Source organism: Limosilactobacillus viscerum, assembly GCF_947387525.1.
Lineage (GTDB): Bacteria > Bacillota > Bacilli > Lactobacillales > Lactobacillaceae > Limosilactobacillus > Limosilactobacillus viscerum.
This window is the reverse complement of the sequence record NZ_CANDNW010000015.1, coordinates 1-41,099: the sequence shown is the minus strand read 5'-3', so window position 1 is coordinate 41,099 and position 41,099 is coordinate 1. Positions and strand designations below refer to the sequence as shown.

The following is a 41,099-nucleotide window of genomic DNA, read 5'->3' as shown; positions in this document are numbered from 1 at the left end:
ATTCAAGAGAATTGTCACCAATAAGTAGGGCGATCGTGATCCAAGCTTGAGGATCACGACCGCCTTTTTCAATACGTATCGTTATGGTGTGCTTACAATAATTTTCGAAAAAGAAAGAGCCGTTCAGAATTTTCACGAAAATTCCGAACGGTTCTTCTATTTGAAGGGACTTATGTCATAGTCCCATTTTATAACCGCCCTTTGCAAATGAAATAACTATGTTAAATTTTAATACTAGCTCAACTTTGCATCCTAATGATAAAAGAATAAAGCAACCCCAACCAAGTTATAACAGCAACCATTACTGCAATATAATAAACGATCCATGGCCTATACCCTATCTTAATTTGATTTTGACCTTTTCTCAAATTTATTTTAACTGTTCCACGATTACTGGTCTTATAATGTTTTATTGCGCCATTTACTTTTACAAATGTCCCATTATAGCTAAGAGCCGGTAAATCCACACTAGAATTCTTTTTTAATTCTATGGTATATAGTAAGTAATTAGGATAAGTATGCAATTTATAATTCGTATTTTCCCCGTTCACTAATAATTTATTATTAAGGATTGATTTTATACTTTTCCTACTAACAGCTTGATTAGGATAATAGTCATGTTCACCATAAATTACTGAATAGTTAAATATTCTTTTATAGTTTTTTTTATCCACAACAGTCGTCAAAGGTATTGTTTTTACAGGATGAATAGATTTTTTTGAAATCATATCTTGACTACTAAAATTCCTCAAATTTACTATATTAGGCTTTGACACTAATAAGGCAAAGAATATTGCAAAAAGAGAAAAGAGTGCTGCCAATGATTTAGTTTTACTATTTATCCAAAGTTTTATTAAAATTTTGGAACCAACAGCCGATAAAAATAAACTAGCATAAGACAAATACCTAAATGTCAACTGAATTACCGATAAAGGCGATGAAGCAAATATTCTCCAAGGAAAAATTGAAGTGGCTAACGCACAAGAAAGAATTCCAAGGAAATATATCAATTTATATGTCCAATCTCTCAAAAGAAAATAACCTACAAATAGAACAACCAATAGGATAAATCCTATAGAAGAATTGCCTTCCAAGTTAGTAAATGAACTTACAACAAAATCTTGAGCCTTTGTTGTAAAAGCCAGCCCTTGATTTGGAGAGTATATATTCTTAAATGATTGTAAAAAGGGAATAATTTCAAAGAAAACTAATACAAGTGTTAAAGCAGCAGATTTTAATAGTGAGAGAAGCCTCTTTTTATTAATTTTTTTCGTAAAAAGGGCAAAAATGAAAATTATTATTAAAAACTGTATGCTCAAAAAAACACTTAGTAAATGTGAATATCCAACTAAGCTTAAGCCAATAGATAAAATCCACCACTGTATATTCCCGTCTTTCTCAAATAATATCTTATATACTCCTAAAAAAACTATTGGTAAAAATGTGAATGCTAGAAATTCGCCAAATACCGATGTACCTAGATATAAACGATAAGGTACCAGTGTATATAATAATGAAAAAATAAAAGATTGATTCTTATTATTGGAAAAAGAAAGCATACATTGGTATGCAATCCAAAACGTAAATATCGTAACTAGTAAATACCATAGGTAAAATGCATTTATAGGATTTGTAAAAATTGAGAAGAAGGCCCAAGGATATAAAAAGATTGAAGGGTAAAATAAAAAGGTGGCAACTCCAGAATGATGAAAAGTTTTTGTTGCAATAAAAGTAAATATATTACCATTTGCTAGATTATTAGCTATTTCCTCAACTCTTGAGGCATGAAATGAGAAATCAGAAAAAACAATTATTCGATGAGTTATCCAAAGAGGCAAAACTACTGCTATAGAGATTATTAATAATAAAAGTAAAAAAATACTATTTTCTTTTAAATATATCTTAATTTGCTTCATAATTTTCCTCTTATACTAAATAATTTTTCTCCCTGAAATCAACAAATTTTTACTGATTATTATTTTATTTATCACTAGTATTTTCCATTTTCTTTGTATATGTTTCTTCTTCTATATTAAATCTTGGACGGCGTTTAACTTCAGAAAATATTTTCCCAATATATTCACCAATTACTGAAATGGAAATTAATTGGACTCCTCCAAGTAACCAGATAGATATCATAAGAGAAGACCAGCCGCTTACAACATGCCCTGCCACTTTCTCTATAATTGTATATATCATACACATAACACTTATAATCACTGTTACTATGCCTAAATATAATATCAAATGAATCGGTGCAATTGAAAAAGAAGTAATACCATCCAAAGCAAAATGTATCATTTTATTTAATGGATATTTTGATTTACCAGCGTAGCGTTCCTTTCGCGCATAAAAAACTTTTGCCGATTTATATCCTATTAAAGGAACCATTCCTCTCAAGAAAAGATTTCTTTCTTTAAAAGCTAGCAAGCTATCTGTTGCGCGTTTACTTAGAAGTCTATAATCAGCCGAATTTGGTACCAAATTGACACCTAATTTCCGCATTAATTTATAAAAAGTTAATGCAGTTTTTCGTTTAAAGAAAGTATCGGTTTGACGACTATTTCTAACACCATAAACAACATCAAAACCTTCATAATACTTTTTAACCATCTTAGGAATTGCATTAACATCATCTTGAAGATCGGCATCAATGGTAATAATCATGTCAGAGTATCTAACTGCAGCTGTCATCCCTGCAATTAATGCATTCTGATGACCGTAATTTTTAGTGAATTTTATTCCTGCAACGTAATAATATGTTTTTGAATATTTGGAAATTAAATTCCAAGTATTATCTGTACTCCCGTCATTTACAAAGAGTATCTTACTTCTCCTATCAATTTTTCTATTTTTAATAAGACTAGTTAAAATATTACCAATCTCTTTTACCGTTTCAGGCAGCACTTCTTGCTCATTGAAACAAGGTATAACAATCGTTAAAACATCCATGCTTTCATCCCAAGCCTCTCATCTACGTTATTTCTTTTTTGCTAGTAAAGTGCTAATTCACAATTGATTTTATATTAATAGTACCAGAATTAAATAACACCTAGAATTATACTTACTGCTTACCATTCAAGCCAATTAAAGTTATTCATAATATAAGGTATACACCCAACTGACTCTTAATTTAATACACATTTATAGAAAAATAGATAATTAAATGCAATTTTCAATATTATTAAATTATTCATTTCTAAAAATAATTTTGTTCCAGCGGAGTTAACTGTTGCTGATGCTTAGAATTTTCATATAATTTATCATTAACTGACTTATCAGGTTTAAAAATGATTTGCATTCTAGTTCGAGTAATATGATGATTATATAGAGTATCTTGTAGATATCTTGCCATTGCATATGGATGAGGCCAATTTGAAGCTGGAAATTTAGAAGAAGCTCTAGGGTCATCCAGCGGAACTTTTACAGTAACCTTTGATTTTCCATGCTTATCTGCAAGAACAATTTGATTAAGTATATAATTATTAACATTTCTTACTGTTTTTGCATCATGGTTAGCGTTATTTGGATACTTAGGTGGATAATTAAAATTAAATGCTAAAACACTTCCTAAAGTAATCACTAACGGTAACAACATTTTTACAAAGTTAATATTGCGAAAAATAAATATAAAACTCAAATTTGTTAAAAACAAAAAGAAAAAGATAGGTGCCCACATTGCATCAGGCCGGCTTACATATTCGCTTCCAGCCTTTATATACGCTAGGAATAAGTACGTTAAAGAAAGTAGTAAGCAAACCATGCTTCCAAAGGCTACTTTTAAGAAAAGGGCTATTTCACTACTCCGTTGCTTAAAGAAATATTGATATGTTTCAAAAATAACGAATAAAATTATCATTAATGCAAAACATATTAAGATTTTACTATTCATTTCTGATAATAAAGTTTTAAACTGTGCAAAAACTCCATTTAACTTTTCGGTTAGCGTCCCTTTAACCATAGTTGTACGATTTGAAGCTCTCTGACCACTTAATTCAAAAAGTAAACTGACTAGCCAAACAATAAGGATTACAAGATAAATTCTTACTTTTCCTAGACACTTTACAAACGTAGTCTGCCAATCTTGATTCAAATGTTTTTCCGATAATAGAATTTGGACAACTTGTAAAAATGAAAAAGTAGCGAGAATTATACTAAGTTGTGTACTTGAAAAGATTGAAAAGTATACAGCTAAAATGAATAAGCCCTTTTTTAAATCACTAAATTTCCGAAACTCTTTTACAAAATCATCATACTGTAAAATGAATAAAATAACAGATGCATTTAGTAATCCTGGTATTAAATAATAGAAATCACATGATAGATCTACAGTCCAGAAAAATGTATAGCTTGATGTATTTAAATGTTTAAACAACAAAAAGCAAGAAATAAAGAAAATTATTTCCCCAGCTAATGCATATAAGTTACTTAAATTAAACCTCTTAAATAAAAAATTATAAAAGAGAAAAAGCATGGCAATAATAAAAATAGAAACAATTACTGCTTCAGTAACCGATAATGACCAAATATAATTTCCACTAATAGGGTAAACTATAAATGCTCCAATATACCCTCCTATAGGCATAAGGACTTCAGCCAAAACTCTTGTAGGATTCCAAGCTCCCCACATTGGAAATGGTGGCCGAATATTACCAATATATCGCCAGTCGTCACCATCAAAGGGCTGAAGGGGCGAGATTTGTGTAAAATAAATTAACAGAAATAAAAATATAATTACTTGAGCAAGATAAACAATCTTTTTTTTCATTTTTTCACCTTTAAAATATAAAAAATCAAAGCTATATATTATTAGATAGTTTCTCTCTGTAACATTTTCAAATAATATTATATGCTAGGCAATAAAAATTATCGAATCGCAAATAATTTATTAACTAGTTTAAACTTTGACAATATTAAAGTTAGTATCCAACAAAACACAACACGATAGATATCAAGCAGTATTCCAATTATTTCAGGAAGAAGGTGATATTCTAACATCTTTCGAGACAAAAAGACGGTATCACTAAATAAATTTAAAAAGATAATATGAATAGAGAGTGTAATTAGTGCTAATCTACCTAATTTTGCTAAAAGTGGTATATTAACATATAAGCTTAAAGTTTTAATAAAATACATCAAAAAATAGCTACCACCAATTGCTCCAAGCATTGCAATAAAGGGATGTGCGGCGATACCGTCAACAACCCCAAATGGTCCCTCAATCGTTGCTATAGTCCATATATAAAAGGCCAAATAAAGAAAAAAGCAAGTTTTGATTATTAATATTCATAAAATCATATTTTCTAATTAAATGTCCTGCAACATAAAAAGCAATACTTATAAATGCTGCACCAATCGACCACGGCAGCTGAACAAAATGACTAATAGTAAATCCTGATATTGCAAATACAACACTAAGGAAAATAAGAATTACCGAAGATATGTTGCTTGAAAATCTATTCGAAAACCTAAGTACAATTTGATAAATTACGTTTCCAAAATACATGGCTAACAGGAACCAAATTGCACCAATCGCTGGAATATTTGCATTTGGTATAATTGACTGATTAGTTGGTGCCCCTATACCGTACAATCCAGCTATTATATAATGATACCAATTATCAGTCGTAATCATTCCTTTAACATGTCTTTGTAGACTTATTAATGAAATTAAAAACATAATGAGCACTGTTACAATATACGGAATAAGTAATGTAAAGAAGCCATTTTTCATGGTCTCAGTAATTTTCTTTTCTCTTGTTAAATATCCAGAAAGAACAAAAAATACTGGAACATTAACTGCAAATAAAAAATTCCGTAGAAAACTGGGTGCATATGTGTGACAAACAATAATCATTACCATACTAATACAACGCACATAGTCTATCCATTCGATCCTTTTCTTTCTCACAATTTCCTCCCTTAAAAAATTATCATCTTATGCTTATAAGCATCCTATGAATTTTTTATACTGATATGTTTGTATTCAAAAACTCTTTTGACGCCTAGGAACATGCATAAGAGTAAGAGATCAATAATTAGTCGAAGTACAGCTGCCAACGGCCAGCTGTGAATATAAGCTCCCCAATTAGTCCAAAATAAGTCTAAATGGTGAATACACATCACAGCTAAAGTATGCTGTCCTATAATTCGAAACACTCTAGAGAATCCAAATAAAACAAGCCATTTTGATAATAAACACACTAATAAAGTACCTGCTGCAGCTTCAATAAGAGTAACAACAAAAAGTGGATAGTGTCTAATGGACATCTCAATATTAAGATGGAGCATAATACATATAATCCAGTAAAGCAATGCTATTCCAACAATCCACCTAATCCAAGTATTGCTCACCTTTTGAGATGCAATTTTCCTAGCTACTAACCCCATCCACATAAACAATGCTGCAAAAGGGACAATATCAAATGCTTGTGGTAAATAGTTTTTAAAATTGTTACAACAGATGTACGAAATTGCTGAAGCAATAAATAAAACTATTCCAATTCCTATATCTGGAAGATATATCTGCAGTACATCAAATAATAACTTTGCCCAAAAGAAAACAAATAAAAACCACATAACACCAACACTCATTAAGCCAATTGCTGGGATATTTGACCCCCACACAACTCCTTTAAAAACGCTTTGGCAAAAACTACTAAAACTAAATTCCTTCAGAAAAATCAAGTTTTCGATTCCAAGCATAATTATCATTATCACAGCAAGTATCCAAACATGAATAAAGTTTTTTTGCAACTTCTTAAAAAATTTTTGCCAATTGCTTACCCTTGATGATGTATAGCCAGACAGAATAAAAAAAAGAGGCATATGGAACGAAAATATTATAACATGCAGTGTGCTTAGATCATTTACCTCATGGCCAATAACCATTAAAAGTATTGCAATACATTTAGCAATATCTACCCACAAAAGCCTCCCCTGATGTATACCACTGTTTTCCTTATCCATTTACCCATTCCTCCAATCAAGCATATAATTAAGATCTTATATTTAAAAGATATTTCAAGCCATAAGTACTAAGAACTATTATTGCGGGTAAAAATTGAATCAAGTATCGAGAATTATCTCCTTCAAAAATCAACAGAAATAGCATTCCACCTACAACAGTATACTTAATAACTTGAGCATAAAAATCATCAAAGCTAAATGTACACAGCGTTAATAGTAAAACAATACACCATAATAATTGAGAATATATTAAATATCCATTCCAGTATATATAATCATTCTGTGTAAAAATTTTTCTAAGATAACTTTGAAAACTATTTTTTACTTTTAACTTAGGCACTAAGTCCCATCCGATTGGACCATAATTTACAGCTGTCGTACGCCACCACGATGCACTGCTACTGTTGTGAGCCTGCTTTAATATAAAAAATTCTAAAGCATTTCTCGGATTTTTTAATCTATTAATATCTTCTTTTATTGTATGTGTTTCATAGTATATTCGATTATTTGGAATTAGGCTTTGATCTTTTTGATCAAACTTTAACCAATATCCACCCTTACCATTCTCGTTACTTTCATGCAATCCCATTGCCATAAAATGTAACATTGAAAGCGCCTGTTTTCTTTCGACCTTTACTAAATTATTTGAATACTTAACATGATTAATCGTTCCAAGCATAACCATAAATGGAACAGTAGCAAAAATAACACAAACAAAAGATCTGGTTAAATACTCATTATTCTTCCTATTCCTTATTAAGAAGAAAAAACTAACAATAACTAATGCTATTACAACAATAAAAGTGCTAGGTTTCATTTCATAAATAAAAGCACCATCTATACCAATAAAAGTTAACGTTATAAAACGATACTTAGTTTGTTTGATATAAATGCTCAAAAGCCAAAGAAATAGTGATAATCCAAAAAATACCCAATTATCACTATATGGAATTACTACATTAGGACTTATTCCATATAGTCCAATAGAAAACATTAATGCAACTAATCCATATTCTTTTCCTTCTTGCTCTTTTACAGCTAGCATAATAAAAAGGCAACCTAAGTCGATTAATAACGCATTCAACACATTTAACCTAAATAAGAATACAAGAGGTGTTGGTTGTCGCCAAGCTAAATATAATATTTTTTCAATATAAGCAAGGAAAAGATTATTTGGATAAATTGAAAAATAGTTTTTAACACCAACCGGACGCTGAATAATTAAATTATAAATATCTTTTGGATCGTTATTTAGTGTCCCTGTTAATGCTTGAATAACATTAATTTGATAAAGTATAAGGAAAGAAAATAATACGATAATCAAATAATATAAGTTACTATTTATATATTCTCTAAATCCCCGTCTTGTTTTTATAAAAAGGACTAACAAGAGAACCATTACTATTAAAATACATACTTTTTTGATACTAGACGATTTTAATATTAAATAGAACTGTTTTGTAGATGCAATAACTGAAACTATTAGCATAATTGTCAAAATTATACTAATAAGATGGTTACTAAAACTTCTTTTATTCATTGAGTATTCCACCTATTAATCAACAAAACATATTATCTTTTTTCTACAACTTCGCCGTTAACTTAACATCTGGATACTTCTGTTTAAACCAGTTTTCGGCAAACTGGTTTTCAAATAAGAAGAGTGGCTGATCATGGATATCCTTAACCAGAATATTGCGTGATGAAGACATCTTCTCATCTAGTTGTTCTGGATCAATCCAGCGTGCAGTCTTCTTCCCCATTGGCTCCATTACGACATCAGAGTTGTATTCATTCTTCATCCGGAACTTGAAGACTTCAAACTGCAGTTGACCAACCGCACCCAAGATGTAGTCATTAGTTGTGTACGAACGGTAAAGCTGAACTGCCCCTTCTTGAACCAGCTGGTTAATCCCCTTATGGAATGACTTCTGCTTCATTACATTCTTAGCAGAAACCCGCATAAAGAGCTCTGGCGTAAATTGCGGTAGCTTTTCAAACTTAATATCCTTTTTACCCGTATAAATCGAGTCACCGATTTGGAAATTACCAGTATCATATAAACCAATAATATCTCCAGCAACCGCTTTCTCAACGTTTTCCCGGGTGTCCGCCATGAATTCAGTCACATTTGAAAGACGAAGTGGCTTCTTCGTCCGTTCCAACATAACGTCCATCCCCCGGTCAAATTCACCAGAGCAGATCCGTACAAAGGCAATCCGGTCCCGGTGCCGTGGGTTCATGTTAGCCTGAATCTTAAAGACAAAGCCTGAAAATTCAGGATCTAGTGGCTTTACAATTCCACCATCTTCGGTCTTGTGCTCACTTGGTGCTGGCGCAAATTCAAGGTAGTTTTCTAGGAAGGTCTGTACACCGAAATTGGTTAAGGCTGAACCAAAGAAGACTGGTGTCTGGTCCCCCTTAGCAATCTTATCGCGGTCAAGTTCATTTCCGGCTACTTCCAGTAATTCCATCCCATCAAGAGCATCTTGCCATTCACCGTCATCAGCAATTGGGTTGTCGCCCTTTACGTTACCGTCTTCATCTAACGGCAAGTAAGGATTCTCAGGATCCGCTGGGTGGGTCAATGCAACTCGGTGGTTATAACGGTCATAGATTCCCCTGAACTGGTGACCAGAGCCAATTGGCCAGTTCATTGGATAGGTTTCAATCCCCAGAACATCTTCAACCTCATTTAGCAGGTCCAGTGGATCACGGGCATCCCGGTCAAACTTGTTCATAAAGGTAAAAATCGGAATTCCACGCATCTTACAGATTTGGAAAAGCTTCTTGGTCTGGGGCTCGATCCCCTTAGCACTATCAATAACCATGACAGCGGAGTCGACAGCCATCAAGGTCCGATAAGTATCTTCAGAGAAGTCTTCGTGCCCTGGAGTATCCAAGATATTAATCCGTTTTCCTTGGAAATCAAATTGCATGACGGAAGACGTAACAGAAATCCCCCGCTTCTTTTCAATTTCCATCCAGTCAGACTTTGCAAAGTTACCGGTCTTCCGTGCTTTAACGGTTCCGGCTTCCCGAACGACTCCACCGAAGAGGAGGAGTTGTTCAGTAATCGTTGTTTTACCCGCGTCCGGGTGTGAAATAATGGCGAAAGTCCGCCGCTTATTAACTGCTTCAGCAAGTTCTTTTGGTGACTTCATCAATTACTTTCCTTTCATATTTAAAATTGCGCAATATCTTTTATAGTTTAGTATATTCTGAAAAAGATAACAATAATCTCTACATATAATTCTTTCGTTTGTTTACTATTAAAATCACTTGATTACCTTTTATAATAGTTTATAGAAAAGTTAAACTATTATTATTGCATTGAATTACCTGGTGTCTTTTTGCTATATTAGGTAACGTTAGAAATAAATTACAGAGGTACTTTTGTTATGGATAACAACAATCATCGCGAATCGCGCGAAGAATACCGTAAAAATTTAGAAAAAAAGATTTATCAAAATGCTCGTCAGGATGAGGAAAGTTCTCAACCTCAACGTCTTCGTCATCACCATTTCAACAGGCCAAATAATTCTGCACCCCAACCGGCTCCAGAGCCTCCTGAGAAGCACCACTACCATACTCCCAAGTGGATGCGCTGGTTAATTTGGCTATTAATCATCTTAGTCGCTGCTGGTGGATTTTATGAATACCATAAAGTCCACAAAATGGCTACGGGAGTTTTCAGTAGTGGTGACGGTAAGATTAGTAAGAAGCTTCAGCAGGGTAAGCCGGTTTCCGTTCTTGCCATGGGGACCGATGTTGGTGCCTTAAACCGTGGTAATAAAGGTGGTAACACTGATTCAATCGAATTGTTTACGATCAATCCTAAGACGCAACGAATTACCATGACCAGTATCCCACGTGATACGTTAGTACGTGTTAACACTGATGATGGTGCGGATTACGTTAAAATCAATGCTGCCTACTCAATTGGTGGTCCAAAGCAAACCGTTAAGCAAGTAAGTGAACTATTAGATGTTCCAATTGATTACTATGCAGTTATCAACATGGGTGTGTTAAAGAAGGTCGTTAACTCCTTAGGTGGGGTTGAGGTTAATAACCCCTTTGCATTTACCTATGAAGGGCACCACTTTAAGAAGGGAAAGCAACATTTAACCGGTAATGAAGCTCTAAAATACGCCCGGATGCGTTACCAAGATCCAAACAATGATTACGGTCGACAAAGACGGCAGCAACAAATCCTTTCTAGCGTCATTACTAAGTTCAAAAAGTCGGGATCAATTAGCTCGGCTAACAAGATCATGGATGCTGTTGGTGATGGTGTTAAGACTAATATCCCGATTGATGATATTGCCACCCTCTACGGTAACTACCACAGTGCGATGAACAATGTCACTACTTACCATTTCCAGGGACAAGATGCGATGATTGACGGGGCATCATTCCAAATTGCTAGTCCAAAGGAAATCAACCGTGTTTCAAAGTTAGTACGGAAAGCGCTTGGCTTGAAGCCCGTTAAAGTGGTTAACCACGAAACTAAGATGTACAAGTCACAACCAAATTATGATGGTTATAACAACACTGACTTTATCTTACCTGGCGGTGCTAGTTATAATGATCCGGGTAGTGGTAACGGCAGTGACTATGTTACCTCTTCCTCAAGGTCTTCACGTTCCTCTGAAGAACCTAGTGAACGCTCCACAACCTACAGAAGAAGCCCTTCATTATCGTATTAAGCCACTACAGGAGTAGGAAACCGAAGTCGTAAGTGATTTCTTTCCTACTCCCGTTTTAGTTTAAAAATTAAAAAGTCACATGCGTTCAACAAAATGCATGTGGCTTTCCTTCTACAATGTTCTAGCAGGGAACCAGTAATCAATGTAATCAGAGTTACCATCCTGTGAAGACGTATAACGGTCAATTACCCGTAATGAATGGTGATTAACTAAGGCATTTCTTACTGCTGTATTAGCAGTAGAAAAGATCGTGTCAAAACCTGAAACAGCACTATTATAATCACTTGGATGTACTCGTTGAACATCAAGGCGCTGCGTCGTTGTTACTTGTTGACGTGCAATCTCACGCCCTTGAGTTGCATCGTATAAAATTACATAGTGGTTCGGTCGTGCAATAGATTGGTTAGTAACGTGCCAACCAGCAACATGAATACCATTACTGGTTCTGATCATTCCATCTAAATTACCGTAATTATCATTAAACTGATTAAATGTCTTTGGCGTATTAAACCAGTAATCATTATTCTTACCTTCACCAGACTGAGAATTATCAGAGTAGCGAGCAATAACTTTTAATGAGTGGCCCTGCAATAATGCGTTTCGCAATGAAGCAAACTGTGCAATATCAAAGTCAGCATTAAATCCTGAATTTGATGAATTTAAGATTCCAGGATAAACGCGGGCAACATCAGGGCGACTAACCGTATTAGCTCTAACCCGCGCAACTTCTTTACCAGTCTGATTATCAATTAAAATAATCCATTGGTATGGGTCGACACCGGACTTATCGCTTGCGTGCCAACCACTAACCTGTAGGTGACCGTTATTAAGTGTAAAACTATCAACGGCACCCTGGTTTTGGTTAAAGCTCTTTGCAGCAAACCAGTAATCAATTGAATCACCATTTCCAGCGGGATCATTGGTATAACGACTAATTACCTGCAGTGAATCACCGTTTTGGATAGCATTCCGTAAAGCATCATTCATCGCAAACGTAGCCTGGAAGCCTGAATTCTGACTGCCATATACATCCCGATTTGCACGTTGAACATCAGGTCGTGAAATACTTGAGACTGACTGACGTTCAATCTCGCGATGGGTAGTTGCATCATACAAAATTACGTAACGGTTTGAACGGCTAATACTTTGATCGGCAGCTTGCCACCCTGATACTTCAATTCCATTATTAGTCAGGCTCATACTATCTAAAGAAGCAACATTTTTATTAAATGCCACTGCATCAAAAGTATTATCATTATAATCGCTGTTACCGTCAGCAGAAGAAGTATTCCGAACGAGAACCTTAATCTGGTGTCCGGCAGCAATAGCATTTGCCAGGTTACCACTTATTTGGAAGGTAGCGTTAAAGCCAGAATTGCCTGCACCATAAATATCAGGGTATGCGTTTGAAACATCATTCCGTGTAACCGCTGAAACCTGAGTCCGAGCTAATTCAGTATCGTTATTATTGGCATCGAGCAAGATCACATACCGGTTGTTCTTGCCTTGGTTATTATCATCAGCAAACCAACCAGAAACATTTAAGGTATTGTTGGCTGAATCAATCGTAACACCATCTAGGTTAGCGGCACGGGTGATACCCCCCATGTAGCTGGCAAACATCCCCAAATCAATTGAAGCATCAATATGGGTACCATTCCAATTATCAGTGTACTGCCATGCACCATATCCTTGGCTTTGGACAAGATTACGGTAATTACCGTACGCTGCAACCCATGTCCGGTTTTTACCAACAGTTGAACTAACATTATATTGATGATCATAGGAATAACCAGTGTAAACACCATGGTTAGTAAAGCCAAGTGAATCCAATGTTTGCCAGAAGACGTTTAGGTTATTAACAATTCCCGCATATTGGGTTTGCGGTACCTGTTCAACATCGGCAATCATCAGAGTATCACTACCAAGACCAATTCCCCGTGCCATTCGCGCAAATAGCTGAGCTTCAGCCTGTGCTTCAGAAGCGGTCGTAAACCGTACAAAGTGGTAAGCTGCAACGTTCATCCCCGCTTGCTTAGCATTATTTACTTGGTTTTGAGCATATGTGTTCACCCATGTGCTACCTTCAGAAAGCTTAACAATCACATTGTTAATCCCCTGGTTGTGGTATTGAGCAAATGTTCCTGCAGAGATGTTCGGTTGGTAAGCAGAAATATCCAACGTATTGATGGTGCCAATGCCATTATTAGTAGCCGCATGAGTAGTCTCAGTAGTAGCACTTGCTGTGGTTACTGGTACTTGGCTCTGACTACTAGTTTGTGCCGTTGCTGAATTAGTTGCTGCCGCAGTAGTTGCAGTGTTCGTAGCTGCATTGGTAGTAGCACTACTTACGTTATTAGAATCAGTGGTGGCCGTCGTACTTGATTGGGAAGTCGTAGCTACTTGTGCAGTTGTTACCGGAGAACTTGCCGGCGTATTATCGTCAGCTTGCCCGTTAACAGTACCAAAGGCTAATGCACCGAAAGCAACTGCTGCACAGCACCACATTTTTCCACTCTTATACAATTTAAAACGTTTCTTCAGTTCCATGTTTACTCCTTCTATTAATTTTTCTTAAAAATCAATACAAGAAGTATTCTACTACTTCAAACTAAAAAAAATCCCGTTTGCAACGGGATTGTAAATAAATGTAATACAAATTTCTTAATTCACTTCATTAAGGAAGTTTTGCAGTGCTTCTTGCCAGGTAATTACATTGAAACCAGTACCCTTAACCTTATCCAGACTCATAATTGAATGCCGTGGACGGTAAGCTTTCTGAGGGTATTGTTCCGAAGTGACCGGCTGAACATCAACTGGTTGGTCCTTCAAAATCTCACTGGCAAACTCATACCAAGAACAGTGTCCGTCATTTGACAATTGGTAATAACCATACGGAACCTTGTTTTGCACGGCATAAAGCATGAATTCGGCCAGGGTCCGTGTCCAGGTTGGCCGACCAACTTGGTCCGCAACCACCGTCAACTTATCGTGGCTCTTTGCCAACCGTAACATGGTGTAAACAAAGTTCTTACCATACTGGCCAAAGACCCAGGAAGTCCGGATAATGTAGTACTTATCCATGATGCTTGAAACCAGCTTCTCCCCCGCTAACTTAGCCTTACCGTACTCGTTCTTCGGGTTAGTTGCCGCATCAACCGCGTATTCGCCTTCGTTAGTACCATCAAAGACATAGTCAGTACTGATATATACCAGGGTTGCACCAGCCTTTTTCGCCGCCTCAGCAACGTTCTTGGTACCATCCTCGTTAACCGTCCAGTTAAGGTCCTTCTGCTCGTCTTCAGCTGCATCAACGGCAGTAAAGGCAGCACAATGAAAAACGATCTTGGGTTGCACTTCAGCAAACCGGTCGGCAACTGCCTGTGCATCGGTGATGTCCATCCCCTTAGAATCAAAGGCGTCATAAGCGATCCCTTTTTCATCCAAGAGGTGCCGAAGTTCAGTTCCTAACTGTCCGTTGGCACCAGTAATTAAAATATCAGCCATGTTTGTTTCCTCCTAAAAGGGCCCGTGACAAAACTCGGTTTTGTCACGAACCCTTGTTTTAGCTCCGAATATTACAGAGATATCGCGTGACCCAACCCCAGGGCCTTAGTGTCTAGCTACGGACAATCGCTAGCCCGTTCCGTGCTAACGATCGTCCTATGCTAGCCATACAGGCCCTAACCGGGGTTGTGTCACAGCTCCTTCATTTAATCAATTACTTCAAAGCAGCCTTGGCCTTTAATGGCTTCCACCATACTTCATTATCCTTGTACCAGTCAATTGTCTTCACAATCCCAGTATCAAAGGTGTATTCAGGCTTCCAGCCAAGTTCAGTTTCAATCTTAGTTGGGTCGATTGCGTACCGCTTATCGTGACCCAGACGGTCCTTAACATACTTGATGTGGTCTTCGGAAATACCAAGGTTATCCACAATCAGGTGGACGATTTCGTTGTTGGTCCGTTCATTGTGACCACCAACATTGTAAACTTCACCCGGCTTACCGTTCCGCAGTACTAAGTCAATTGCTTGGCAGTGGTCACTGACGTAAAGCCAGTCACGGATGTTCTTACCATTACCGTAGATTGGAAGGTCCTTACCTTCCATCCCGTTTGAAGTCATCAATGGGATTAACTTTTCTGGGAACTGATAAGGGCCATAGTTGTTAGAACAACGGGTAATGTTGACATTGTAACCGTAAGTTTCAAAGTAGGAACGAACGATCATATCAGCAGAAGCCTTACTTGCTGAGTATGGTGAATTTGGTTGCAGCGGTGATTCTTCAGTAAAGTAGCCTGTTGCACCTAGGGTACCGTAAACTTCGTCAGTTGATACTTGAAGGAACTTTTCCACCCCTTCACGCTTAGCAACGTCCAGCAAAGCTAATGTCCCCTGAACGTTGGTTTCAACGAAAACGTCAGGGTGCAGGATTGAACGGTCAACGTGTGATTCAGCCGCAAAGTTAACAATATGGTCAATGTTAAATTCATGAACCAGGTGGCTAACGAGTTCCCGGTTAACAATGTTCCCCTTCACAAAGTGGTAGTGAGGGTTGTCCTTGATATCGTCCAGGTTGTGGATGTTACCGGCGTAGGTCAGTAAGTCCAGGTTGATTAAGTTGTCATCCGGGTACTTTTCTAGCATGTAGTGGATGAAGTTGCTACCGATAAAGCCGGCACCACCAGTTACTAAGATATTCATTTTGATTAGTCCTCCCCGTAAGTGAAGTTCATTTCGGCATCCTTAAATGAAGGATGGTGTTGGTCCTTTTCAGACAGGATCAGGTGGTCAGTTGGCATTGGCCACTTGATGTCCAGGTCAGGATCGTCGAAGGCAATGCCCCGATCAGCATCAGGAGCATAGTAGCCGTCAACCTTGTAGGCAACGTTAACGTTTGGCGTTAAGGTAACAAAACCGTGGGCAAAACCCTTTGGTACTAATAGTTGACGGTGGTTGTATTCACTAAGGATAAATCCTTCCCACTTACCATAGGCAGGTGAACCCTTACGAATATCAACAATCACGTCGTAAATGGCACCAGTAACGGCCCGCAATAACTTGGTTTGGGAGTATGGTGCTAATTGGTAGTGCATCCCCCGCAGGACCCCTGGTTCAACAGACAGGGATTGGTTGTCTTGTGTAAATTCAACGTTAATTCCTGCTTCTTCGAACTTGTTCTTGGTGTAAGTTTCAGTAAAGAAACCACGATGGTCACCAAAAACATCAGTTTCGACAATCTTTGCATCAGGTAATGAAGTATCAATAACTTTTAATGACATGTAATCAATCGCTCCTTAATCTTCTTTGGCCAGCCGTAAGAGGTATTGGCCATAATCGTTCTTCTTTAACGGCTGGGCAAGCTTTACTAGTTTGTCCCGATCAATGTAACCCATCCGGTAAGCAATTTCTTCGAGTGAAGCTACCTTCAAGTTTTGCCGCCGTTCAATTGTAGCAATGAAGTTGGAAGCTTCCAGCATCGAATCATGGGTCCCAGTATCGAGCCAGGCATATCCCCGCCCCATTAGCTTAACATCAAGTTTACCACGACGAAGGTATTCCTTATTGACATCAGTAATTTCAAGCTCACCACGAGCTGATGGCTTAATATTCTTGGCAATGTCAACGACATCGTTGTCATAGAAGTATAAGCCAGTAACCGCGTAGTTACTCTTTGGGTGTGCCGGCTTCTCTTCAATCGATAATGCGTGCATATGGTCATCAAAATCAACCACGCCAAAACGTTCGGGGTCGTTAACGTGGTAGCCAAAGACAGTTGCACCATCGGTCTTCTTGGCAGCAGATTGAACAAGTTCGGATAAACCTGCACCGTAGTAAATATTATCACCAAGAATTAGGCAAACACTGTCGTCGCCAATGAAGTCTTCACCAAGGATGAAAGCTTCTGCCAATCCATTTGGCTTTTCTTGAACCTTGTAAGAGAAGTTGAGTCCCCATTCAGAACCGTCACCAAGTAAGTTCTTGAATAGTGGCATAAATTCCGGAGTAGAGATTACCAAGATATCACGAATTCCTGCCAGCATGAGAGTTGACAGTGGGTAGTAAATCATTGGCTTATCATAAACTGGAATCAGTTGTTTGGAAATGCCCCGGGTAATCGGGTAAAGGCGGGTGCCAGAACCACCTGCTAAAATAATTCCTTTCATAATGGCCTCCTTAAAATGCCAAAATCCATGTTTAATTCTATCACACTTGTATGTCGATAAAGGTTAAATCTAATGAAAAAAAGGAGATCAGTCAATAACTAATCTCCTTTAATGAATTATTTGATTGTTACCTTCACTGGCTTAAACCAATAATCGATACGGCTGCCTTCACCATTTGCTGAGTCACTGTAGCGTGAAATTACTTGAATCTGGTGACCGTTAAGTGAGGGGTCAAGTTCAGTAGTTAAATTAAAGCCAGACTGATCAGCATTATAAAGGTGTGGATATACCTTCATAACATCGGGGCGACTGGTAGTTGGTACGGCTACCCGTTTTATTTCTTTCTTAGTCGTAGCATCATATAAAATGATAAAGTGGTACGGCTTATTAGCCGCTTGGTCTGCAGCATGCCATCCAGCGATCGTAACTTGATTACCGGAAACTTTAAATGAATCCAGACTAGCCTTGTTATCATTAAAGGTTTTTGGGGCAAACCAATAATCTGTATAATGACCTTCACCATTTTGACTGTCACTATAACGTGAAATAATTTGGATCTGGTCACCGGCTAATGCGGAATTAAATTTCAAGTTTAAACTAAATCCTGAATTAGCAGCATTATAAATACCAGGGTAAACTTTAGCCACATCGTTACGAGCTGAATTTTCAACCAAGAAACGACCAAGTTCAACTTGCTTAGAAGCATCATAAACAATTAAGTAGTGGTAGCCTTGGGTCAAGGTATTATCAGCTGCATGCCAACCAGAAATGTTAATTGTACCGGTAGCTGCATCTAGTGACATATTGTCTAAGTTACCAACATTGGCATTAAGTGATACTGGATTGTAGTAAAGATCCTTACCACCATTAATCTCACCCTTGGTATCATAGGTATAACGTGAGACAACTTGAATATTCTTACCTGCTAAGTTGCTGGTATAAGGAATAGTAATATCAAAACCACCCCACCCAGAAATTTCAGCATTTGGGTAAGCATTTTGAACGTCCTGACGGTAAACACCCTTTACTTCTGTCCGATATAATTCCTGCTTGGTGTTACCATCTAACAGAATAATGAAGTGATGCATATTTGAATTATAAGAATTGGCAGCGTGCCAACCAGAAATATGCAATTGGTTTCCTTCAACAGACAGGTTATCAATGTGACCAGTATTGGTATCAAATGCTTCATTATCCCAAGCAGTTAAGTTGTACCGTTCAATAACTGAATTCAAGATAGTAGTATAGCTTGGGTCGGTTGCATACCCATCTGCCCGGATAAGGTAAGTAACATCACGGTAGTTAGTTTTCCACAATAAGTTGTGGTAACGACTATTGGCTACTAAGAAGTAACCGTGGTCCTGAACAGATTCTGAATTATTGTCGTAAGCACGGAATGCATCATTAATCATTACACTCCGGCCACCGTATACTTCACGGGTTGGTAAAGTAACACTATGACCATTGTATGAACCCTTAATACCAAACAGGTTGTGGTAACGGGAAGCTAAGCTAGATTGACCCCAACCACTTTCAATAATTGCTTGGGAAGCGGTTAATGAAGGTAGTACCCCATATTGCTTCCAGGTTGAGATAGCACCATCGTGAATACTATCTAAAAAGGCCTTCTGTGAAGCGGTCAAGCCAGCCGTATTTAAGCTAGCTGAGCCAGAACCACCGTTAGCTGCATCAATTGGATCAGCAGAAACATTGTACTGGTTAGTTGAGAAAGTCGGCGTTGTGCTAACAACCGGCTTATTGACTGCCGCTTGAACAGCTGAATCACTAAGACTAACTGAATAATTATTTGTTGCAGCACTCGCACTTTGGGTAGTAGCCTGTGCGTTATTCTGCTGCGTCGTACTTCCATTTAAGCTTTGGTAATTATTATTTTGAGTATTTGCGTTATTAGTAGTCATCGCCACTTGAGCTTCATTGCTCGTCGGCTGCGTACTATCAGCTTGGCCATCAGCCTGGAAAAACATTAGTGATGCACCAAACGTAAATAAAACAGGTAAAACGATTTTAATTTTTGATTGTTTCTTGTCTTTCATTGTTAACAAATATTCCCTCAAATCTTCGAACTAATAATTTAACTTAAACACCATTGACTATACTAACATTTGTAAATTACAGTGAAGTTACAATAAGCAAACAATGTCGTAAACAAAAAATGATTACAGCAATACTGCAATCATTTTTTACTAATTATTAAAGTCGTTATAATATACCACCATCAAATAACTAAAAAACAACTTACCTTTTTTATTAATTCGCAATGGTGGCTTCTTAATTGCTAAACGCAAAGCTTTTATAAACGTACTTCTATTTTTTAATAGAGCATAACTGCTAACATATGATTTAGCTGTCCCATTTAAGCTACTCTCGTATTCACGATTGAATTCATAAGCCATATCTACTGTATGCTGTATTTGAGCACGTTCAGGTTTGTGATGTGTTGCTCGGTATAATAAGTGTGTAATAGTATTTTTCTTATTACCACCAACCACATTATCACCATGTTGACGATACAAAACTGTTGGCTTATTTAAATAGACTAACTTACCAAAAGCAGCAGCTATTAATCCGATCCACCAATCATGCATATAAACATTCTGATAATTAACTTTGGAAAACCTAACCATCTTCTTTAATTCGTCATTAAGAATCATTGTGCAACCTGTTATACAGTTAGTAAATAAAAGTGATAGGAAATCTGTCCAAACATTACTGCCATTCATTCGACGAATAGGTTTCAAATCCTGATTAACTATTTCTAAATCAGTAAAGCCACATACAGGGCCAGGCTCATTTTTTTCAACTAGGTTGACACAATCTTGAACTCGATCCTCAAGCCATACATCATCTTGATCACTAAACATATAGTAATCTGCTGATACATGTTGCAGTAAATTCATAAATGATTTAACCACACCAATATTATTAATATTTTCTTGGTTAAAGAACACGATATTTTTATAAACTTCACTATACTTTTGAATTATCTCTACTGTTTTATCTTTTGATCCATCATCTCTAATGTAGAGTACCCAATTATCATAACTCTGACCAATAATTGATTGAATCTGTTCGTCTAAATAGTCCTCACCATTATACGTTGACATTAAAATGGCAACTTTCTTTTTCATCACAAACACCCTTATTTGTTTTAGTAGCTTAGAGCGCGTTGAGCATCGGCATTCCAATGCCCGTAGAACTCACCGTAGGACATTGCTTCTTTTTGGCCAGTCCAAGGATTGTTGTAGTAGAAACCATTGCTGTTGTAACCAGTCAATGCAATTGCATGGTTAACAAAGCCGTTCATATTAGCCATCCATACAACTACTAGGTGTCCATTGTTAAGCTTATCTTGAATTGCTTGAAGTGAACAACCAGTCATTACCTGACTAGTCCCCAGGTGGTTTTGAACCACTGGTGCAATCCCAGTTGGAAATACCCACCAACCGCTTGGACTGTATGGGTTGCCGACAAAACCATAATCACCATTGGAACTCCGTGGTGTTTCATTTGCCACTTGGATCTTAGTAATATTAACGCCAGCATAACGCAGCATCATTGTTACTGCGGTCATTTCGCAACCCGTTGGCAATTCTGGATTTTGACCAATTACTTCCGCGTTATTAAAAGCAGCTACAATGTTCCCCATTGCATCATAGGTTAACGTCTTTAGTCCGGTCGTCTGTGCACCAGAATTAATTGATACTCCATTGTAAACAATATCTACCGCATTACCATTTCCGGCAGCATCGTCAGTCAACCGGTCAATCAACTTAATTACCTTATGTTGCATGTTGTCGGTAACGGTAAAGTCCAGGTTAAAACCGGAATGATCACTATTTAAGATGTACCCAACATTGGTAGCAAGGTCAGGACGTGACAAGTTGGCATTTGTTACTTCCCACCGGCCAAGTTCACTACCATTTTGGTCCACCGCAATAATCCAGTGGTAAGGCTTACTACCGGAAAGGTTACTTGCGTGCCAACCACTTACGTGAACTGTATTGCCATTCAGGACTGCCTGGTCAAAGTACCCCTCATTAGAAGCATAATCTTTAGTTTGCTGGTCATCATACTGACCATTACCATTACGGTCACTACTGAAACGAAGCAATATCTTTAGCGTGCCATTAATTGACGATGGGTTAACCCTAATTAGCTGGTTAAAGCCACTTTGTAAACTGTTGTAAATTGCCGGATAAACCCGGGTAACATCGGGACGATTAGTTAAGGTTAATGCTTGGCGAGCAACTTCCCGGCCATTATTTAAAACAATTGCATATGCATAAGGGTAATTACCGGAATAGTCACTAGCCATCCAACCACTAATTTGGATTCCCTGGTCAGTCATCCTAATAGAATCAACACTGGAAGCACGTTGATTTAACGTGACTGGCTTGCTCCAAAAATCAGTATAATTGCCGGCTCCACCGTTTCCCCGGTTACTAGTCGAATAACGACTAACAACAGAGTACGAGTGGCCACCAATAAGCTGAACACTAGTTAAATCAAAGTTTCCAGTAAAACCAGAAGTACCCGCAGTCTTAATTGCTGGAAAGGCCTGTGCAACATCCGGCCGATCAACTTTCTCCGCTTTAGTCACCGCGATTTGCCGGTTAGCAGTATTATCGAACAGGATCAGGAAGTGATTGTTTTCAAACTTGGATACATCATTAGCATGCCAGCCACTTACAAGCACCGCATTCTTGTTACTCCAATTAATGCTATCAATGCTTCCTTGGTTTTGGAAATCCCCACGCGTAATCGGGCTAAACCAGTAATCGACATAATCACTATTTCCAGCTGGGTCGCTGCTGTAACGACTTAAGACTTGTAGCTGATGGTTAAAGTTTAACCCATTGAGGTTAAAGAAAGCTGAAAAGCCTGATTCACCTGCACCATCAACATCAGAATAAACCTTTGCTACATCAGGACGTGCAACATTGGTTACCCGTTGACGCGCAACTTCATGACCGGTTGTTTGATCCATAATAATTAGGTAGTGATAGTCTTTTCCACTAGCACGATTAGTAGCATGCCAACCGCTTACATGTAATTGACCATTTTCCACAACCGCTCCATCCAAGTTACCATAGTTATTCCGATTAACTGTTACCGGAGCAAACCAATAGTCAACACTATTATTGTTTCCAGCTGGGTCACTGCTGTAACGACTAATCAATTGAATTACATCAGTATTAGCAATTACCTTACTTAGATCAAAGGTAACCGTAAAGCCGGAAGTGGCCGCTCCGTTCACATTATGAGCTGCTTGCACGTCGGGCCGGTTAACTACCGCACTGGTCCCCGTAATGTTTTGACGAGCAATTTCACGGTTATTCGTCTTATCATAAGCAATAATGTAATGGTAGTTTCGACCAGCGGATTCATTTGTTGCATTCCAACCACTTGCAATTAACTGTCCTTGGTCATTAATCTTTTTACTATCCATATTTGCGTAATTGCCATGGTCATTTTGATTAATTGTACTATTTTCTTGTGTTTGGTTAGCAGTGGTCGTCTGTTGACTATTACTACTTCCTGTTTGACTTAACTGCGTGGTGGTAGAACTCTGGGTCGTTGGTTGCTGGCTATCAGCCTGACCATTCACCTGGTTAAGCCACAGGATAAATCCACAACTAGTCATCGCCAGTGCTGACATCGCCAGTTGCTTTGCATGGTGAATATTAATAGTTTTCATAAAATTTCTCCCCCCCTAGAAAAAAGAGGTCGGGTATTAACTCGACCTCTTAAACTTTTAATTTTACTAGCCATTAAGACCGTTCCGGATGATTTCAAGTGGGTTTAACCACGTACCATCATTCGTGAATGACTTGGCCAAAGCGATATTGAAGTTGTGTTGACGGGTAATACCAATGTGAACGTGCGAAGTATCACGGTTACCGATCACATCACCAACCTCAATCTTTTGACCCGGCGTTACGGTAATGTTACCACGGTTAGAGAAGGCTTCTTGGTAAACAACCAGGTATTCACCAGTATCTTCAAGAACGTACCAGTCAAGACCAGCAGTGTAACCAACCCCAACGATCGTACCACTGTGAATGGCATGAACTTGCGTACCAGGGTGGTCGTAAGCACCAAAGTCAAGGCCATCGTGGAAACCATTTTGACGGAATTGACCACCAGGGTTAACTCCGAATAATTGAGCACCCATAAAGTGACCTTCACCAACAGCTGGGAATGGCCATGCCCACCGGTTGTTGTGGATTGAAATAGTATCAGAAGTGATGTCAACATAGTTACCGTTACCAGCGGCATCATCAGTAAGACGGTCAATCACCTTTACAGTATGGTGGTCCAATTGTGATGGGATAGTAAAGCCAAGCTGGAAACCAGACTTATTACTATTCAAAATCGTTGGATATGCTGATGCTACATCATTCCGTGTCCGGTTAACATCTAATACTTGTTGACGGTACAACTCTTGACCAGTATTTGCATCAGTAAAGATCAAGAATTGGTATGGCTTGCTTGCAGATTGATCACTTGCATGCCAACCACTGACATAGATACCAGTATCTGAAACCTGAATGGCATCAAAAGCACCAGCATTTGATGCGTAAGTCTTACTGTACTGATCATCGTAGTTAGAATTACCACCTTCATCGCTGGAGAAGCGCAGGATAATTTGCATATTCCCAGTGATGGAAGCCGGATTAAGGTTAATTGTAGTATTAAAACCACTCTTTAGACTACCGTAAATATCGCCACGTACCCTAGCAACATCGCTACGATTAGTCAGTGTTAGTTTTTGACGAGCAACTTCTTTTCCGTTGTTAAGAACAATTGCGTATGCGTTTTGACGGCCCTTAGAATAATCGCTAGCCATCCAACCAGCAATGTGTAAGCCATTATTTGTAATGGAAATACTGTCAAAGCTATAATCTCGTTGATTCAACTTCTTTGCAGCAAACCAGTAATCAGTATACTGGCCACCACCACCATTTCCACTAGCACTGGTAGAATAACGACTAATTAATGAGTACGAGTGACCAGCTTGTAAATTAACATTGCTCAAGTCAAACGTACCACTAAAGCCTGACCGACCCGCGGTTGTAACTGAAGGGTAAGCTTTTGCCACATCTGAACGAGTGGTGTTCGTAACTTTAATTGAGGCAACCTGCTTACTGTCAGTATTGTCATATAAAATCAAGAAATGATTATTCTCGAGCTTAGAGATATCATCAGCGTGCCAACCAGAAACAGTAAGATGTTCACCGTCACTCAAATTAAAGCTATCCAATGAAGCTTGGTTGGTGTAATTACCGTTAGTTATTGGTGTAAAGTAATAGTCAACGTTCTTACCACTACCATCAGCCTTAGTGCCATAACGGCTAACAACTTGTAACTGGTGGTTCAAATTCAAATCACTTAAATTAAAGCTAACACTAAAGCCAGATTTTGCAGCATTATCCACATCTGGATAAACTCTTGCCACATCCGGACGATTCGTATTGGTTACTTGCTGACTAGCAACAACCTTGTTTGTGGTTTGGTCATAGATAAAGATAATATGGTAAGGCTTATCAGCCGCTTGATTAGTAGCATTCCATCCACTAATTTGCAATTTTCCATCCTTAACAACAACAGCATCCAAACTAGCATGATTATTTTTATCAAATGTAATTGGGGCAAACCAAAAGTCACTAGCATTACCATTTCCAGCAGGATCAGTAGTATACCGACTAATAAATGAGATTGAATCAGCATTGGCAAGACTTGCTGCAGGTAAATCCATGCTTACATTAAAGCCTGATTGGGCAGCACCATAAACATTATGAGCACGCTGGACATCGGGCCGACTAATAGGGTCAGTAATTTGAGTACGAGCAATTTCGGACTTTGTAGTATTGTCATAAGCAATTAAGTAGTGATATTGCTTGCCCTGTGAGTTGTTAGTAGCATGCCAACCACTAATTTGAACTTGACCATCATCACCAACCTTAACCGAATCCAGGTTAGCGTAATTACCATGATCATTAACATTGTAACTAGCTTGCTGACTACTACTTGTGTTAGTAGTCGTAGTAGTTGAATTATTGTTTTGACTGGTATTTACTACAGCCGCATTTGCGGTTTGCGTAACTGCGGTTTGGTTTGCAGAATTATCTGTAGTACTTTCGTTAGTACTATTCTCAATATTGTTATTATTTGCGTTACTTGCGCTACCTTCAGTATTCATTGTAGCTGTAGTTTGCGCATCAGTTTGTTTTTGGTTAGTATTATCAATCTGATTAGCGGAAACCTTACCGTGCATTAAGAAAAGTGCACTACCACAAACAGTGATTGTTGGTAAAATTTTGCTTTTGAAATTCTTAAGGTTAAAAATAATGTTTTCCTCCAAAACGTCAAACTTTGGTTGACTTATTAACGCTAATAATAAAGATATACGTGATCGAGGAAGATTGCAACTTTTAATAAAAACATTAAAAAGTTGCTAGAAGCCCTAAATGATAAGCTTTCTAGCAACTTTTTCGACTTATTTAGTTAATATTTTTTAAAAATCCTGTAACACGGCAGCAACATTAATCTTTTGATGATTTCTTTCTAATCAGTTTTTGAGCATCACTTAAAATTGAGGCTCTAGTAATCGCAAGACCGAGGAAATAAATTCCTACTCCCACGACTACTTCAAGTATTAAGTTTGAAATCGTCATATTAATGATTAAACAGATTCTGTTAACAACAAAATACATAATCAATCCACACAGAAAATACTTCCACTCTTCCCTAAATAGCCGCCGTCGACTAATTGTGTGTCGAATCATCATCAATTGGCTTGCCGTAACTAAAAATTCAGAACAGACTGTTGCTACAGCAGCCCCATTTGCACCCCAACCTCCGATTAAGAAGAGGTTAAAAATAACATTGCTAACCGCACCAATCGTAATTGACGTGGTGTATTCCTTAACCCGGTTAACTGGCATTAAATACTGGGTCCCTGTTACATTACTCCAGGCAATTAGAACAATAATTGGTGATTCCAGGAACATTATCCGTCCAGTGAGACCAAAGTCAGCGCCTAAGAACCATGGGGCAAACTTAGCCGAAATCGCCATCACACCGAACATCATCGGTACCGAAATTGCCGAGACAAAGTTAAAAGACGAGTAAAGGCTTGAGCGAACCCCCTTAACATCACCCTTAGCAAATTTATTTGCCACATGGGGTAGCATAACGGTTCCTGTCGCAGTCACAACAGCTAATACAAATTTAACAATCTTATCAGCTTGACCAAAGTTACCAAGGGCTGCTTGTGTTGACATTCGCCCTAGCATTAAACGGTTTAATACGAGATAAACCTGGGTTGTAATTGTGGGAATAAACAGTAACAAGGCCGGATAAAAGTGCTTAAATGGGTGCCATTCACTAATTTTCACCCAAATTACATTATCCTTAAGGTAAGGCCACAGGGTTAAGTTCCCAATTAATTGGGCACCACCAAGAATTAAAATGTATTTACCTAAATCACCAACATCCTTAACTACTGCAAAAATCAACGCAATTGATGCAAGCTTTACAATGGTATTTCTAGCAACGGTTACTTTAAAGTTTTCTAACCCCATAAAATACCATGAAACATCCAATCCCGTTGCAATAATCCAAACACCCTGCAGCAAGAAATAATGTTGAAAAGTAGTACTAAAGAGAAAAACTGCAACTAAATAAGCAACCAGGGAAACGGAAACAGTTAACATTTGGAGTGCCTCCACCCCCCAAAAGGTTCGTGAACGCTCATAAATATTTTCACGATTATATGCTATTTCACGGTTACCATACAGGGTAATTCCCATCTGTCCCATCAGGTAGAAAAAAGTTACCCAGCTGTTGGTATATTCATTGATTCCGACACCATGAGCTCCCAATACACGTGAAATATAGGGAACCGTAATCAGCGGAATCAACATGTTTAATATTTGGTAACCAGCATTGTACAGATAATTTTTAATTACCTTCATGTTTTAATCGTCAAACTCCTTTGCAACAGTCTTTAATGCTGCAGCAATAACTTGATCCATGTTGTAGTAGCGGTACTGGCCAAGACGACCACCAAAGATAATATTTGGTTGTTTTTCAGCTAACTTTTGGTACTGAGCGTAAAGTTGATTATTCTCCTTATTATTAACTGGATAATAAGGTTCATCCCCCCGGTGCCAGTCAGCAGGATATTCCCGGGTAACAATCGTCTTATTCTTATCACCCTTACCAAATTCAAAGTGCTTATGTTCGATCACCCGGGTATACGGTGTTTCGGCATCGGTATAATTGATAACCGCGTTCCCCTGGTAGTTGCCAACCGGCTTTTCTTCAGTTTCAAAACGGAGACTCCGGTATTGTAGTTCACCCAGTTGGTAATCAAAGAATTGGTCAATCGGACCAGTGAAGACTACTTTGTCAGCACTAGCAATATATTCATCTTTCTGATCATAAAAGTCTGCGTTGACTTCAACATCAATTAGATCGCTTGCCAGCATCTTTTCAACAATCTGGGTGTAGCCGCCAATCGGAATTCCTTGATAACTATCATTGAAGTAATTGTTATCATAAGTCAGCCGAACAGGTAGACGGCGAATGATAAAAGCAGGTAATTCGGTTGCCTTTTGTCCCCACTGCTTCTCGGTATAACCCTTAATTAGCTTTTCATAAATATCACGGCCAATTAATGAAATAGCTTGCTCCTCTAAGTTTTGTGGTTCTTTGCCATCCATTTCTTGACGTTGTTCATTAATCTTAGCCATCGCTTCTTCTGGCGTCCGCACACCCCACATTTTATTAAAGGTGTTCATGTTGAATGGTAGGTTGTACATTTCACCCTTGTAGTTAGCAACCGGGCTATTCGTGTAGCGATTAAATTCAGCAAATTGGTTTACGTAATCCCAGACCTTCTTATTAGAAGTATGGAAAATATGAGCACCATACTGGTGAACTTGAATACCATCAACTTCCTTGGTATAGATATTTCCAGCGATATGAGGACGCTTTTCAATTACCTTTACGTGTTTACCACGCTTTGCAGCCTCGTAAGCAAAAGTAGCGCCAAATAGGCCCGCGCCAACAACTAAGTAGTCGTACTTTTTCATAAGATATTCTCCTCATCAGTTTTACTATAACTATACAAGTATTTTACTATTGTTTTAAATATCAGCAACTACCCTTCTTAGCATTGAATGGTAGTCTCTATTAGTGTTAAAATGCATTATGATTTAGTCATAATATTGCTTATTAAACAATATTGTAGACGAGCAATTCTTGCAAATGCTATAATTATACTATTAAACATACGATTAGTATAGTTACAGTGAATTTACAAATAGGAGAGACATTTCACATGAAGAAATTACAACGTTTGGTTTTCTCTGGTTTGGCAGTCTTAACTTTAACTTTCGGATTAGCTGGCTGTGGCTCTAATAACCACAATTCTTCAAAGTCATCTACTTCAAAAGATAAGGTGACTAAGGTTGAAAAGCACAAGAATAGTGATAAAAAGCAATCTTCTTCTAAGTCCAGTAAAGCTAAAAGCAGTAGCGATGAGAATGATGAAAACACTAGCATTTCAAGCAGTAACAGTAGCGTAACTACTAACAGTCAAAGTTCCACTAGTTCTTCCTCATCAAGCCAAAAGGTTAGCCAAAAGCAACTTGGCTTAAGTGACGTTGCTGTATGGACTGATGAGAATGGTGTTACCCACCACGTTGATAGTGATGGGATGGACCGGCAAACTTCACCAAACCAATCAGGTACTACTTACAAGGATTGGTCAGGTAGTCTGCCAAGCAATGCTCAAATTGTAAAGCAAAACTAAATTCGATAATAAAAAAGGTTCCAAACAATTGGAACCTTTTTTATTTACCTGGTAAGAAATCCGCTCGTTTACCTTGAATATTTCTCATTCCATCTCTAAAACCTTGATTGCAAATATATAACGTTTTTCTCCTAATTCCTTTGTAGCGTTTAGAAAAAATAACTTCAAGATCAAACTTCAGTTGATGCCATACTAAGTATAAGTTTAGAAGTTTCCAATTCGAGTGTTTCTTTCGCATCAATATAATATTACGTTTTCCATAATAGTTCTTCCAATTAATGTTAACAATTGCGGTATCTTTTTTTACTGTTTTATGAACAATCACCGCCTCGGAAACATTTAGTACATTGGTAAGTTTACGTACACGTAACGAGTATTCAGTGTCATCATAATAAATAAAATATTCTTTATTTGGTAAACCAATTTTCTTTAAGATGCCAACACTAATTACACAACCCACAAATGAAAAGGTATCAAGCCAGAAATTGTGAGAGTAGTCTGAAACTGGAACGTCCAATTCTTTTAACCATTTTCTATTAACTATCCGACGGCGATGATCGGTCTGAATAGTACCATCTTCATAAACAACCGTTCCACAAAATGCCTGGCACTTTGGATGTTGATTAACTGCCTGATCAATGAGTTCAAAATAATTTGACTGATAAAAAGCATCGTCATCGGAAATAGACAAATAATCAAAATTTTCGGAGAACTTCATTGCTCTTTTGATACCATAATAAAACCCACCGGAACCACCATAATTTTTATCCATTCGTTTGTAGTCAATTAATGGGTTATCAAGTAATTGTTCCTTCTTTAATAATTCTGGTGTGCCATCCGTCGAACAGTTATCAATTAGAAAAATCTTCTGGGGCTTTTTAGTTTGATTTAACAGACATTTTAAAGCACCAACTAATTTTTCTTTGCGATTAAATGTTACAATTACAGAAGCGTATTTCATAATATATCTCCAAATTAATTGTTTTAACTCTACAAAACATGCTAGTGCCTTAAATTTTTAAGTACTAGCATGTTTTTATTTTGCCTAATCAGCTATAACTCTATTTATTATTACGTAAGTATTCAATCTGTGGATTAAACTTGAAGCCTTTTACTGTTGAGTTCCAAATAATTTGGAGCCGTTGCTTCTTATTATCCTTAGCTTTGAAAATAACTCGTAGAATATGGAGAATCGTCTTTAAAACTAGATGAACCCATCCGCTTAACCCTTCACGACGATAAACATATACTTCATTACGATAGGCAAAACAGTAGCGATTAAACCGCTCAGGAACATCGCCAACAATGTTACTTCCTGTATTAGACTTACACTTATGAATAATAATACTCTTAGGAATAAAGTAGGCTGGATAACTACGCGAAATACGTCGCGAAAATTCTAAATCATCAGCCCAAATAAAAAACTCCTTTATCGGCAGCCCCACTTTTTTAACAACCGCTACGGGAACAAAGAAGGAAACAAAGGTCCCCATGATAATCTGCTTAGGTGCTCCGTCAAAGTCAGCAAGTTTATGGTTTAATGACACCTTTGGTACATTCATTTTGCATAACGATTGGTCTTTCCATAGCACCTTACTAGATAAGAAACCAAACTTTCCTAACTTGCGGGCAGCGTTTATCAGCTCTTCAAGGGCGGTTGGGGTCGGAATTGAATCATCATCCATTAGCCATAGGTAATCATCACCTAATTCTGCACCCTTTTTGACACCAAATTGAAAGCCACCAGCACCACCAAGGTTAGCCCCCGTATTAATATATTTAACTTGTGAATCCGCGTATTCTTTAACAAGTGCATCAGTGCCATCAGTACTTGCATTATCAATAATTAAAATATCCAATTCACGGTAAGTTTGACCTAGTAAGGCCTCAATACACTCTTTTAATAACTTTTTTCGATTATAGGTAACTATTATTGCCGCTACACGTTTACTCATAAATAAACCACCAAATCTTATTACTATGAAGTTAGTCTTTTGCTAACTTAAACTTCCGCCATATTTGATGTTTAAGTAGTTTAATTGGTGGCACTACCATCAGTCCTAACTTACTCCTGGTGTCCCAAGTGGTAATTGTCGTACTAATCGTTGGAAAATCATTACCATATCGTTTAGCGATTTCACGACCAGTTTGTACATACTGCCAATTTTCCGAACTACCAGTAGAGTAGTGCCACATTCGCGCGGGAACAACATAGTTTTTACGACCATTAAGCAAGGCCACTAAACACTGTTCAACCGCGTACATATGCCAACCTTTAATATCCGAGAATGGATGTGATTCGCAGAAGTCACTCTCCATTACAAAAAAGCACTCATCAACCGTTTGAACTTCAGTCACCTTATCAATTAACTTTCCGAAGCGGTGGGGTGGATTATCATGCACAATTGACGTTACCAGCGTTGACTTATGGTGATGAACTTCAGAAGGACAGCCAGAAACCCCGGCCACCCCTAAGTCATCAAGTTGAACAATCTGAGCTAGGGCGTCGTGCAAAGCATTCTTATCTAAGAAACGCATATCTGGGTGGAGAAAAACAAGGTAATCACCATGAGCTTTTTTCATTGCACTATTATAAGCCTCACGTGCAGATGAAAATTGATTGTTATCATTGTTTACCTTTATTAATTCATAGTTAACACCCTCTTGCGACTTTAAGCTTTCCTTAAAACCTTGATAAATTTTTTCTTTATTAACTATTGTAATAATTGAAAATAATGTTTTATCGTTAACCATTTTCCTCATTAACCTTAATATAAAATTTTGAAATCAAATTAACCGACTCCAGGTCTCGTCCACAAAGCAAATAATTAATCCGACCATTCCACCTAGTGCTAAACCAACAGCAACGTACTTCTTTGTATGAGGAGTAGTAACTTGATTAGTATCTTTCATTGTAGCAGGAGCCAACAGTCTAACTGTACCAGCTCCTGGTTGAATTGACGGCAAGTTTGTCTTCATTGCTTTTGCTGCAGCATTAGTAATCTTAACTGCAGCAGACTTGCTAGAAGCCTTAGCCTCAACAGTGAGAACTAGAGTTTGTTGTGATACCTTGCTGTCAAGCATGCTATTAATATCATCAGATGAGTACTTCTTCTTCATTTGAGAAGGCAAGTAATTACGAGCAGCCTTAGAAATAATCGGATCTTCAATAATCTTACTGTATGTATCCATCATTTGTTGATCAGCAGAATTAAAATTATTATTCGAGTTTCTCTCTTCATGGATAGCGTGCGAAATTACCATGGACCGCCTGGCAATGTAAAAAGTATTCTGACGGTGCTTAGCTAAGCCAAACATTCCTGCACCACCCAATAACATCATTACCAAAACAATGATAATGTATTTTAAAAATATTTTTGACTTGCTATTATTTGCTATCATGATTTCCTCCAGATTTATCTATCTTTTTATTAATGGTAAGCATCGGCACCACCGCTAATAATGCAAACAAGAAAGGATTATAACTTAGGTCAAGTAGATGTTGCTCAACAATACAATGCAAACCTATTAGCATAATAATTGCTGCTAAGGCATATTCTCGATTTAATGTTGAACGGTAAGCAATAGCTGTCATACAAATGACTATTAGTACTCCCAAAATCAACCCATAAATAATCACTAACCGCATATATGATGAATCAATATAAAAATATGAGAAGTTTAATTTATAGAAATTTTTGAGTCCTTTAACGCCTCCCCAGCCATTTTCATGAACATGTTGTCCAAAAAATGAAATCCCATATTTAGCCAATGCCTTATGAGATAATCCTAAACGTCCCGAAAGTATTCTATCTAATATATTAAATATTCGACTCGGATTATATAACCATGCTAATAAGAGTGTTGAATAAGCAGCTAATGGAGCAATCATCCAATAAAACGAAGCAATTCCACGTGATATTACGTTACCATTACTTGCTAGCTGTGCAACCCAAATAATTGGAATAGTCAATAAAATCAACACACATGAGTTTCGAGCTTGTGTTACTTCATACAGCACAACATCTAGAAATGCAACAATTGCATATGAACGCCATGTTAAGTTTTTAAAAAATAGGTAGTAATAAGCTAGCAATAAGTAAAAAGCATAGGCTCCAGTATCTGTTGGATAACCAATTCCTAGAGAATGCCGGTGGAAGTCTTTCCTCATGTAAACCGCATCCTTAACAAGATTAGCTTGCGAAATAATAATCGTCCCAAGTAATAGAATCCCAATTGTTACAAAAAAGAGCTTTATTATTTCACGAAAGTTAACGTTCCTAGCACCAAGTATGAAACTAACATAAAGTAATATATCAGTATTCCTTGATAATCGCCAACTAATTATCGCTAATATCAAAACCATCGACTTACCAATAATTTCTTTTAAGTTGCAATAATCTAATGCATATATTTTCACGAACAGTGCAACAATCGCTAAATAAATAAGCCGGTGAACCATTTTGCTAGGAATCATTGGTACATAATTACTAGCAAGGAGAAAGGATAAGATACTTGCATAAACAAAAGTGCAATAATATAATCTCTTACCAATCTCTTCCTGATTGTTAAATAATCTTATTTTCATAATTATCCTTCTAATTGAATCTAACGACACTGTCCCTCATAAACTACTTTTTCTCTTTAATAATATAAATTGGGCGATGCTTTGTCTGCATATAGATCCGGCCAATATAGCGACCAACAATTCCGAGACAAAAAAGTTGAACACCACCAATAAAGAGCATGATACAGACCATTGACGCCCAACCAAACGCGCTACTATTTGGAACAACAAAATGTCGAATAACTATAAATATTATTCCAATAACAGCAATGAAGGCCGAAATGCCACCAGTCCAGGTAGCAATTGCCAGAGGTGCTTCAGAGAAATCAGTAATTCCGTCAATTGCATACTTAAATAATTTCCAAGTTGACCAGTCAGTCGTACCGGCAACCCGTTCAACATTCTTATAGGGAAGGTACTTCGTCTTAAAGCCAACCCAGTTAAAAATCCCCTTTGAAAACCGGTTATATTCTGTTAATGACAAAACAGCATTAACCATTTGCCGCGTCATCATCCGGTAGTCACGAGCACCAGAAACAATCTTAGTATCGGAAATTTTATTAATTACGTTGTAAAACTGATCACTTAAGAAGGACTTAAACTTAGCTTCACCCTTCCGGTCAGTTCTTCGCATCCCCACACAATCGTATTCACCGGTTGAAACTTCATGGTACATCTCTGGCAGGTATTCAGGTGGGTCTTGCAGGTCAACATCCATTACCACGACATAATCGCCCGTTGCCGCTTTAAGCCCCGCATACAGTCCTGCCTCCTTACCAAAGTTCCGGGAAAATGAGACATAGTGTACATGCTCTGGATCCTGGTCATGAAGCTTACGTAATTCATCGAGCGTCTGGTCTGCCGAGCCATCGTTGACAAACCAGTATTCAACCTCAACCGGCATTTTCTTAACAACTTTCTCTACCGCGGGGTAAAAAAGCGGGATTGCTTCCTGCTCGTTATAACACGGTACAACTATTGACAGCTTTGTCACAAAAGAGCCTCCCTACTTTGACTATGCGTGACCAGTAATTTTACGAAGGATAAACTTACCACCCTTTTTAAACCAATTGGTATGCTCCATAAAGACATACTTAACCTCAACGGTAGAGTATTGTGAATTCTTATCCAGCCAGACATCAAGTAATAATTCACTCAAAAAACCATATACTCGTTTTTCATAGGTTGAATAACTACTGATGTCCGTTTGTTTCTCAACTTCCGCTAAGACATCAAACATCCAAGTACAATACTCATTTAAGGGTTGCTTCTTCATAACAAACATATTGAACATGTGCGCCCAAGTCCGCTTCATTACCTTTTCAAAAGAAGGCAAATATTCCGGATACTTTTCCGTAATAACTTTCCGCATTACTTCAAAGGGTTCGTGATGGTGCGCATGTAGGTAATGAGATTCATTACTTTCAATGTAGTAGTTTCGCTTTGGTGGCAAAATAATATCATGATTAGCTAATAGAGCTTCTGCCTGTTGCCGTGATAAGACATCATTCAAATCCTTACGGTGGTTCATACTAAGGTAACGACGGTAGTGAACCAAACCCATCGCATCTAAGTCAAGGTTCTTCCACCCCCAATAAATTGCCGTCAGCTCATTATAGGTGGGGTTCTTAGCAGAGATATTATCTCCTGTATTATCACCTTGAAAAGTATGGTTAACATCAGGATGGATCTCTTTGCCAACGAACACTGGCAGGTAGAGGTCATCCTTAGGCATTGCATAATTCTTATGTGCAGCTACTAATACTTTTACGTCCACTGTTGTTCTCCCATTTCATTAATATGCCCCATTAGGCACAATCATAATTTTAACCGTTTCAAACATAATCTTAAGATCAAGCCAAATTGACCGTTCTTGAATATATGTCAGGTCAAGTTCGACCATCTCAGCAAAGTCAACGTCATTTCGGCCACCAACCTGCCACATTCCTGTCGCACCCGGCTTTACCATCAACCGTTGCTTATCATAATCAGAATATTGAGCTACTTCACTAACTAGCGGTGGCCGTGGTCCAACAATTGTCATTGAACCGCCGATCACGTTGATCAACTGAGGTAGCTCATCCAAACTATATTTACGGATAAAATGACCCACTTTGGTAATTCGTGGGTCATTTTTCATTTTAAACATTGCACCACTAACTTCATTTTTAGCCTGTAATTCCGCTAAAAGCTCGTCAGCATTCGTTACCATTGAACGAAATTTATACATTTTAAAGTGCTTGCCATCTTTACCGACCCGAGTCTGGGAATAGAATACCGGCCCCTTCGGATCATCCACTTTAATGCAGATGGCAATAATCAAAAAGACAGGACTCAGTATCACCACCGCAATTGAAGAAGCAACAATATCAAATAGCCGCTTAATAAACCGGTAGCCGTACTGGTGATTCAGTTTTTGCTCATTAATATGAATACTTGTATTCTTCATTTTCCGTTCTCTTCTATAAAGTAATATATCTAATTAATAATACCAGTAAATGAACACTTATGAAAGGTCTTCCTCGTTTTCGGCCAACCATTGCTGAACGGCATCAAGGTCAAAGCCTTTCCGGAACATTGCCTGCTTAAAACGCCGCTCACGGTCCATCCCCGTATAGCGCCGGTAACGGTGCCAGACTTTTGTAGCCTGGTTTGCCAGCAATTCCGCCTGTTGATCCGGATCTTCTTCGGGGATTACTTGGTCCTTTATTTGATCGTACAGGTCACCACTGTAGCCCTTAGTCAACAACCCCTGCCGTACCTTCTGCTCTTGTCGAAAAGTTGGCTGGTGGTGGTAGCGTTTAAAGAGCTTTTTCGCCAGCTTACTAGCATTTTCCAACTGGTCTTCCGCCGTAAAGTTTTGCAGTGCCGCCTCAATATCATTCTCCCCAACCTTCTTCAAGCGAAGGTGCTGACGAATGACTCCCGGCCCCTTCAAACTCGTCGTCATCATTGTCTGGACATACGAAATTGCGTACTGGTGGTCATCAACTAGTCGCCGTTCCCGCAATTTTGTCATAATCGGCGGAATAAATTCTTCAGGTGTCGCCAAGTCATGAAGCTTTTTTACCACTTCACTTTCCGACCGCATCTGATAAGACAAGTAATCCAAAATTTTGGAATAAGCCTGTGCCTGTTGGTCCGCAGTAGTAATCACCTTAACCTGGTCTTTATCAAGTTCCATCCCCTTCATCAGGCGAAACTTAACCAAGACACTTTCGGCCACTGGGAAGGCATACTTGCCATCTAAATAAACATTATAGCGGCCCTTCCGCTTTTGCGCTTCAATTTTTGAAATCTTCGCCATTTTTTAAAAATTCCCCCTTCATTTTTTCACCGCTCATTCGTTTATATAAGTGTAAGCAGTGATCACCACTTACCAAATACAAAACAAAGGAGTGCTCAGCATGAGTATGGAACGTCAATTTAAGTCAGCAAAGGTACAACTAACCCTCGTTGGGGACAAGCATCCTAAGGGGGTCAAGCGCCTCTTTAACAATGCCGCCGCCAACCTTACTAGTGACCAACTGACCTTAGTAAGCAGCGCCATCGAAAGCTTGACCGCCGAAAAGTGTACTGCCACTAATATTATTACTACCGAAGAATTAGTTACCGAATAAATCTAAGAAAGGAAGTTCTCTCACATGAAGACTCTTAATTTAACTTTCAAGGGCAGCCTTGGTAAGAAACACCTCTTGAAGCTTAGCTACGCCAGTGAAAACCTCTCCGCCGAAACCGTCCGCGAGGCAATGGAAAAGATTGCCGCCGCCCATGCCTTCACTAAGGGCGATGACGTGATGTACGTTACGCCAGTTTCGGCTAAGTACGTCGACACTGTTTCTACCGTTATCTTTAATGATGAGGCAAAAGTAGCTTAGTTTTACACAAACTGGGAGACTAGGAAGAAGATTCATTTCCTTCCTGGTCTCCTTTTTCGAGTATCACGATAGTAATTCGGTTCCCCCACCAAGAGTCGGAGAAATCTCTTATTTATGCTCTTTCTTCTTATTAAATAAGTCCTCGGCATCAACCAATTGCCAGAAGTGTTCCCGCTCTTCAAGTGTTCCCTCATGTGCTTCCTGGAGGGTCGCATTAATAACTGCCCCCAGCATAATGACATATCCTGAAAGGTCAAGCCAAATCATCATTGCAATAAAAGCCCCAATCGTCCGGTACGAGGTAACACCGTGCTTGAATAAAATCGTGTAGTAGGAAAACAGTCGTGACAGTCCCATCCACATCAACGAAACAATAAATGCACCACTTGCAGCATATCGTAACCGCACCTTTGCATTAGGAACAAAGTAGTACAGCAAAGTCATCGCAATAAACAGGACCGCCAATGTTACTGGCCACCGCAGAGAACTGAAGATCGAAATGTAGCGCCGGTTGAATTGAAAAAGTGGCTGAATACTGTTCAGCACCTGCTCACCAAAACCGTATAAGAGGATAATTGTAAAGATGAGTACAAGAACCACGATCATCCAGATAAAGGAAACAACCCGGTTAATAACCGGATTCTGGTTACGGGCTACATCATAGGTCAAATTAACTGACCGCTGAAAAGCAGCAATCCCCTGGCTGGTAGACCAGAGAGCAATTAAGGCCCCGGTGGTCAGCAGTCCTCCACTCCCCCGTTGAAGGAAGTCGAAGATCAGCGGCTTAATAAAGCTGTAGACTGATGATGGGACAGCGGTCTGTAAGTAGCTAAGAACCGTTTTTGCATCAATTCCCACCATTGGCAGAAGGTTTCCAACCACCAAGACCGCGGGAAAAATCGATAGAAGCGTATAGTAAGCCAACATCGCCGCTGAACTCGAAATCTGCGCCATGGTGAAGTGCCGCATGAACAGCATGATAAAATTCTTCAGTTTTCCTGGCTCATTCTTCACATTCCTACTCCCTCTGATAATATAGGGCTATTATAGCAAAAAAGGACCGGTGACGCTCGCGTCGCTGGTCTCTTTTAATATTACAATTTTCAAATTTAATTTTGTACTTGCCGCTTCTTGGCTGCAAAGTGGTAGAAGACTAAGGCCACAATTGCAAAGAAGATTGGTCCAGCAAGTGTCCAGAATGCGGTTTGGTAATCCTTTTCCAGTAATGGTTGGATAAAGGTAAATGCAATACCGACAATCAGGATTAATTCAACGAAGATAACTAAGATGTCAGTCCAGAACCGGTTCTTAAATGCAACGAATGGCCGGTCGAGGTCCTTCTTCGCCTTAAAGAATGGAAAGGCACCAATTAAGAAGAGGTATGGGAAACAGGTTGAAACATTGGCCATATCAGTCAGGATCAGGTAGAACTTTTGGGCGGCAGAACCACCAAAGGCAACCAGGAAGACGATGACACAAACGATCACTGCTTGAACCCACATTGCGTTTGCAGGCATTCCCGCCTTGTTCAGCTTAGTCAGCTTCTTTGGCCATAATTCTGGGTTTGAACCCAGGATGAAGGCCTTGATTGGTGAGTACAGTAAGATAAAGAGCGCACCCAAGAAACCTAATGTCTGAGCTAAGGCAACAATCCGGGTCATGATTACACCACAGGTTAATGCAGCAGCATGGGACCAACCAAGTGAGTTGCCAAGGGCAATCCCTAAGTAGTTGAATGCCACGTAAGTAACGTTCCCCAAGTTAACATTACTCTTGGTCAGGTCTTGTTGGTAGTTGATTGACCAACCGAGCATGAAGATCATCAGAACATAGGCACCGATGGTAAAGATGCTGGCAATGATCAAGCCACGTGGGAAAGTCTTTTCAGGGTTCTTCATACTATCAGTAACGGAACCAAGTGATTCCATCCCACCATAGGCGAAGATTGCATAAACAACAAAGGAAATAATTGCAATTGGGCTTTGGAATTGTGGGTTAGGTGAAGTGATGAATGAACTTGCACCATGAATTGGTTGAGCCAAAGCACCTTTGTTCGCAATCAAAACAATAAAGCTGACAACTACGAAGATGATGTTAACGGCAATGGTGAAAATACCACCAAGTGAACCAACCTTCGCAATGGAGTTAATCCCCCGTGAACTCAGGTAGGTGATGACCAAGATCATGATGATCCCTAAGACACCAATGAACTGGGTCGAAGTTAAACCAAAGGCATGCCATTGCTGAGTGGTATCCTTACCAAAAATCAATGCAGAAAAAGTAATCCAAATCCGTGAAGCGGTGGAAACCATCCACACGATCCAGGACGCCAACCAAACGAAGGTCCCCACAAAGGCAACCCGTTCACCAACAGAACCGGCCAGCCAAGAATAAATACCACCCTTGGCTTCCTTGAAGGTTGAACCATATTCGGCCATCATTAAACCGCATGGGAAGAAGAAACAAATCCCCGCCAATGCGTACCAGATAATACTACCGTAGCCCATTTGCAGGTAGGCGTTTGAAACATTACCAAATCCGAAGATGGCGGTAATGATCATCGTCACCAGGCCGAAGGTAGTAATTACCTTTTTATTACCACTATTCTCATCCATAAAAGTGCCTCCAAAAAAATTTACAAAAATAATAATTGCATTAAAAATAATTAACAAGGTTAAGTATAGTCGTCTTTTTGCATAATAAAAGAGATTATACCGCTTTATAATCAAATTCTAATGCAAATATTCATCTTTTGCTAGTGATTTATGCATTTATTAGTGGTAAAACGTTGATATGGAGTCTTTCAAACGTATAAAGATGCATTTACGGGTTGTGCATATTTTTTCAGGTGAACTGTGATTCTTTTAATTTGCTTGTCTTTATTTAATTTGGCAGATTGTAAAATATAAGTTGAACATTTAAGTGGACAAGAAAACCCATAAAGGTCTTTAATGGTGTTACCA

General features: G+C 38.4%; 33 protein-coding genes. 4 read left to right on the top strand and 29 right to left on the bottom strand.

The window, feature by feature from the left end; translation table 11 throughout:
• Nucleotides 1-239: 239 nt before the first annotated feature.
• The 7 genes from QOS07_RS05685 to QOS07_RS05655 all read right to left on the bottom strand — a co-directional run bounded on the left by QOS07_RS05685 (nucleotide 240) and on the right by QOS07_RS05655 (nucleotide 10,133).
• Nucleotides 240-1,916: a hypothetical protein gene (locus QOS07_RS05685; RefSeq protein WP_283588020.1), complete on the bottom strand. Its 1,677-nt coding sequence runs from the start codon at nucleotides 1,914-1,916 to the stop codon at nucleotides 240-242.
• Nucleotides 1,917-1,980: 64 nt separating this feature from the next.
• Nucleotides 1,981-2,952 (bottom strand): glycosyltransferase family 2 protein, encoded by a 972-nt coding sequence (locus QOS07_RS05680; protein ID WP_283588019.1) that lies wholly within the window; start codon nucleotides 2,950-2,952, stop codon nucleotides 1,981-1,983.
• Nucleotides 2,953-3,199: 247 nt separating this feature from the next.
• Nucleotides 3,200-4,768: a hypothetical protein gene (locus QOS07_RS05675; RefSeq protein ID WP_283588018.1), complete on the bottom strand. Its 1,569-nt coding sequence runs from the start codon at nucleotides 4,766-4,768 to the stop codon at nucleotides 3,200-3,202.
• A 450-nt stretch (nucleotides 4,769-5,218) separates the two neighbouring features.
• Nucleotides 5,219-5,911, bottom strand: a complete 693-nt coding sequence (locus tag QOS07_RS05670; RefSeq protein WP_283588017.1) for an acyltransferase family protein — start codon at nucleotides 5,909-5,911, stop codon at nucleotides 5,219-5,221.
• A 44-nt stretch (nucleotides 5,912-5,955) separates the two neighbouring features.
• The gene (locus tag QOS07_RS05665) at nucleotides 5,956-6,969 is read right to left on the bottom strand and encodes an acyltransferase family protein (protein WP_283588016.1); all 1,014 of its coding nucleotides are present in this window, start codon (nucleotides 6,967-6,969) and stop codon (nucleotides 5,956-5,958) included.
• A gap of 28 nt (nucleotides 6,970-6,997) precedes the next feature.
• Nucleotides 6,998-8,509 carry a glycosyltransferase family protein gene (locus tag QOS07_RS05660; protein WP_283588015.1) on the bottom strand — a complete coding sequence of 504 codons (1,512 nt, stop codon included), beginning with the start codon at nucleotides 8,507-8,509 and terminating at the stop codon, nucleotides 6,998-7,000.
• Between the two features lie 43 nt (nucleotides 8,510-8,552).
• The gene (locus QOS07_RS05655) at nucleotides 8,553-10,133 is read right to left on the bottom strand and encodes a peptide chain release factor 3 (RefSeq protein WP_283588014.1); all 1,581 of its coding nucleotides are present in this window, start codon (nucleotides 10,131-10,133) and stop codon (nucleotides 8,553-8,555) included.
• 237 nt (nucleotides 10,134-10,370) lie between these two features.
• Between QOS07_RS05655 and QOS07_RS05650 the strand changes: the two genes are divergently transcribed.
• Entirely contained in the window at nucleotides 10,371-11,678 is a 1,308-nt protein-coding gene (locus QOS07_RS05650; RefSeq protein WP_283588013.1) for an LCP family protein, read from the top strand.
• Nucleotides 11,679-11,789: 111 nt separating this feature from the next.
• Here the strand turns inward: QOS07_RS05650 and QOS07_RS05645 are convergent, their stop codons facing one another.
• The 11 genes from QOS07_RS05645 to glf all read right to left on the bottom strand — a co-directional run bounded on the left by QOS07_RS05645 (nucleotide 11,790) and on the right by glf (nucleotide 28,969).
• Nucleotides 11,790-14,228: a GH25 family lysozyme gene (locus tag QOS07_RS05645; protein ID WP_283588012.1), complete on the bottom strand. Its 2,439-nt coding sequence runs from the start codon at nucleotides 14,226-14,228 to the stop codon at nucleotides 11,790-11,792.
• Nucleotides 14,229-14,342: 114 nt separating this feature from the next.
• On the bottom strand, nucleotides 14,343-15,185 hold the full coding sequence (gene rfbD, locus QOS07_RS05640; RefSeq protein ID WP_283588011.1) for a dTDP-4-dehydrorhamnose reductase: 843 nt from the start codon (nucleotides 15,183-15,185) through the stop codon (nucleotides 14,343-14,345).
• Between the two features lie 214 nt (nucleotides 15,186-15,399).
• Nucleotides 15,400-16,383: a dTDP-glucose 4,6-dehydratase gene (gene rfbB / locus QOS07_RS05635; protein WP_283588010.1), complete on the bottom strand. Its 984-nt coding sequence runs from the start codon at nucleotides 16,381-16,383 to the stop codon at nucleotides 15,400-15,402.
• 5 nt (nucleotides 16,384-16,388) lie between these two features.
• Nucleotides 16,389-16,961 carry a dTDP-4-dehydrorhamnose 3,5-epimerase gene (gene rfbC / locus QOS07_RS05630; RefSeq protein ID WP_283588009.1) on the bottom strand — a complete coding sequence of 191 codons (573 nt, stop codon included), beginning with the start codon at nucleotides 16,959-16,961 and terminating at the stop codon, nucleotides 16,389-16,391.
• A 15-nt stretch (nucleotides 16,962-16,976) separates the two neighbouring features.
• Nucleotides 16,977-17,846, bottom strand: coding sequence for a glucose-1-phosphate thymidylyltransferase RfbA (gene rfbA, locus QOS07_RS05625; RefSeq protein WP_283588008.1), 870 nt, complete (start codon nucleotides 17,844-17,846; stop codon nucleotides 16,977-16,979).
• A gap of 116 nt (nucleotides 17,847-17,962) precedes the next feature.
• Nucleotides 17,963-19,900, bottom strand: a complete 1,938-nt coding sequence (locus QOS07_RS05620) for a glycoside hydrolase family 73 protein (protein ID WP_283588007.1) — start codon at nucleotides 19,898-19,900, stop codon at nucleotides 17,963-17,965.
• Nucleotides 19,901-20,050: 150 nt separating this feature from the next.
• Complete coding sequence (locus tag QOS07_RS05615) at nucleotides 20,051-20,995, bottom strand: glycosyltransferase family 2 protein (RefSeq protein WP_283588006.1); 945 nt, start codon at nucleotides 20,993-20,995, stop codon at nucleotides 20,051-20,053.
• A 20-nt stretch (nucleotides 20,996-21,015) separates the two neighbouring features.
• Nucleotides 21,016-23,565 (bottom strand): C39 family peptidase, encoded by a 2,550-nt coding sequence (locus tag QOS07_RS05610; protein ID WP_283588005.1) that lies wholly within the window; start codon nucleotides 23,563-23,565, stop codon nucleotides 21,016-21,018.
• 66 nt (nucleotides 23,566-23,631) lie between these two features.
• A complete protein-coding gene (locus tag QOS07_RS05605; protein ID WP_283588004.1) occupies nucleotides 23,632-26,145 on the bottom strand; it encodes a M23 family metallopeptidase in 2,514 nt (837 codons plus the stop codon).
• Nucleotides 26,146-26,413: 268 nt separating this feature from the next.
• Nucleotides 26,414-27,847 (bottom strand): oligosaccharide flippase family protein, encoded by a 1,434-nt coding sequence (locus QOS07_RS05600; RefSeq protein ID WP_283588003.1) that lies wholly within the window; start codon nucleotides 27,845-27,847, stop codon nucleotides 26,414-26,416.
• A 3-nt stretch (nucleotides 27,848-27,850) separates the two neighbouring features.
• Nucleotides 27,851-28,969, bottom strand: a complete 1,119-nt coding sequence (glf, locus tag QOS07_RS05595) for a UDP-galactopyranose mutase (protein ID WP_283588002.1) — start codon at nucleotides 28,967-28,969, stop codon at nucleotides 27,851-27,853.
• A gap of 248 nt (nucleotides 28,970-29,217) precedes the next feature.
• Between glf and QOS07_RS05590 the strand changes: the two genes are divergently transcribed.
• The gene (locus QOS07_RS05590) at nucleotides 29,218-29,691 is read left to right on the top strand and encodes a hypothetical protein (RefSeq protein WP_283588001.1); all 474 of its coding nucleotides are present in this window, start codon (nucleotides 29,218-29,220) and stop codon (nucleotides 29,689-29,691) included.
• Between the two features lie 40 nt (nucleotides 29,692-29,731).
• Here the strand turns inward: QOS07_RS05590 and QOS07_RS05585 are convergent, their stop codons facing one another.
• The 9 genes from QOS07_RS05585 to recX form a co-directional block, all read right to left on the bottom strand.
• Nucleotides 29,732-30,652 (bottom strand): glycosyltransferase, encoded by a 921-nt coding sequence (locus QOS07_RS05585; protein ID WP_283588000.1) that lies wholly within the window; start codon nucleotides 30,650-30,652, stop codon nucleotides 29,732-29,734.
• Between the two features lie 100 nt (nucleotides 30,653-30,752).
• Nucleotides 30,753-31,646, bottom strand: coding sequence for a glycosyltransferase family 2 protein (locus tag QOS07_RS05580; RefSeq protein ID WP_283587999.1), 894 nt, complete (start codon nucleotides 31,644-31,646; stop codon nucleotides 30,753-30,755).
• A gap of 31 nt (nucleotides 31,647-31,677) precedes the next feature.
• A complete protein-coding gene (locus QOS07_RS05575) occupies nucleotides 31,678-32,445 on the bottom strand; it encodes a glycosyltransferase (RefSeq protein WP_283587998.1) in 768 nt (255 codons plus the stop codon).
• Nucleotides 32,446-32,478: 33 nt separating this feature from the next.
• The gene (locus tag QOS07_RS05570; RefSeq protein WP_283587997.1) at nucleotides 32,479-33,093 is read right to left on the bottom strand and encodes a YveK family protein; all 615 of its coding nucleotides are present in this window, start codon (nucleotides 33,091-33,093) and stop codon (nucleotides 32,479-32,481) included.
• Nucleotides 33,080-34,279 (bottom strand): hypothetical protein, encoded by a 1,200-nt coding sequence (locus QOS07_RS05565; protein ID WP_283587996.1) that lies wholly within the window; start codon nucleotides 34,277-34,279, stop codon nucleotides 33,080-33,082. Before QOS07_RS05565 ends, QOS07_RS05570 begins: the two co-directional genes overlap by 14 nt.
• A 43-nt stretch (nucleotides 34,280-34,322) precedes the next feature.
• Nucleotides 34,323-35,252: a glycosyltransferase family 2 protein gene (locus QOS07_RS05560; RefSeq protein ID WP_283587995.1), complete on the bottom strand. Its 930-nt coding sequence runs from the start codon at nucleotides 35,250-35,252 to the stop codon at nucleotides 34,323-34,325.
• A 21-nt stretch (nucleotides 35,253-35,273) separates the two neighbouring features.
• Nucleotides 35,274-36,035, bottom strand: coding sequence for a DUF4422 domain-containing protein (locus QOS07_RS05555; protein ID WP_283587994.1), 762 nt, complete (start codon nucleotides 36,033-36,035; stop codon nucleotides 35,274-35,276).
• An 18-nt stretch (nucleotides 36,036-36,053) separates the two neighbouring features.
• Entirely contained in the window at nucleotides 36,054-36,707 is a 654-nt protein-coding gene (locus tag QOS07_RS05550) for a sugar transferase (RefSeq protein ID WP_283587993.1), read from the bottom strand.
• A 57-nt stretch (nucleotides 36,708-36,764) separates the two neighbouring features.
• Nucleotides 36,765-37,565, bottom strand: coding sequence for a recombination regulator RecX (gene recX, locus QOS07_RS05545; protein WP_283587992.1), 801 nt, complete (start codon nucleotides 37,563-37,565; stop codon nucleotides 36,765-36,767).
• A 100-nt stretch (nucleotides 37,566-37,665) separates the two neighbouring features.
• On the opposite strand from recX, the gene QOS07_RS05540 reads away from it, so the two are divergent.
• Both QOS07_RS05540 and QOS07_RS05535 read left to right on the top strand, forming a co-directional pair.
• A complete protein-coding gene (locus QOS07_RS05540) occupies nucleotides 37,666-37,878 on the top strand; it encodes a DUF1659 domain-containing protein (protein ID WP_283587991.1) in 213 nt (70 codons plus the stop codon).
• 24 nt (nucleotides 37,879-37,902) lie between these two features.
• Nucleotides 37,903-38,136, top strand: a complete 234-nt coding sequence (locus QOS07_RS05535; protein WP_283587990.1) for a DUF2922 domain-containing protein — start codon at nucleotides 37,903-37,905, stop codon at nucleotides 38,134-38,136.
• 108 nt (nucleotides 38,137-38,244) lie between these two features.
• Here QOS07_RS05535 and QOS07_RS05530 read toward each other — a convergent pair whose 3' ends face one another.
• Complete coding sequence (locus tag QOS07_RS05530; protein ID WP_283587989.1) at nucleotides 38,245-39,150, bottom strand: YihY/virulence factor BrkB family protein; 906 nt, start codon at nucleotides 39,148-39,150, stop codon at nucleotides 38,245-38,247.
• Nucleotides 39,151-39,245: 95 nt separating this feature from the next.
• Nucleotides 39,246-40,751 carry a glutamate/gamma-aminobutyrate family transporter YjeM gene (gene yjeM / locus QOS07_RS05525; RefSeq protein ID WP_283587988.1) on the bottom strand — a complete coding sequence of 502 codons (1,506 nt, stop codon included), beginning with the start codon at nucleotides 40,749-40,751 and terminating at the stop codon, nucleotides 39,246-39,248.
• Between the last annotated feature and the right edge of the window lie 348 nt (nucleotides 40,752-41,099).

Excerpts from the sequence above, each read along its gene's own strand:
- QOS07_RS05685 (WP_283588020.1), bottom strand. The coding sequence starts at position 1,916 with ATGAAGCAAATTAAGATATATTTAAAAGAAAATAGTATTTTTTTACTT.
- QOS07_RS05680 (WP_283588019.1), bottom strand. The coding sequence starts at position 2,952 with ATGGATGTTTTAACGATTGTTATACCTTGTTTCAATGAGCAAGAAGTG.
- QOS07_RS05675 (WP_283588018.1), bottom strand. The coding sequence starts at position 4,768 with ATGAAAAAAAAGATTGTTTATCTTGCTCAAGTAATTATATTTTTATTT.
- QOS07_RS05665 (WP_283588016.1), bottom strand. The coding sequence starts at position 6,969 with ATGGATAAGGAAAACAGTGGTATACATCAGGGGAGGCTTTTGTGGGTA.
- QOS07_RS05660 (WP_283588015.1), bottom strand. The coding sequence starts at position 8,509 with ATGAATAAAAGAAGTTTTAGTAACCATCTTATTAGTATAATTTTGACA.
- QOS07_RS05655 (WP_283588014.1), bottom strand. The coding sequence starts at position 10,133 with ATGAAGTCACCAAAAGAACTTGCTGAAGCAGTTAATAAGCGGCGGACT.
- QOS07_RS05650 (WP_283588013.1), top strand. The coding sequence starts at position 10,371 with ATGGATAACAACAATCATCGCGAATCGCGCGAAGAATACCGTAAAAAT.
- QOS07_RS05645 (WP_283588012.1), bottom strand. The coding sequence starts at position 14,228 with ATGGAACTGAAGAAACGTTTTAAATTGTATAAGAGTGGAAAAATGTGG.
- rfbD (WP_283588011.1), bottom strand. The coding sequence starts at position 15,185 with ATGGCTGATATTTTAATTACTGGTGCCAACGGACAGTTAGGAACTGAA.
- rfbB (WP_283588010.1), bottom strand. The coding sequence starts at position 16,383 with ATGAATATCTTAGTAACTGGTGGTGCCGGCTTTATCGGTAGCAACTTC.
- rfbC (WP_283588009.1), bottom strand. The coding sequence starts at position 16,961 with ATGTCATTAAAAGTTATTGATACTTCATTACCTGATGCAAAGATTGTC.
- rfbA (WP_283588008.1), bottom strand. The coding sequence starts at position 17,846 with ATGAAAGGAATTATTTTAGCAGGTGGTTCTGGCACCCGCCTTTACCCG.
- QOS07_RS05620 (WP_283588007.1), bottom strand. The coding sequence starts at position 19,900 with ATGAAAGACAAGAAACAATCAAAAATTAAAATCGTTTTACCTGTTTTA.
- QOS07_RS05615 (WP_283588006.1), bottom strand. The coding sequence starts at position 20,995 with ATGAAAAAGAAAGTTGCCATTTTAATGTCAACGTATAATGGTGAGGAC.
- QOS07_RS05610 (WP_283588005.1), bottom strand. The coding sequence starts at position 23,565 with ATGAAAACTATTAATATTCACCATGCAAAGCAACTGGCGATGTCAGCA.
- QOS07_RS05605 (WP_283588004.1), bottom strand. The coding sequence starts at position 26,145 with ATGCACGGTAAGGTTTCCGCTAATCAGATTGATAATACTAACCAAAAA.
- QOS07_RS05600 (WP_283588003.1), bottom strand. The coding sequence starts at position 27,847 with ATGAAGGTAATTAAAAATTATCTGTACAATGCTGGTTACCAAATATTA.
- glf (WP_283588002.1), bottom strand. The coding sequence starts at position 28,969 with ATGAAAAAGTACGACTACTTAGTTGTTGGCGCGGGCCTATTTGGCGCT.
- QOS07_RS05590 (WP_283588001.1), top strand. The coding sequence starts at position 29,218 with ATGAAGAAATTACAACGTTTGGTTTTCTCTGGTTTGGCAGTCTTAACT.
- QOS07_RS05585 (WP_283588000.1), bottom strand. The coding sequence starts at position 30,652 with ATGAAATACGCTTCTGTAATTGTAACATTTAATCGCAAAGAAAAATTA.
- QOS07_RS05580 (WP_283587999.1), bottom strand. The coding sequence starts at position 31,646 with ATGAGTAAACGTGTAGCGGCAATAATAGTTACCTATAATCGAAAAAAG.
- QOS07_RS05575 (WP_283587998.1), bottom strand. The coding sequence starts at position 32,445 with ATGGTTAACGATAAAACATTATTTTCAATTATTACAATAGTTAATAAA.
- QOS07_RS05570 (WP_283587997.1), bottom strand. The coding sequence starts at position 33,093 with ATGATAGCAAATAATAGCAAGTCAAAAATATTTTTAAAATACATTATC.
- QOS07_RS05565 (WP_283587996.1), bottom strand. The coding sequence starts at position 34,279 with ATGAAAATAAGATTATTTAACAATCAGGAAGAGATTGGTAAGAGATTA.
- QOS07_RS05550 (WP_283587993.1), bottom strand. The coding sequence starts at position 36,707 with ATGAAGAATACAAGTATTCATATTAATGAGCAAAAACTGAATCACCAG.
- recX (WP_283587992.1), bottom strand. The coding sequence starts at position 37,565 with ATGGCGAAGATTTCAAAAATTGAAGCGCAAAAGCGGAAGGGCCGCTAT.
- QOS07_RS05540 (WP_283587991.1), top strand. The coding sequence starts at position 37,666 with ATGAGTATGGAACGTCAATTTAAGTCAGCAAAGGTACAACTAACCCTC.
- QOS07_RS05535 (WP_283587990.1), top strand. The coding sequence starts at position 37,903 with ATGAAGACTCTTAATTTAACTTTCAAGGGCAGCCTTGGTAAGAAACAC.
- yjeM (WP_283587988.1), bottom strand. The coding sequence starts at position 40,751 with ATGGATGAGAATAGTGGTAATAAAAAGGTAATTACTACCTTCGGCCTG.